52 protein-coding genes and 1 tRNA gene (2 of these 53 cut by a window edge) are annotated in these 56,442 nt (G+C 68.5%); 20 read left to right on the top strand and 33 right to left on the bottom strand.

What is annotated here, in order from left to right:
- Positions 1-915 carry the 5' portion of an ABC transporter substrate-binding protein gene (locus ATO3_RS13490; RefSeq protein WP_088650371.1) on the bottom strand. The gene continues 663 nt to the left of window position 1, outside the view, so the window shows 915 of its 1,578 coding nt (coding positions 1-915); the start codon lies at positions 913-915; the stop codon falls past the left edge of the window.
- Positions 916-1,021: 106 nt separating this feature from the next.
- On the opposite strand from ATO3_RS13490, the gene ATO3_RS13485 reads away from it, so the two are divergent.
- Entirely contained in the window at positions 1,022-1,702 is a 681-nt protein-coding gene (locus ATO3_RS13485; protein ID WP_088650370.1) for a DUF1028 domain-containing protein, read from the top strand.
- Between the two features lie 286 nt (positions 1,703-1,988).
- Here ATO3_RS13485 and ATO3_RS13480 read toward each other — a convergent pair whose 3' ends face one another.
- From ATO3_RS13480 to ATO3_RS13435, 10 genes are all read right to left on the bottom strand, one after another.
- Positions 1,989-3,740: a SulP family inorganic anion transporter gene (locus ATO3_RS13480; protein WP_088650369.1), complete on the bottom strand. Its 1,752-nt coding sequence runs from the start codon at positions 3,738-3,740 to the stop codon at positions 1,989-1,991.
- A gap of 136 nt (positions 3,741-3,876) precedes the next feature.
- A complete protein-coding gene (locus ATO3_RS13475; RefSeq protein WP_088650368.1) occupies positions 3,877-4,761 on the bottom strand; it encodes an MBL fold metallo-hydrolase in 885 nt (294 codons plus the stop codon).
- 22 nt (positions 4,762-4,783) lie between these two features.
- A complete protein-coding gene (locus ATO3_RS13470) occupies positions 4,784-4,993 on the bottom strand; it encodes a YgaP family membrane protein (protein ID WP_088650367.1) in 210 nt (69 codons plus the stop codon).
- Positions 4,994-5,156: 163 nt separating this feature from the next.
- Positions 5,157-6,134, bottom strand: coding sequence for an iron exporter MbfA (gene mbfA, locus ATO3_RS13465; protein ID WP_088650366.1), 978 nt, complete (start codon positions 6,132-6,134; stop codon positions 5,157-5,159).
- 79 nt (positions 6,135-6,213) lie between these two features.
- Positions 6,214-6,894, bottom strand: a complete 681-nt coding sequence (locus ATO3_RS13460; RefSeq protein ID WP_088650365.1) for a Crp/Fnr family transcriptional regulator — start codon at positions 6,892-6,894, stop codon at positions 6,214-6,216.
- 95 nt (positions 6,895-6,989) lie between these two features.
- Positions 6,990-7,142: a cytochrome bd-I oxidase subunit CydX gene (cydX, locus tag ATO3_RS13455; RefSeq protein ID WP_088650364.1), complete on the bottom strand. Its 153-nt coding sequence runs from the start codon at positions 7,140-7,142 to the stop codon at positions 6,990-6,992.
- Positions 7,143-7,158: 16 nt separating this feature from the next.
- A complete protein-coding gene (cydB, locus tag ATO3_RS13450; RefSeq protein WP_088650363.1) occupies positions 7,159-8,322 on the bottom strand; it encodes a cytochrome d ubiquinol oxidase subunit II in 1,164 nt (387 codons plus the stop codon).
- A gap of 6 nt (positions 8,323-8,328) precedes the next feature.
- Positions 8,329-9,930: a cytochrome ubiquinol oxidase subunit I gene (locus tag ATO3_RS13445; RefSeq protein WP_088650362.1), complete on the bottom strand. Its 1,602-nt coding sequence runs from the start codon at positions 9,928-9,930 to the stop codon at positions 8,329-8,331.
- Between the two features lie 164 nt (positions 9,931-10,094).
- Positions 10,095-11,714 carry an ATP-binding cassette domain-containing protein gene (locus ATO3_RS13440; RefSeq protein ID WP_088650361.1) on the bottom strand — a complete coding sequence of 540 codons (1,620 nt, stop codon included), beginning with the start codon at positions 11,712-11,714 and terminating at the stop codon, positions 10,095-10,097.
- 43 nt (positions 11,715-11,757) lie between these two features.
- Positions 11,758-13,401, bottom strand: coding sequence for an ABC transporter ATP-binding protein/permease (locus tag ATO3_RS13435; protein ID WP_088650360.1), 1,644 nt, complete (start codon positions 13,399-13,401; stop codon positions 11,758-11,760).
- A 208-nt stretch (positions 13,402-13,609) separates the two neighbouring features.
- On the opposite strand from ATO3_RS13435, the gene ATO3_RS13430 reads away from it, so the two are divergent.
- From ATO3_RS13430 to ATO3_RS13410, 5 genes are all read left to right on the top strand, one after another.
- Complete coding sequence (locus tag ATO3_RS13430; RefSeq protein ID WP_158217960.1) at positions 13,610-14,653, top strand: helix-turn-helix transcriptional regulator; 1,044 nt, start codon at positions 13,610-13,612, stop codon at positions 14,651-14,653.
- A 511-nt stretch (positions 14,654-15,164) separates the two neighbouring features.
- Complete coding sequence (locus ATO3_RS13425) at positions 15,165-16,703, top strand: benzoate-CoA ligase family protein (RefSeq protein WP_088650358.1); 1,539 nt, start codon at positions 15,165-15,167, stop codon at positions 16,701-16,703.
- An 85-nt stretch (positions 16,704-16,788) separates the two neighbouring features.
- Entirely contained in the window at positions 16,789-17,229 is a 441-nt protein-coding gene (locus ATO3_RS13420; protein ID WP_088650357.1) for a DUF309 domain-containing protein, read from the top strand.
- 226 nt (positions 17,230-17,455) lie between these two features.
- On the top strand, positions 17,456-17,680 hold the full coding sequence (locus ATO3_RS13415; protein WP_088650356.1) for a hypothetical protein: 225 nt from the start codon (positions 17,456-17,458) through the stop codon (positions 17,678-17,680).
- A gap of 349 nt (positions 17,681-18,029) precedes the next feature.
- Positions 18,030-18,752, top strand: a complete 723-nt coding sequence (locus ATO3_RS13410) for an alpha/beta fold hydrolase (RefSeq protein ID WP_088650355.1) — start codon at positions 18,030-18,032, stop codon at positions 18,750-18,752.
- A gap of 173 nt (positions 18,753-18,925) precedes the next feature.
- On the opposite strand, the gene ATO3_RS13405 is transcribed toward ATO3_RS13410, so the two are convergent.
- Both ATO3_RS13405 and ATO3_RS13400 read right to left on the bottom strand, forming a co-directional pair.
- The gene (locus ATO3_RS13405; RefSeq protein WP_088650354.1) at positions 18,926-20,125 is read right to left on the bottom strand and encodes a winged helix-turn-helix domain-containing protein; all 1,200 of its coding nucleotides are present in this window, start codon (positions 20,123-20,125) and stop codon (positions 18,926-18,928) included.
- A gap of 4 nt (positions 20,126-20,129) precedes the next feature.
- Positions 20,130-21,155: a LacI family DNA-binding transcriptional regulator gene (locus ATO3_RS13400; protein WP_088650353.1), complete on the bottom strand. Its 1,026-nt coding sequence runs from the start codon at positions 21,153-21,155 to the stop codon at positions 20,130-20,132.
- Positions 21,156-21,267: 112 nt separating this feature from the next.
- On the opposite strand from ATO3_RS13400, the gene ATO3_RS13395 reads away from it, so the two are divergent.
- A tRNA-Arg gene (locus tag ATO3_RS13395) sits at positions 21,268-21,344 on the top strand.
- 64 nt (positions 21,345-21,408) lie between these two features.
- On the opposite strand, the gene ATO3_RS13390 is transcribed toward ATO3_RS13395, so the two are convergent.
- The 6 genes from ATO3_RS13390 to ATO3_RS13365 form a co-directional block, all read right to left on the bottom strand.
- Complete coding sequence (locus tag ATO3_RS13390) at positions 21,409-23,919, bottom strand: cation:proton antiporter (RefSeq protein WP_088650352.1); 2,511 nt, start codon at positions 23,917-23,919, stop codon at positions 21,409-21,411.
- Between the two features lie 136 nt (positions 23,920-24,055).
- Positions 24,056-24,670: an ABC-type transport auxiliary lipoprotein family protein gene (locus tag ATO3_RS13385; protein ID WP_233152132.1), complete on the bottom strand. Its 615-nt coding sequence runs from the start codon at positions 24,668-24,670 to the stop codon at positions 24,056-24,058.
- Positions 24,667-26,406 carry an MlaD family protein gene (locus ATO3_RS13380; RefSeq protein ID WP_088650351.1) on the bottom strand — a complete coding sequence of 580 codons (1,740 nt, stop codon included), beginning with the start codon at positions 26,404-26,406 and terminating at the stop codon, positions 24,667-24,669. The genes ATO3_RS13385 and ATO3_RS13380 overlap by 4 nt, the downstream gene beginning before the upstream one ends.
- Before the next feature lie 2 nt (positions 26,407-26,408).
- Positions 26,409-27,248: an ABC transporter ATP-binding protein gene (locus ATO3_RS13375; protein WP_088650350.1), complete on the bottom strand. Its 840-nt coding sequence runs from the start codon at positions 27,246-27,248 to the stop codon at positions 26,409-26,411.
- Positions 27,245-28,492: an ABC transporter permease gene (locus ATO3_RS13370; RefSeq protein WP_088650349.1), complete on the bottom strand. Its 1,248-nt coding sequence runs from the start codon at positions 28,490-28,492 to the stop codon at positions 27,245-27,247. Before ATO3_RS13370 ends, ATO3_RS13375 begins: the two co-directional genes overlap by 4 nt.
- A 420-nt stretch (positions 28,493-28,912) precedes the next feature.
- Entirely contained in the window at positions 28,913-30,193 is a 1,281-nt protein-coding gene (locus ATO3_RS13365) for an amidase (RefSeq protein WP_088650348.1), read from the bottom strand.
- 259 nt (positions 30,194-30,452) lie between these two features.
- Between ATO3_RS13365 and ATO3_RS13360 the strand changes: the two genes are divergently transcribed.
- Positions 30,453-31,145 (top strand): YoaK family protein, encoded by a 693-nt coding sequence (locus tag ATO3_RS13360; protein WP_088650347.1) that lies wholly within the window; start codon positions 30,453-30,455, stop codon positions 31,143-31,145.
- 339 nt (positions 31,146-31,484) lie between these two features.
- Positions 31,485-32,681 carry an MFS transporter gene (locus ATO3_RS13355; RefSeq protein ID WP_088650346.1) on the top strand — a complete coding sequence of 399 codons (1,197 nt, stop codon included), beginning with the start codon at positions 31,485-31,487 and terminating at the stop codon, positions 32,679-32,681.
- A gap of 16 nt (positions 32,682-32,697) precedes the next feature.
- Here the strand turns inward: ATO3_RS13355 and ATO3_RS28835 are convergent, their stop codons facing one another.
- Positions 32,698-32,841: a hypothetical protein gene (locus ATO3_RS28835; protein WP_158217959.1), complete on the bottom strand. Its 144-nt coding sequence runs from the start codon at positions 32,839-32,841 to the stop codon at positions 32,698-32,700.
- Between the two features lie 360 nt (positions 32,842-33,201).
- A complete protein-coding gene (locus ATO3_RS13350; protein WP_088650345.1) occupies positions 33,202-33,897 on the bottom strand; it encodes an isochorismatase family protein in 696 nt (231 codons plus the stop codon).
- Between the two features lie 184 nt (positions 33,898-34,081).
- Here ATO3_RS13350 and ATO3_RS28510 point away from each other — a divergent pair, with 184 nt between their 5' ends.
- Together ATO3_RS28510 and ATO3_RS13345 are read left to right on the top strand one after the other, a co-directional pair.
- On the top strand, positions 34,082-34,270 hold the full coding sequence (locus ATO3_RS28510) for a hypothetical protein (RefSeq protein ID WP_143747270.1): 189 nt from the start codon (positions 34,082-34,084) through the stop codon (positions 34,268-34,270).
- A 160-nt stretch (positions 34,271-34,430) separates the two neighbouring features.
- Positions 34,431-35,186, top strand: coding sequence for a siderophore-interacting protein (locus tag ATO3_RS13345; protein WP_088650344.1), 756 nt, complete (start codon positions 34,431-34,433; stop codon positions 35,184-35,186).
- A 70-nt stretch (positions 35,187-35,256) separates the two neighbouring features.
- Here the strand turns inward: ATO3_RS13345 and ATO3_RS13340 are convergent, their stop codons facing one another.
- From ATO3_RS13340 to ATO3_RS29185, 3 genes are all read right to left on the bottom strand, one after another.
- Complete coding sequence (locus tag ATO3_RS13340) at positions 35,257-36,876, bottom strand: DUF427 domain-containing protein (protein ID WP_088650343.1); 1,620 nt, start codon at positions 36,874-36,876, stop codon at positions 35,257-35,259.
- A 144-nt stretch (positions 36,877-37,020) separates the two neighbouring features.
- Entirely contained in the window at positions 37,021-37,749 is a 729-nt protein-coding gene (locus ATO3_RS13335) for a winged helix-turn-helix domain-containing protein (protein ID WP_233152131.1), read from the bottom strand.
- Complete coding sequence (locus ATO3_RS29185) at positions 37,721-38,080, bottom strand: hypothetical protein (protein ID WP_233152130.1); 360 nt, start codon at positions 38,078-38,080, stop codon at positions 37,721-37,723. The genes ATO3_RS13335 and ATO3_RS29185 overlap by 29 nt, the downstream gene beginning before the upstream one ends.
- A 221-nt stretch (positions 38,081-38,301) precedes the next feature.
- Here ATO3_RS29185 and ATO3_RS13325 point away from each other — a divergent pair, with 221 nt between their 5' ends.
- The 4 genes from ATO3_RS13325 (at position 38,302) to ATO3_RS13310 (ending at position 42,448) form a co-directional block, all read left to right on the top strand.
- On the top strand, positions 38,302-38,847 hold the full coding sequence (locus tag ATO3_RS13325; protein WP_088650342.1) for a hypothetical protein: 546 nt from the start codon (positions 38,302-38,304) through the stop codon (positions 38,845-38,847).
- A 162-nt stretch (positions 38,848-39,009) separates the two neighbouring features.
- Positions 39,010-39,645: a ribonuclease HII gene (locus tag ATO3_RS13320; RefSeq protein WP_088650341.1), complete on the top strand. Its 636-nt coding sequence runs from the start codon at positions 39,010-39,012 to the stop codon at positions 39,643-39,645.
- A gap of 104 nt (positions 39,646-39,749) precedes the next feature.
- Positions 39,750-40,847: a site-specific DNA-methyltransferase gene (locus ATO3_RS13315; protein ID WP_088650454.1), complete on the top strand. Its 1,098-nt coding sequence runs from the start codon at positions 39,750-39,752 to the stop codon at positions 40,845-40,847.
- A 353-nt stretch (positions 40,848-41,200) separates the two neighbouring features.
- Positions 41,201-42,448 (top strand): adenylate/guanylate cyclase domain-containing protein, encoded by a 1,248-nt coding sequence (locus ATO3_RS13310; protein ID WP_233152129.1) that lies wholly within the window; start codon positions 41,201-41,203, stop codon positions 42,446-42,448.
- Positions 42,449-42,499: 51 nt separating this feature from the next.
- On the opposite strand, the gene ATO3_RS13305 is transcribed toward ATO3_RS13310, so the two are convergent.
- Together ATO3_RS13305 and mutY are read right to left on the bottom strand one after the other, a co-directional pair.
- Positions 42,500-43,645, bottom strand: a complete 1,146-nt coding sequence (locus ATO3_RS13305) for an alkane 1-monooxygenase (protein WP_088650339.1) — start codon at positions 43,643-43,645, stop codon at positions 42,500-42,502.
- A gap of 319 nt (positions 43,646-43,964) precedes the next feature.
- Positions 43,965-45,017 (bottom strand): A/G-specific adenine glycosylase, encoded by a 1,053-nt coding sequence (gene mutY, locus ATO3_RS13300; RefSeq protein ID WP_088650338.1) that lies wholly within the window; start codon positions 45,015-45,017, stop codon positions 43,965-43,967.
- Between the two features lie 81 nt (positions 45,018-45,098).
- Between mutY and ATO3_RS13295 the strand changes: the two genes are divergently transcribed.
- From ATO3_RS13295 to ATO3_RS13285, 3 genes are read left to right on the top strand one after another with little or no spacing between them, the layout of a single operon-like run.
- Positions 45,099-45,605, top strand: a complete 507-nt coding sequence (locus ATO3_RS13295; protein WP_088650337.1) for a DUF721 domain-containing protein — start codon at positions 45,099-45,101, stop codon at positions 45,603-45,605.
- A 10-nt stretch (positions 45,606-45,615) separates the two neighbouring features.
- Positions 45,616-46,305 carry a DsbA family protein gene (locus ATO3_RS13290; RefSeq protein ID WP_088650336.1) on the top strand — a complete coding sequence of 230 codons (690 nt, stop codon included), beginning with the start codon at positions 45,616-45,618 and terminating at the stop codon, positions 46,303-46,305.
- Positions 46,302-47,426, top strand: coding sequence for a CaiB/BaiF CoA transferase family protein (locus tag ATO3_RS13285; protein ID WP_088650335.1), 1,125 nt, complete (start codon positions 46,302-46,304; stop codon positions 47,424-47,426). Before ATO3_RS13290 ends, ATO3_RS13285 begins: the two co-directional genes overlap by 4 nt.
- 188 nt (positions 47,427-47,614) lie before the next feature.
- Here ATO3_RS13285 and lpxK read toward each other — a convergent pair whose 3' ends face one another.
- The 6 genes from lpxK to ATO3_RS13255 form a co-directional block, all read right to left on the bottom strand.
- Positions 47,615-48,616, bottom strand: a complete 1,002-nt coding sequence (gene lpxK / locus ATO3_RS13280) for a tetraacyldisaccharide 4'-kinase (RefSeq protein ID WP_088650334.1) — start codon at positions 48,614-48,616, stop codon at positions 47,615-47,617.
- The gene (locus ATO3_RS13275; protein ID WP_158217958.1) at positions 48,603-49,844 is read right to left on the bottom strand and encodes a 3-deoxy-D-manno-octulosonic acid transferase; all 1,242 of its coding nucleotides are present in this window, start codon (positions 49,842-49,844) and stop codon (positions 48,603-48,605) included. Before ATO3_RS13275 ends, lpxK begins: the two co-directional genes overlap by 14 nt.
- A 7-nt stretch (positions 49,845-49,851) precedes the next feature.
- Positions 49,852-50,094, bottom strand: coding sequence for a DUF4170 domain-containing protein (locus ATO3_RS13270; protein WP_088650332.1), 243 nt, complete (start codon positions 50,092-50,094; stop codon positions 49,852-49,854).
- A 58-nt stretch (positions 50,095-50,152) separates the two neighbouring features.
- Positions 50,153-50,932 carry an inositol monophosphatase family protein gene (locus ATO3_RS13265; protein WP_088650331.1) on the bottom strand — a complete coding sequence of 260 codons (780 nt, stop codon included), beginning with the start codon at positions 50,930-50,932 and terminating at the stop codon, positions 50,153-50,155.
- Positions 50,919-52,265, bottom strand: coding sequence for a TldD/PmbA family protein (locus ATO3_RS13260; RefSeq protein WP_088650330.1), 1,347 nt, complete (start codon positions 52,263-52,265; stop codon positions 50,919-50,921). Before ATO3_RS13260 ends, ATO3_RS13265 begins: the two co-directional genes overlap by 14 nt.
- A gap of 191 nt (positions 52,266-52,456) precedes the next feature.
- Positions 52,457-53,986: a DUF2125 domain-containing protein gene (locus ATO3_RS13255; protein WP_088650329.1), complete on the bottom strand. Its 1,530-nt coding sequence runs from the start codon at positions 53,984-53,986 to the stop codon at positions 52,457-52,459.
- A 311-nt stretch (positions 53,987-54,297) separates the two neighbouring features.
- On the opposite strand from ATO3_RS13255, the gene ATO3_RS13250 reads away from it, so the two are divergent.
- Complete coding sequence (locus ATO3_RS13250; protein ID WP_088650328.1) at positions 54,298-54,906, top strand: enoyl-CoA hydratase/isomerase family protein; 609 nt, start codon at positions 54,298-54,300, stop codon at positions 54,904-54,906.
- A 323-nt stretch (positions 54,907-55,229) separates the two neighbouring features.
- Here ATO3_RS13250 and ATO3_RS13245 read toward each other — a convergent pair whose 3' ends face one another.
- Positions 55,230-55,916, bottom strand: coding sequence for a response regulator transcription factor (locus tag ATO3_RS13245; RefSeq protein WP_088650327.1), 687 nt, complete (start codon positions 55,914-55,916; stop codon positions 55,230-55,232).
- 219 nt (positions 55,917-56,135) lie between these two features.
- Between ATO3_RS13245 and ribA the strand changes: the two genes are divergently transcribed.
- Positions 56,136-56,442: the 5' end (the start) of a GTP cyclohydrolase II gene (gene ribA / locus ATO3_RS13240; RefSeq protein ID WP_408630817.1), read on the top strand. It continues 725 nt past the right edge of the window; the window shows 307 of its 1,032 coding nt (coding positions 1-307); its start codon is at positions 56,136-56,138; the stop codon falls past the right edge of the window.

The raw sequence follows: 56,442 nt of genomic DNA, 5'->3' as shown, positions 1-56,442 counted from the left end.
GATCGCGTAATTCGCGGCCTGGCGCACGGCCTTGTCGGCAAAGGGGCCTTCCTTGGCGTTCAGGATCAGGAACCAGACATGCGGGCCCGCCTGTTCGACCACGTTGAAACTCTCGCCCTGGAACTGGCCAAGTGCCGTGGGCGGCACCTCGACCATCATGTCGATGCCCCCGGCCAGCATCTCGGCCACGCGGGTATTGGCATCGGTGATCGGACGGAAGACGACGGCCTCGGTGCCGGCCGGTTCGCCCCAGTAATCGGCGTTCTTCTCGATCACCACCGCCTCGTTCGAGCGCCATTCGGCGAAGGTGAACGGCCCGGTGCCCACCGGGCTGCGCCCGAAATCGGCGCCGCCGGCTTCCACGGCCGCGGGCGAGACCATGAGGCCCGTGGGATAGGCGAGGTTGGACAGGAAGGGCGCGTAAGGTGCGCTCAGCGTGAACTTCACCGTCATGTCGTCGACCACTTCGGTCTTTTCGACGGAGGAGAAGAAGAAGGCCAGCGGGAATGGGCCGGTGTCGTGGAACGGATGGCTTTCATCCAGCATCCGGTCGAAGTTGAACTTCACCGCCTCGGCGTTGAACGGGGTGCCGTCGTGGAAGGTCACGCCCTCGCGCAGGGTGAAGGTGTATTCGGTCCCGTCCTCGGAAATCTCCCACCCGGTCGCCAGCTGGGGTTCGACCTCAAGCGTGCCGGGCTTGTAGCGCACCAGCCCCTCGTAGAGGTTCACGAGGATCCGGAAATCGTTGACCGCGGTCACCGCCGCCGGGTCCAGCGACTTCGGCTCGGCGATCTGGCCGACGATCAGGACACCGGGCGGGGTCTGAGCGCTGGCGGGCAGCGTCGCGGCCCCCAGTGCCAGGAAAGAGGTCGCGGCGGCCATCACGGTCCGGCGCGTCAGGCGGAAAAGGCTCATGTCATTGGCTCCCGATTGGATTTTTTGTTAATCCCTAATTTATCGTGATAATTTGTACCGGTCAATTTTTCATGATAATTTGTTGGCCGACCAGACGGGATGACGCATGACTTTCTCTTTACTTGCCAAGGATTCAGACAGCGGGGCGCTGGGTGGTGTCGCCGCGACGGGCTCTCTGTGCGTGGGCGGCTGGGTGCTGCGTGGGCGGCTGGGCGCCGGCATGTCGGCCAGCCAGGGCGCGGCGCCCTCGACCTTCTGGGGCGAGGACGTGCTGGACATGATGGCGGACGGTCTCGACGCCGGCACGGCGGTGACCCGCGTCACCGGGCCGGACACGGGGCGCGACTGGCGGCAGCTGTCGGCTCTGGATACCTCGGGCCGCGCCTCGGCCTTCACGGGGGTCAGCAACACGCCCCTGATGCACAGCCGCGCCTTCGAGGGCGGGGTGGCGGCGGGCAACATGCTGGCCTCAATGGATGTTGTGGAGGCCCTGGCCGACACCTACCTCGCCGGTCAGGACGGCTTTGCCCGGCGTCTGCTGTCGGCGCTTCGGGCGGCGCAGATGGCGGGAAGCGACATGCGTGGGCTTTATTCTGCCGCGTTGCTGATCCTGCATCCGGACCAGGCGCCGCTGACCCTGCGGGTGGATTTCCACGAAAGCGACCCGATCGGCGCGCTGGAGGCGTTGTACGAACGGGCGACGACCGGGGAGTATGGCGACTGGGCCAGGCAGGTGCCGTGCCGGAGCGATCCGATGCGGGTGCTGGACGAGGCGCACCAGGACTGAGGGCGCGCCTGCGGCGGGGGGCGTGCCGGAGTATTTTGGTCCAAGAAGAAGACAGGGGGACGTGCTCTTGCCCCTGGGGCGGCGCACGGGGATGGGCCGAGGTATCTGGGCAGGTGACGACAGGGGCGCGGCGTATGTCCCACGCGTGGGACAGGAGCCCGGGCGTTATGAATCAAGGGGTTGCGAGGGCGCGTTAACGATCCGTTCAGGATCTTCGCGCCACGCCGCTGTCTTCACCTTTGGAAAAATACTCCATCCCGCCGTCGCGGCTCGCGCACCCTCGGGGTTACTCAGCTGCCCTCGGGCATGAGGTCTGGCGGGCTTCCGGCGACTGGGCGAGGGCGGCCCAGGCGTGGTATTGCGACAGGAAGATCTCTCCGTTCAGATGGTCGAGGAAATGCGTCTTGCGCAGGCGGTCCGTGACCGGGCCCTTGACCTCGGAGAGGTGCAGGCCGATGCCCAGCTCGGTCAGGCGCTCGTTCAGGGCCTCGAGGCTTTCGAGCGCGGAGAAGTCGATTTCGTTCACCGCCGAACATTGCAGCACGACGTTGCGGATCCCGGGGCAATTGGCGATGCGGCGCAGGACCAGGTCCTCGAGGAAGCGGGCGTTCACGAAATAGAGGCTCTCGTCCACCCGCAGGGTCACCATGGACGGGTCGGTTTCCACCCGGTGGCGGTTGATGTTGCGGAAATGGTGGGTGCCGGGGACCAGGCCGACCTCGGCCACATGGGGGCGGGCGGTCTTGTTCAGGTGCAGCATGATCGAGATGATCACCCCGGCGGACACGCCTGCCTCTACCCCGAAGCCGAGCGTCAGCAGGATCGTCGCCGCGACCGCGATGAAATCGGCGCGGGAATAGGCCCAGGTCTTTTTCAGGATCGAGAAATCGACAAGGCTGAGGACCGCGACGATGATCGTGGCGGCCAGCGTGGCCTTGGGCAGGAAATAGATCAGCGGCGTCAGTGCGACGGCGGCGATGGCGAGGCCCACGGCGGTATAGGCGCCCGCGGCGGGTGTTTCGGCCCCGGCGTCGAAATTCACGACGGAGCGCGAAAAGCCCCCCGTGACCGGGTAGCCGCCGGTGAAGGCCGCGCCGAGGTTGGCGGCGCCCAGGCCGATCAGTTCCTGGTCCGGGTCGATCTTCTGGCGCTTCTTGGCGGCCAGCGTCTGCGCGACCGAGATGGATTCGACGAAGCCGATGACCGAGATCAGGATCGCCGGCATCAGCAGCGCGCCGATCAGGTTGGGCGAGAAGGACGGCAGCGTCAGCGGCGGCAGCGCCTGGGGCACGGAGCCCACGATCGAGACGCCGCGCGCTTCGAGCCCGAAGGCCCAGACCGCGACAGTGGTGACGACGACGGCGGCCACGGGGCCGGCCTTCTGCGCGATGTCGGCGGCTTTCGGCGACAGGCCGAGGCGGCGCAGCAGCGGCTTCAGCCCCTTGCGGACCCAGAACAGGAAGCCGGTCGCGGCGACGCCGATGATCAGCGTGATGAGGTTGGTGTCGGGCAGGTGCCCGACCAGCGAGACGACGAGTTCGATCAGCGTGTGGCCGCCGGCCTGGATGCCGAGGATATGCTTGAGCTGGCTGGCCGCGATCAGGATGCCGGAGGCGGTGATGAAGCCCGCGATCACCGGGTGCGACAGGAAATTGGCCAGAAAGCCCAGCCGGAACACGCCCAGCAGTAGGAGGAAGCCGCCCGACAGGAAGGCCAGCGTCAGCGCGGCGGCGACATAGCCGGCGGTGCCCGCTTCGGCGACCTCTCCGATGGCGGCGGCGGTCAGCAGCGAGACGACGGCAACCGGCCCCACGGCCAGGGCGCGCGAGGTGCCGAAGATGGCATAAAGGATGATCGGCGCGATCGAGGCATAGATGCCCGCCTCGGGCGGCAGGCCCGCCAGCAGCGCATAGGCCAGCGATTGCGGGATCAGCATGATCGTCACGATCACCGCCGCGATCATGTCGTTGGAAAAGGCGTTGCGGTCGTAGCGGCTGCCCCAGTCGAGAATGGGCAGGTAGCGGCGGAGGCTCGTCATCGGGGCACCTGTCAGGCAAGGCGGGCGGGGCCGGTCAGCCCCGTCCCGGGATCGGATGGCAGGCGGCATGGCCTGCCGGGGGGGCGGACCGTCACGGTCCCTGGGGCCCCCGGGGTGGGTGCGGTGCGGTCCCGGGTCAGAGCCCGTTCAGCGGCACCTTGAGGAAGCGCTTGCCGTCCTCGTCCGCGGGCGGCAGGTCGCCGCCGCGCATGTTCACCTGCAAGGAGGGGATGATCAGCTTGGGCATGGCCAGCTGGGCGTCGCGCTCGGTGCGGAACTTGACGAACTCTTCCCTGGTCTTGCCGCCGCCCACGTGGATGTTGTGCGCCTTCTCTTCGGCCACGGTGGTTTCCCACTGGATGTCGCGGCCATTCGGGCCGTAATCGTGGCACATGAAAAGCCGGGTCTCGTCCGGCAGGCTCAGCACCTTCTGGATCGAATCGTACAGCGTGCCGGCATCGCCGCCGGGGAAATCGGCCCGGGCCGAACCGCCGTCGGGCATGAAGAGCGTGTCGCCGACGAAGGCCGCGTCGCCCATCACGTGGGTCATGCAGGCCGGCGTGTGGCCGGGCGTGTGGATCGCCAGGCATTCCATCCCGCCGACCGTGTAGGTGTCGCCGTCATCGAACAGCTTGTCGAACTGCGAGCCGTCGCGCTGGAACTCGGTGCCTTCGTTGAAGACCTTGCCGAAGGTGTCCTGCACCATGGTTATGTTGCGGCCGATGCCCAGCTTGCCGCCCAGCTTGCTCTGGATATAGGGCGCGGCCGAGAGGTGATCGGCATGGACATGGGTTTCGATCAGCCATTCCAGCTTCAGCCCGTTGGACTGGACGTAGTCGATCAGCTCGTCGGCATGTTCATAGCTGATGCGGCCGGCGGCATAGTCGATGTCCATGACGGAATCGACGATGGCGCAGGCATTGCTGCCCGGGTCCTTCACCACATACGAGATCGTGTTGGTCGCCGGGTCGAAGACGGCATGGACGTCGGGTTTGATATCAAGGTTCACATTGTAGGTCATAGGGGTCTCTCCTCCGATGGGATCAGCAATCGCGGCAGGTCTTGAGGCCGATGATGCTGTAGAGCGGACAGAGTCCGACGAGGGATGTCAGGACGAAAATGGCCGCCACCGCGATGGCGAGCCAGTGCAGAAGTCCGGCCGCGGCCAGCGCGGTGCCGAAGGCCAGGTACAGAAGGACCGCGGCGATCGCGATGCGGATGGCGCGGTCGGCCTTTCCCATGTTCACGTGCATGACAACCTCCTTGGAATCAGCGTCAGGCAGGCTTTTGCCACAGGTCCGGGCAAATCGACGGTGACATCGTCACCGTTCGCACAGATTACTGCATATCGGCTGCGCGCGCAGGCGGCGAGTGCAAAGACTTTCTGGCGCCAAGAGGCCCGGCTGACGCGGTTTTTTATCCGCCGCCGATCAGCGCCCCGGCGGCAAAGACCAGCGCGCCGCCGACCACCACCTGTAGCGTGGCGCGCCAGAACGGCGTCTGCATATAGCGGTTCTGGATCCAGGCGATGGCCCAGAGTTCGACGAAGACGACGGTGATCGCGATGATCGTGGCGGTCCAGAAATCGGTGATCAGGTAGGGCAGCGCATGGCCCAGCCCGCCCAGCATGGTCATCACGCCCGAGGCCAGGCCGCGCTTGACCGGAGAGCCGCGGCCCGAGAGCACGCCATCGTCCGAGGCGGCCTCGGTGAAGCCCATGGAGATCCCGGCGCCCACGGAGGCGGCGAGCCCGACGAGGAAGGTCGTGTGGGTGTCATGGGTGGCGAAGGCGGTGGCGAAGATCGGCGCAAGGGTCGAGACGGAGCCGTCCATCAGCCCCGCCAGTCCCGGCTGCACCCAGGTCAGCAGGAAGCGGCGGTGCGCGACCAGCTTCTCGTCCTCGGCGCCTTCGTCGGTGACATGGGCGGCCTCGGCCTTCAGCGCGCTTTCCTCGTGGCCTGCCTCGGCCACCGCGAGATCGCCCAGCAGCTTGCGCGTGTCGGCATCCTGCGTGCGCCGGGCGGCGTTGAGATAGAATTCGTGGGCCTCGCGCTCCATCAGCAGCGCTTCCTCGCGGATCCGTTCCAGCGAGAGGTTCTCGACGAGCCAGACCGGGCGGCGCTGGTAATAGCCCGAGACGTGTTCGCGCCGGATCAGCGGGATCGTGTTGCCGAAGCGCGCCTTGTGCCGGTCGATCAGGCGCTGGCGGTGCTCGTCCTCTTCGCCGGCCATGGTGTCAAAGACCGCGGCGGTATGGGGAAATTCCTCGCGCAGGCGGTCGGCATAGCTGCGGTAGATGCGGGCGTCGTCCTCTTCCGAGGAGATGGCGAGCGCGAGGATTTCCTGTTCGGACAGGTCCGAGAAGCGTTTGCGGGCAGAGAGGATCGGGATCATGGCCGGGCTCCGGTGAGCTGATGCTGATGTTGCAGGGGCGGCTGGCGGTGCGGGGGCGGGGCGATCCGCCCGGACCCGGTCACCGTTCGCCCGCCGAGCGCGCGAGCCGGTCCAGCCCGGCGCGGCCCACCAGGTGGACCTTGCCGCGCTCCTGCTCGACCCAGCCGCGGCGCTGGAATTCCGACAGCGTGCGCGAGACCACCTCGCGCGCGGTGCCCAGTTCGTTGGCCAGCACCTGATGGGTGGCGTTGACGGTGTCGCCGTCGTCGGCGAGCTCCAGCAGGCGGGCGGCCAGGCGCACGTCCATCCTCTGGAAGACGATATCGTCGATCAGCGAGAAGAGATCGGTGATCCGCCTCGAATAGGCGGTGAAGATGAATTCGCGGAACACCGGCGATTGCGCGGCGAGCGTGTCGAAGGTGGCGCGCGGGATGGCCACGGCGCGCACGTCCGTCTCGGCGATGCCGTCGGCGGCGTAATCCTCGAAGGCCAGCATGCAGGCGGTGGTCAGCACGCAGCTTTCCCCGGCATGGACGCGGTAGAGGAAGACCTCGCGCCCGGTGTCGGATTTCTGCTGCACCCGGACCGTGCCGTCGAGCAGCAGCAGCAGGTTGTCGGCCGATTGTCCCGGCGCGAAGATCTGGGTGCCGGCGGGCACCTCGACGACCTGGCTGCCCTCGGTCAGGGTCCTGCGCAGATCCTGCGGCAGGCGGGCAAGCCCTTCGAACCGGTCGATCCAGCTGTCTGTGTGCGCTGCCATTTTCGTCCTCCGTACCGATGGGTCCGGGCCAAAGGCTATCACGCCGGCAGGGCCGGGTGTACCGCCCCGGGGCTGTCCCGCCCCGGGACGCGGTGTCAGGATCCGGTGCCTGGCCCGCTTGCGTCGGTGCGCTGGCCATCGGCTTCGGCGGCCAGCTTGCGATCGTTCTGCATCTCGATCCACATCGCGTTCATGACCGCGAAGACCGCGGCCAGCGGCAGGCCCAGGACCCATGCGAAATACCACATCTGTCGGTTCCTTTCCTCAGTAGCTGTGCGAATTGCCGGTGACCTCGTCCTCGGTCACCTTGCCCCAGAGCACGGAATAGACCCAGGCCGTGTAGGCCAGGATCAGCGGCATGAAGATCACCGTGGCGACCATCATGATGAACAGCGTCTGGTGCGAGGATGAGGCATCCCAGACCGTCAGCGACGACGTGGGATCCAGCGTCGAGGGCAGCAGGAAGGGGAAGATCGTCAGCCCCACGGACGAGATCGCCCCGAAGATGCCGAGCTTGGACCACAGCAGCGTGGCGACCTCGGCCCGGTCCTCGCGCAGGCCCTTCATCACCATGAACATGCCAAGGAACCCGCAGATGGGCGCGATGACGATCCAGGGCCGGTCCAGATAGGCGGCAAGCCAGCTGCCCGTGCGTTCGACCTCCGAGAAATGCGGGTTCGAGGGGCCGTCCTTCACCACCTCGCCGACGATCGCGTAGCCGTCGATGAAGAAGAGCAGGATCAGCCCCGCCACCGCGTAGCCGACGATGGTGACCAGCCCGCTCATCGCGCCGATGTCGCGGGCGCGGGCGGCGATGTTGCCCCGGGTCTTCAGCGACAGCCAGGCCGCGCCATGGGTCAGCAGCATCGACAGCGACACCGCCCCGCAGAGCAGCGCGAAGGGGTTCAGCAGGCCGAAGAGCTTGCCGAAGGCGCTGCCGGGGTACATCGGGATCAGCTGGGGCGTCAGTTCGAAGGGCACGCCCAGCAGCACGTTGCCCACCGCCACGCCGAAGACCAGCGCCGGCACCGCGCCGCCGATGAACAGCGCCCAGTCCCAGCCGTTGCGCCAGGCGGAAAATTCGCGCTTGGAGCGGTACTTGAACGCCACGGGCCTCAGGATCAGCGCGGCGAGCACAAGGAACATCGCCAGGTAGAAGCCCGAGAAGCTGACCGCGTACAAGGGTGGCCAGGCGGCGAAGATCGCGCCGCCGCCGAGGATGAACCAGACCTGGTTGCCTTCCCAGACGGGGCCGACGGTGTTGATGATGACACGACGTTCCACATCCGTCTTGCCGACGAAGGGCAGCAACGCGCCGACCCCCATGTCGAAACCGTCGGTCATGGCAAAGCCGATCAGCAGCACGCCCAGCAGCAGCCACCAGATCACGCGCATCACGTCGTAGGAGATGAGTTCGTAAAGGATCATGTCAGGTCACTCCGCGGGGGTTGCGATGGTGCCGGTGCCGCGCATGCGCGCCTCGTGGCGGCGGGTCCAGTCTTCGGTTTCCTCGACATCCTCGGTCGGACCCTTGCGGATGTATTTCAGCATCAGGCCCATCTCGACGATGAAGAGCAGCGAATAGAAGGTGACGAAGCCGGCCAGCGTCAGCGCCACGTCCTGGATCGTCAGGTGGCTGACCGACAGCGCGGTCGGCAGGACGCCGTCCACCGTCCAGGGCTGGCGCCCGTATTCGGCGACGATCCAGCCCATCTCGGCCGCGATCCACGGCGTCGGGATCCAGATCACCGCGATCCACAGCGCCCAGCGGGGATAGCTTTGGTTGCAGAAGCTGGAGCGCCAGAAGAAGAAGGCCATCAGCAGGATGAAGGAGAAGCCCAGGCCCACCATGATCCGGAAGCCCCAGAAGATCGGGAAGACCTGCGGCACCGTGTCGTTGGCGGCCTGGGTGATCTGGGCTTCGGTCGCCATGCGCGGGTCGTCGGTGTAGCGCAGCAGCAAAAGCGCGTGGCCCAGGTCGTCCTCGTGGGTGCGGAAGGTGTCGCGCACCGTCTGCGGCACGTTCTCGCGGTCGGCCTGGATCTTCATCAGCGCGTCATAGGCGACGATGCCGCTGCGGATCTTCTGGTGCGCCTGATCCACGAGGTTGTCGATGCCGGGGATCTGTTCGGTCAGCGACCGCGTCCCGATCAGGCCCATGACCCAGGGAATGCGGATCGCGTATTTCGTCTCGCGCTCTTCCTGGTCGGGGATGCCGAAGAGGGTGAAGGAGGCGGGCGCCGGCTCGGTCTCCCACATGGCCTCGATCGCGGCCATCTTCATCTTCTGGTTCAGCCCGGCGTCATAGCCGGATTCATCGCCCAGCACGACGACCGACAGCGAGGCTGCCAGCCCGAAGGAGGCCGCCACGGTCATCGACCGCTTCGCCAGTTCGATATGCCGCCCGCGCAGCAGGTACCAGGCCGAGACGCCCAGCACGAAGACCGAGGCGCAGACATAGCCGGCCGAGACGGTGTGCACGAATTTCGCCTGCGCGACCGAGTTGGTCAGCACCTCGTAGAACGAGGTGATCTCCATCCGCATCGTGTCGGGGTTGAACCGCGCGCCCACCGGGTGCTGCATCCAGCCGTTGGCGATCAGGATCCACAGCGCCGAGAAGTTCGACCCCGCGGCCACCAGCCAGGCCACCGCGCAATGCGCCGTCTTCGACAGCTTGTCCCAGCCGAAGAAGAACAGGCCGACGAAGGTCGCCTCGAGGAAGAAGGCCATCAGCCCCTCGATCGCCAGCGGGGCGCCGAAGACGTCGCCGACGTAGTGGCTGAAGTAGGACCAGTTCATGCCGAACTGGAATTCCATCGTGAGGCCGGTCGCCACGCCAAGCACGAAGTTGATCCCGAAGAGCATGCCCCAGAACTTGGTCATCTGTCGCCAGATCGGGCGGTCCGTCATCACGTACACCGTCTCCATGATCGCGACGAGGATCGACAGACCCAGCGTCAGCGGCACGAAGAGGAAGTGGAACATCGCCGTCATCGCGAATTGCAGGCGAGACAGCTCGACAATATCGAGGTCCATTCAGGTCTCCATTGCTTCGGTCCACGCGGGCCCGCGATGGGTCGGGGGCCCGCGTTGGGGGCGGGGGCCGCGATCGGGCGGGGGCCGCGATGTCGGCGGGGGCCGCATCGGGCCCTTGGTGCGGCAGGCTTACCCGTCGTCGGGCAGAGTATTGTGTGACTTCGTCACAAAGAAAGTCCAATCCGTCTTGCAAAGATTGCATGACGGTCCCCCCGGTGGAGCGCGGCCAGAATTGCCGTTTCCGGCAGCGACTTGCGCAGGTTCGACATGACCCGGTCCGCGGTCGCCGCGTCCAGCCCCTCTGTCGGTTCGTCGAGCAGCAGAAGGCGCGGGCGGCGCAGGATCGCCCGGGCCAGCGTCAGACGCCTTGTTTCCCCGCCCGAGAGTCCCGAGCCGCCTTCGCCCAGCCGCGTCTCAAGCCCGTCGCGGGCGCGGAGCGTATCGGCCAGCGCGACGGTGTCGAGCACCTCCCAGAGCGCCTCGTCCCCGGTGTTTTCGGCTGCGGCGAGAGAGAGATTGTCGCGGATCGTGCCCGCCAGAAGTGCGCTGCGCTGCGGCACCAGTGTCACCATGTCGCGCAGCTCCGCCTCCGCAATCGCCTCGGGCGGGCGGCCTTGCAGGCTCAGCCCCTGCGACTCGCCCGGTGCCAGCCCGGCGATCGCGATCAGCAGCCGGGTCTTGCCCGCGCCGCTGGGCCCGGTGAGCGCGGCCGCCTCGCCGGGGTTCAGGGTGAGCGTCAGGCCGGGGCGGTCGATGACCAGCAGCGGGCCGTCGGTGGCCGGGGCGGGTGGCACGGGTTCGGCGGGTGTGGACTGATCGAAAAGGCGCCCGGCGGCGGCGCGCATCCGCCCCATCTCGGCCATGGCGCGTTGCAGCGGGGGCCAGCATTCGGCCAGCGCCAGCGCCACGAAAAGCGCGATGGCTGCGCGGGCGGGATCGAGCCGTTCCGCCTGCACCAGCAGGGCGCCGGCCACCAGAGCGGCGGCGACAACGCCCGTGGTCAGCAGGGCAAACCCCGCTGCGGCGGTGCGTTCGGCCCGGTCCTGCGCGGCCTGCGCCGCGCGGGCCTGCGCGTCGGTCTCGGCCAGCGCCTCGGACCGGGCCGGAAGCCGGCCCGCCAGCACCAGGGCGGTGCGGTCGCGCATCGCGTCGATCAGGCTGCGCTGCAGGTCCTGCAGCCGCACCTCGCCCGCCTCGGACGGCGCGGCCGCCCGGCGTGCCAGGGCGCGCAGCAACAGGCCGGCCAGCGGCAGCGTGCCCAGGATCAGCACCAGTGCCACCACCGGCCCGGCAATGGCCCAGATCAGCAGCCCGGTCAGCGCGTAGGTCACCACGGCCGCCAGCCCCGGCAGCAGCAGGCGCAGCAGCAGCCCGTCCAGCGCATCGACATCCGAGGTCAGCCGCGTCAGTGCGCTTTCGCCTCGCGTCCGCGCCAGCGTCGCCGCATCCGCCTGCGTCAGCCGCCGCAGCAGCGCCACGCGCAGCGCCGCCAGCGCCCGCAGCGTGGCGTCATGGGTCAGCAGGCGTTCGCCATAGCGCGAGACGGTGCGCCCCAGCGCGAAGAAGCGGATCCCGGCGGCGGGGCGGAACGTGTCAAAGGCCACGCCCACACCCGCCAGCCCGGCGATCCCGGTCGCCGTGATGAACCAGCCCGACAGCCCCAGCAGCGCCGCGCCGAAGGCCAGCACCAGCACCGCCAGCGCCGCGCCCCGCGCAAAGGCCCAGGGTGAGGCGCCCAGCAGCAGGCGGATGGCCCGCCACAGCGGGCGGTTGCGGGCGCTCATGCGCAGTCCTCCAGCCGGGACAGGGCAGGGCAGCGATGCGGGCTCATGCCGGGAACTCCACGCGCCGGTCCAGCGCGGCGGCCAGCGCCGGGTCATGGGTGGCGACCAGAAGCGTCATGCCCCGCGCCTTGAGCGCAAGCAGCGCCTCGGTCACCAGAGCGGCGGTCTCGGGGTCCAGATCGGCGGTGGGTTCGTCGGCGACCAGAAGGTCCCGGCCCATCAGCACGGCGCGGGCGATCATCAGCCGCCGCGCCTCGCCGCCCGACACGCCGCCGCCGGTTTCGCCCAGGCGGGTGGAAAGGCCCTCGGGCAGGCGGTCGACAACGCGCCGCGCGCGGGCAATCGCCAGCGCGGGCATCGGGTCGGCGCCGGTCTCCAGCGGATCGAGGAAATCCGACAGCGGCGCGTCTGGGAAATGGACCCGCTGCGGCAGGAAGGCGAGCCGCGCGCGCCAGGCGTCGGCGGTCTCGGGCGTCAGATCGGTGCCGCAGACCGTCAGCCGGCCCTCGGCCAGAGGCGTCAGCCCGGCGATCACCGACAGCAGGGTGGATTTGCCCACGCCGGACGGGCCGGTCAGCGCCACCGCCTCGCCCGCCGTCAGCGCGAGATCGGGCAGGGGCAGGGCGCGGCCCGGCAGCCCGGCCTGTGCATCCGCCAAGCGCAGGGAAATCGGGCCGGGAAGGGGCGCGGCCGGAGCGCCGGTGCCGATGAGGGGCACGCGGGGCGCGGCCTCGGCCTGCTCCAGCTCGGCGGCGACGGCGCGGCCCGAGGCGCGGTCGTGCCAGGCTGCGGCCAGCGCGCGCATCGGCTGGAACACGTCGGGCGCCAGCAGCAGGATGAAGACCCCCTGCCAGATCGTCAGCGGCGTGCCCCAGGTGCCGAAGCGCAGCACGCCCAGCAGCGAAAAGCCGACGTAGACCGCGACCATGGCCACGCCGATGGCGGCAAAGAGCTCCAGCACCGTCGAGGACAGGAAGGCCACCCGCAGCACCGCCATGGTGCGCCTGCGCAGCGCCTCGGCGCGACCGGCGAAATCGGCGATGGCGCGGTCGGCGGCGCCCAGCAGGCGGATGTCGGCCATGGCCGAGACGCGCTCCATCACCATGCCGTTCAGCGTGCCGATCTCGTCGAGCTGGCGGCGCGAGGCCTCTTCGGCCGCCATGCCGATCAGCGCCATGAACAGGGGGATTACCGGCAACGCCACGAGCAGCACCAGCGCCGCGGCCCAGGACAGGCAGGCGGTCAGCGCGATCAGCACCAGCGGCAGCACCATGACCCGGCTCATCGCCATGTGATAGCGGGTGATCCAGGGCTGCAGCATCGGCAGTTTCTGCACGGCCAGGGCGGCAGTGGCGGCCGAGCTGTCGGCGCCGGGGCTCAGCAGGGCGCGGCGGGTGATGCGGGCGCGCTGATCTGCGATCACGGTGTCGGCGGCGCGGAACAGCCAGCCGCCGGCCCGGTGATCCAGCCCGGCCCGCAGCGCGCCGGCCAGCACGAAGACGGCGGCCGCCCACAGGCTTTGCCCCAGCGGCGCGCCATCGACCCATCCGGCAATCGCCGTGGCGATGGCGGCGGCCTGCACCGGCCACAGCAACCCGGCGGCCACCGACAGCAAGGCGGCCCGGCGCAGCAGGCCGCGCACGGGCGCCAGCAGCCGGGTTTCGGGCGTGTCCTTGGATCGGGCCATGGCGGGCGGCTTCCTCGGGAGAGTTCGGGGCGGACAATCCTGCGGTGGGCCGGGAACGAAAAGGCGTCATCTTACCGCGCCTTGCGGGATACGGTCCGGCGTTGCCTGCGCGGGCCAGATTGACATCCCTGTCCCGCCGGGACCAGACTCGCGCCGGATGATACTGGATCGGGCCGGGGGCGGCCCGACGGGGACGGAACGGACAAAAATGGTGGAGCTTATGGAGGCGGCGCGGCTGCCGGACGATCACCCGGCATTGGTGCCCGATCTCTGGGCCCGCGCGATGCTGAGCCACCGCAGCGTCACGCCCGAGGCCCGCGCTGCGGCGCTGAAGGCGGCGCATCTGCCGCCGGAGCTGCCGCAGAACAGCACGCTGAAACTGACACAGGCACACGAGGCCATCATGCTCGAGGTGCTTGCCCGCGCGCTTGGCGACCCGGCCTTCGGCGCGCGCGCGGGGGTGGAACACGACCCGCACAACGGGTCGATCCTGGGCTATCTCGCCTTCTCGGCCTCTACCCTGCGCGAGATGATGCAGCTGGTCGTGCGCTACCTGCCGATCACCCGGTCCCGTTCGCGGATCTCGATCGACGAAACCTCGCTGGGCGCCACGATCGAGCTGGGCTTCGGCGACGTGGCGCTGGCCGGGCAGGAGCAGTTCGGGGAATTCGCGCTGGGCTCGGTGCTGGCGATGATGCGCGCGGCGGTGGGGATCAACGTGCCGCTCGACTGGGTTTCGGTCGCGGATCCGCAACGGCTGGAGCCCGGGGAGCTGGAGACCATCTATCGCTGCCGGATCTACCGTGACGTGCCGCGTTTCGCCATCGCCCTGCCGACGCGCGCGCTGGACCTGCCGGTGCAGGGCGCGGACGAGAAGCTGCTGCAGCACCTGACGGCCTACGGCGACATCCTTCTGGCGCAGCGCACGGCGCTGGCCTCGGGCATTCTGGAAGAGGTCGAGGATGCGATCGTCATGCGGCTGAGCCATGGCGCGCCAAGCCAGGCCGACATTGCCGACCAGATGGGGATCAGCACCCGCACCCTGGCCCGCCGGCTGGAACGCGAGGGCCACAGCTATCGCGAGGTGCTGGAACGGGTGCGTTATGGTCTGGCGCGCGGCTACCTCGCCGATGCGCGGCTGCCGCTGGCCGAGATCGCCTTCATGCTGGGCTTCGCCGACCAGAGCAGCTTTGGCACCGCCTTCCTGCGCTGGTCGGGCTTCACCCCGGGCCATTATCGCCGGACCCTGTGACGCCGCGCCGCCGCGCTTTTGGGCGGTGCGGGGCAGATGACGTTCGGTGCCTGGTCTGGTTGTGCGGCTGGCCTCCGGCGCGGCCGTTGCGGTGATCCGCAGTCCGCATCGGCGCTGACCATGGCGCCCGTCCGGGTGGCGCGCGCCTTGTGCCATGACGCCGCGTGCGGTGCCGCGGGCCAAAAAGGCTCGCCCGAAGGGCGGGCCCGTGCCATGATCCTGTCGCCCGTGGGTTGTTTCATTGATCCCGATACGGGCACTGTTTCCATCGCGGTTCAGGCCGCGAGTTTCCGTTCCGGCCGGTGTCGCGGTTTTCGGGCGCCGGCGGGCAGATTGGTTTGTTAAGGATTGGCGGAATGCTGGATATTTCATGGCTTATTGAGCCTTGTGACGCACATGGTCAGAGCGGCTTGCAGGATGTCGTTCGGGCAAAGCGCAGAAGACGCCCGGGGCCGCATCGCTTGCCCGCGCTGGCGTGCCCGGGCGGAAGTCTCGACGTCGAGGGGGGTAGATGATGTCGGCCTCCGGAAATGCAGCGGCCTATTTCGTCGACCGGCACGTTGCCGAGGGGCGGGCCGACAAGGTCGCGTTCCGCGAAGCGGCGGGCCTGCGGCGCAGCCTCAGCTACGGCGCGCTTGCCGATGGTGCCGGACGGGTCGCCACCGCGCTGGACCGCGCCGGGATCCACCGCGAGGACCGCGCCCTGATGCTGGTGCTCGACCAGGTGGAATTCCCGCAGACCTTCTGGGGGGCGATCAAGGCCGGGATCATTCCGGTGCCTCTGAACACGTTGCTGACCGCGCAGCTCTACCAGGTGATCCTGGACGACAGCCGCGCGTCGATCCTTTTCGTCAGCCAGAGGCTCTGGCCCGTGGTGCGCGAGGTCGCGCTGGCCTCGCCGCATCTGCGCCGGATCGTGGTGATCGGCGAAGAGGCGCCGGACGGCACCACCAGCTTCCCCGCCTTCCTCGACGGTTGCGGCCCGTCTGAGACACTTCGGGTCAACGAGGACGAGATCGCCTTCTGGCTCTATTCCTCCGGCTCCACCGGGCAGCCCAAGGGGGTGAAACATGTCCATGCCGCGCTGAAGGCGACGTCGGACAGCTATGGCGCGCGGGTGCTGCGGATCGACGAGAATGACGTGATCTTTTCGGCCGCGAAGCTCTTCTTCGCCTACGGTCTGGGCAATGGCATCACCTTCCCGATGGCGGTGGGCGCGACAACCGTTCTGTTCGACGACCGCCCGACCCCGCAGGCGATGTTCGATGTCCTTGAGGCCGAGAAGCCCACGATCTTCTGCGGCGTCCCGACGCTGTATGCCGCCATGGTGCAGCATTTTCGCAAGACCGGCGTGCCGGACGCGCCGCTGCACACCTGCATTTCTGCCGGAGAGGCCCTGCCGGCCGAGATCGGGCGAAACTGGCACGGGCTTTGCGGCGTCGACATCCTCGACGGGGTCGGGTCGACCGAGATGCTGCACATCTTCCTGTCGAACACGAAAGAGGACGTCGTCTATGGCACCTCGGGCCGCCCGGTGCCGGGCTACGACATGCGGCTGGTGGACGAGGCGGGGCGCGATATCTCTCCGGGCGCGATCGGAGAGCTTCTGGTCCGTGGCGCCAGCGCGGCAGAAGGTTACTGGAACCAGCGCGACAAGAGCCGCGCCACGTTCGAAGGCTACTGGACGCGCACCGGGGACAAGTACGAACTGCGGGAGGATGGGCGCTATATTTATTGCGGCCGCACGGATGACATGTTCAAGGTCTCGGGCATCTGGGTCTCGCCGTTCGAGGTCGAACAGGCGCTGGTCTCTCATCCCGCCGTGCTCGAGGCCGCCGTGGTGGCCATGCGCGATGACGAGGGGCTGGAGAAGCCGAAGGCCTTCATCGTGCTCAAGGAGGGGCAGGAGGTGGACCGGGACGCGCTGAAGCAATTCGTCAAGGACCAGATCGGCATGTGGAAATACCCCCGGTGGATCGACGTCGTGACCGAGCTGCCCAAGACCGCCACCGGCAAGATCCAGCGCTTCAAGCTGCGGGAAGCCAGCTGATGGGCCGGGGCTGCGACCGGACGCCCGGGATCGCCGCCCGTCTCTGCCGGACCGGGCGGTCCGGCCCGAACCGGACGGATTGCCGATGACGGGCCTGCCGTTTCATGCCCATGTCCCCGGCCAGACCCCGCGCCATGCCGAGGGCGCCTTTGACGCGCTGCGCGCCACCGCGCGGCCGGGCATGGCGCCCGAGGATCTTGCGCAATCGGCGGCCTTCGTCTCGGGGCTGATCTATGTCGAGAGCGGCTATTACTGGGAGGCGCAGGAGGTGCTGGAGCCGGTGTCGACGGCGCTGCCCGAAGGGTCGGCCGACCGCAGTGCCGTGCAGGCGGTGATCGAGATCGCGCAGGCCCGTCTGATGGCGCGGATGGAGATGGCCGGCGCGGTCTACCGCCTGTGCGACCTGGCCGAGGACCTGGCCGACGCGGCGCGCGGCAATGCCATGGGGCTGAATCCCGCGCGGCTTTCGGACTGGATTGCCGCGACCCGGCTGATGACGGAGTGTCTTACGAAAACCGCCCCGTGACGCCCGGGTTTTCGATGGGGTTCAGGGCGGAGTGCGGGGCCCCCGGAACTTCCCTTTGCTTTCACGATGCAATCCCAAGGCGTGACGGAGCGTGAATACCCGAGGCTTCGGCGAGATCCGGGCGCTTTTACCCCTGCATCCCAGGGGAGGGTTTCGGAACCAGTTGACAGCCGGCCCCGGGTTTTGTCACAGCTGATCTGTCCTGTCACAGACCGGAACCCAGACGATGAAGATCGACCGCAGCTTTCCGCCCTCGCCCCGCTCGCAGGAGCTTCTTGCCAAGCTCAACGGGATCTACGGCCCCTGTGTCGGCTGCACGGTGTGCGACGGCCTTTGCCAGGCGCTGATTGATGCGCTGATGCTGCCGGATGTCATCGTCAGGCACGATCGGACACGCACTGACAGAGCCGCGCCCCGGAGAGACACCGGGACGGCATCTGACCGGCCCTGAGACCCGCATTCGAGCCCGCATCCGCGACATGACTCGCCCGGTCGGGGCGATCGGGCCTAACGCCCTCAACGTCGTTGTCGACCCCGGAAGCCGCACCCTTCGCATGGATTGTATGCCGGTCTGCTCCGTCGGTCCCTGGCGCGCGGGGGCAAGGCCCGGACCGCTTGATTGTGACCCGCAGGGCGTGGCGTAGGCTCGCGAACGGACACCGATTATCGTCGCCGAAGACACGGGGCCCGCATCGGTCCGTCTGGAGCGGCGCGATGCGCGAGTAAGGGCGCTATCACGAGCCGACAGACTGAGCTACCATGCCGTCGACGCGGGAGGACGGCCAAGGGGAGGGAAGGGCATGTCGACCTATGTGATCGTTCACGGCGCCTGGCATGACGGCAGCCTGTTCGAGGAGACCGCAGCGCCGATCCGCGCCGCCGGGCACCAGGTGCATCTGCCGACGCTGGCGGGCAACCGCCCCGGCGATGCCAAGTCCTCGGGCCTGGACGACGCCATTTCCAGCCTCGTGGACTACATCGGCGAACATGGGCTGCAGAACATCGTTCTGGTCGGGCATTCCTACGCCGGCATGGTGATCTCTGGCGCCTATGACCGCCTGCCGCGCGGCACCATCCGCCGGCTGGTCTACTGGAGCGCCTTCGTCCCCAACAGCGGCGAAAGCCTTGACGACATGGTGGCCGATTTCATGAAGGCGCTGTTCGACGAGATCGAGCAGCCCGACGGGTCGGTCGAGCTTCCTTTCGTGATCTGGCGCGAGGCCTTCATCAACGACGGCGACGCCACGCTGGCGCAATCGGCCTATGAGCGGCTGAACCCGCAGCCTTACCGGACCTTCACCGACAAGATCACGCTGTCGTCGAACCCGGCGACCTGGGAGGTCGGCAAATCCTACATCCACAGCCAGGAGGACATCGCGCTGCCCGCCAGCCTGCCGTGGCATCCGCGCCTGTCCGAGAAGCTGGGGCTTTATCGGTACGTCCTGATGACCGGCGGCCACGAGGCCTGTTTCACCGCGCCCGACCTGCTGGCGCGCAAGATCATGGACGCGGGGCGCGATTAGGCCCGTCCGGGACGCGGTTCGACCGCCGGATGCGCTCCGAATGCGGCGAGCGACGCGATTGAAGCCCGGTGCGGATCGCTTCGGCCGGGAAAATCCCGACGCGGGCCCGGGTGGCGCCTGGCGCGCCGGGCGGCAGCAATGGCAGCGGCGCCCAACCGGCCACGGGCCCGGCCCTACTTCGGCTCCCGCAGCCAGCCATCCTCGAACGTGATCGTCGAGACCCCTGCAAAGCGCGTCACCCGCTCGAGCTCTGCCTCGAACCGCGCGTGCCGGCCCTTGCCCCAGCCGACCCCGCGTTCCGGCCAGAGCGCCGTCACCCGCAGCATATCCGCCTCGCGGTCCGCCTTCATGTCGACCCGGCCCACCAGCCGGTCGCCTTCGAGCAGGGGGAAGACGTAATAGCCGTATGTCCGCTTCTCCGCCGGCACGAAGATCTCGATCCGGTAGTGGAAGCCGAAGAGCCGCTGCGCCCGTGCCCGGTCCCGCAGCGCCGGGTCGAAGGGCGACAGGACGCGCAGCCGTCTGGTCGGTTCGGGCGGTTCTTCCTCCAGCACCTCGGGCCGCAGGATCACCTTGCGGTCCGACCCGTCGGCGCAGTCCACCACCGCCGGGACGATCCGCCCGGCTTCGGTTTCGCGCGCGACCCAGGCCTTGGCCTCGTCGGGCGTCACGGTGGCCCAGAACGCCGCGATCTCTCCGCTGGTGGCAAAGCCCAGACGGTCCAGCGCGCCGTTGCAGAACCAGTCGATGCTGTGGGCTGCCTCGGGGGGCTTTTCCAGCAGATCCGCGCCGATCACCCTTTCGGTCAGGTCATAGCGCTTCTGGAACCCTTCGCGTCCCGTCACGGTCAGCGCGCCGGAGCGCCACAGGAATTCCAGCGCCGTCTTCGACGGATGCCAGTTCCACCACCCGCCGGAGTTCTTCGGCCCGTCTCCGCCCAGGTCGCCCGACCCGCAGGCGCCATTCTCGCGGATATGCGACAGGACGCTTTCCAGCTCGGCCTCGAAGTCGTGCTTGTGCCAGTTCCGCCACCGCGCCGGCAGATGCGCGGCATCGCGGGCAAAGCGCAGCTGCCAATGCGGGTGGAAGCGCATCGGGATGACGGCGGCATCGTGGGTCCAGTGTTCGAACAGCCCGCCATCCGCATAAAGCCGCGTCAGGTGCTTTGGCCGGTAGGCCGGGCGGCGGGCGAAGAGGATCATGTCATGCGCACGCGCCAGCGTGTTCACGCTGTCGATCTGGACGAAGCCCAGCCGTTCGATCAGCCGCGCCAGATCCTCGCCCCGGCCGGGACCGGCTGGGGCTTCGGCCAGGGCGTGCCGGTCCAGGAACAGCGCCCGGGCGCGCCGGTTGTCGAGCCGGGGCAGGGTCACGGGATCAGCGCCGCCGCAGCGTGTCGCCGTAGGAGATCGTCGGCGTCAGGGTGACCTGGTTCTCGCAGGGGACCTCGGGCTCGGACAGGCGGTTGACGATGATCTGCGCCGCGGCGCGCCCGATCTCCAGCCGGCAGGCATCCATCGTCGCCAGCTGTCGCGGCAGGCCCTGCAGCAGTTCGACCCCGTTGAACCCGGCCAGCCCGATCTGGCCTGGCACGTCGATCCCCTGGTCCAGCAGATACAGCAACCCGCCAGCACCGATCATGTCGTTGGAGTAATACAGAAAATCCAGCTCGGGCGAGCGTTCCAGCATGGCCTGCGTCATCTCGCGCCCCTTCAGCAGCGCGGAGCCTCCGGAATAGAAATCGCGATCCTCGATCTCGATCCCAGACTTGGCGAGCACCTCGGTAAAGCCCTCGAACCGCTTTCGCGCGCGGTGGTCCAGCGGCATCTTGGTGCCCATGAAGCCGATGTGCTGGTACCCGGCCTTCAGGATCGCCTTGGCCATCTCGCGCCCGGCGCGGCGGTGCGAGATGCCGACCATCGCGTCGACCGGCTTGCCGTCGGTATCCATGATCTCGACGACCGGAATGCCGGCCGCCTCCATCATCGCGCGCGCCGCGTCGGAATGTTCCAGACCCGCTATGATCACCCCCGAGGGCCGCCACGACAGCATCTCGTACAGCACCCGCTCTTCCTTTTCGGGCATGTAGTCGGTCACGCCGACGACCGGCTGCAGCTCGGTATCCTGGAGCACCTCGTTGATGCCCGACAGCACCTCGGGAAAGACCATGTTCTTGAGCGACGGGATGATGACCGCCACCAGGTTCACCCTTGACGAGGCCAGCGCGCCGGCGATCTTGTTGGGCACGTAGCCCAGCTCTTTCGCGGCGGCGAGAACCTTCTCGCGCGTGGCTTCCGACACGTCGCCCCGCTTGCGCAGCACCCGGCTGACCGTCATTTCGGAAACACCCGAGGCTTCGGAGACATCGCGAAGCGTCAGGGGGCGTTTGGGGTGGTTCGTCACGGGGGTGATCCCTTTTGTCGTGGTCCTGTAACGCTAGCCCAAACCAAGGCACGGGTTCAACAATTCGAAGGACGGTGACAAGCCTTTGGATGGCGGTTAAGAAGACCCCGGCGGCCCCGTGGCTCAACTGGATAGAGCAGCCCCCTCCTAAGGGGCAGGTTACAGGTTCGAATCCTGTCGGGGTCACCATTTCCCATGGTCCAGGCCGTCAGGGGCAGGTCCGGTGGCATCGTGCCGCGAGCCCGGGCCGCCCTTATCCCGCAGCCTTCCTGCGCGGCAGAACCGCGTCGGGGTCCATGCCGCGGGTCAGGGCGCTGGCGCGGACCGCTTCGCGCAGGGTGCTGCTGCGGTCGAGCAGGGCGCGGAAGCGGTCCTCGTCCAGAACCAGAAGCGTTGTCGGAGCGATTGCCTTCACATGGGCCCGGCGCGCCCGGTTGGTCAGGATCGCCATCTGCCCGAACATCTCGCCCCGGCCCAGCCGCCAGGTCTGGCCAGCGACTTCCAGCTCTACCGCGCCCGAGGCGATGAAGCACACGCTTCCCGCCACGTTGTCCTTGCGCAGCAGCACTTCGCCCGCATCGACGTAGCGCGTCTTCAGCGCCCGGCCCAGCCGCCGCAACGCCCCGTCGTCGAGGTCGGCGAACAGCGGGAACTGCTGCACGAAGGCCGTCCGCTGCAGCGCAACGTCCAGCTTTGGACGTTCCTCGGCCGCCAGGCGGCGCGCGCCCAGCTCCTGCATCAGCGCGGTATAGACCTCGGCCCCGATCAGCCCGTCCTCGCGCATTGCCACGTATTCGCGTTCCTCCATCCGCAGCGCGGTGCGGCGGATGAAGCGGCGTTCCAGCTCCTCGGCATAGCCGGGATATTGCAGGCGCAGCCCCTCCAGCGCGGTTTCCACCGCGTCGACGCGGCGCGACAGCAGGTCATGCAGCAGCTCGGCCACCCGCCGCCCGTGGATCCGGCGGATGCGGCCGTCGATGAAGGCGCCGAGATCGCGCAGGATCAGCCGCTGCGACAGAAGTTGTTCGAACCGGTTCGCGGTCAGCCGCGCCAGCGGCCCCGACAGGCCGACCCGGCCGTGCAGCACCACGGCGGCCCGGAACCCCGGGCCGTAGGACACGCTGCGACGCGCCGCGCGCTGGTAGCCGTTGCGGCCCTGGGACCGGGCGCCCTCGATCAGGCGGTCGGCATCCGACAGGACCAGTTCGGCCATCCGGGCCGAGATCGTACGTTCGCGCACGCGGGCCAGGATCGTGTCGCGTTCGTGGCCGGCCAGCGCGATCAGGCCCAGCACGATGCGGTCACGGTCGAGGATCTCGGCCTCCTCGGCCATCTTGACGGTCTGGTCCAGCCGCTCGCCGAAGCGCTTGGCCTCGGACCGGACGGTGTCGTGGTTCAGCTCGTAATTCTCGGTGGTGCGGGCGACGTCCTCGCGCACGGTCTGCAGCGCCACGGCGACCACCTGCCGCGACAGCGCCTCGTCGATGGGCGACAGCCGGTTCAGCCCCAGCCGCCCGATCACCCAGCGCAGCGTCGTGCCCTGCACCAGCAGCGTGAACAGGGTGAAGCCGGTGGCAAGGATGCCCACCACCCGCTGGATGTCGTCGGGCACGCGGAAGCTTTCGGTCACCGCCAGAGCCAGGGCCAGGGTGACGGCCCCGCGCAGCCCGCCCCAGAGGATCGCGACGCGGTAGGGCTGTTGCACCGGGGGCGACAGTTTCAGCGCCGACAGCAGCGGCAGCAGCCCGAACAGGATCACCGCCCGCGCCGCCACCGCGGCCACGACCACCACGCCCACGAGGATGAAATCCTCCAGCCGCACCTCTTCCAGCAGGCGCGGGATCAGCAGGGCGGCAAGGATGAAGATCAGCGCCCCGGCCCAATGCGCCAGCACGCCCCAGAGCTCGCGCAGGTTGGTCCAGGATTGCGGCGGCAGCCGTCCCGGCGCGGTCAGGTTCATCGTCAGCCCCGACGCGACGACGGCGATCACGCCCGAAACGCCGACCCCCTGTTCCGCCCCGATGTAGACCAGGTAGGGCAGCGCCACCGAGATCGAGACCTGCGCCAGTTCGAACCGGGCGAAAAGCGCCATGACCCAGACGCCGATGCGGGCCGCCAGCCAGCCGGTCAGCGCGCCGCCCAGGATCAGCACCGGGAATCGGGTCAGCGCATCGGTCAGGTCGGGATCCGGCAGGCCCAGCATCACGAAGCCCATGAACAGCCCGAACAGCGCGATCGCCGCGGCGTCGTTCAGCAGGCTTTCGCCCTCGATGATCCGCGCCAGCCGCCGCGGGGCCGAGATCGAGCGGAATATCGAGACCACGGCCGAGGGATCCGTCGTCGACACGATGGAGCCGATCAGCAGGCAGGCCGCCAGCGGCAAGGTGCTGGCCCAGGCCAGCGCGTAGCCGACGCTAAGTGTGGCCACGACCACCGCGACCACCGCCAGCATCAGGATCGGCACCCAGTCGTCCAGCATCCGCCTCAGGTTCATCTCCAGCGTGGCCTGGAACAGCAGGGTGGGCAGGAAGACGTAGAGGAACACGTTGGACCGGATCGGCAGGCCCAGGATGGCCTCGGCCACCGGGTTCAGCGCGTCGGTCAGCTCGGTCCTGAGAAAGAAGATCGCCGCGGCGCCGATCAGCACGCCGATCACGGCGAGGATCACGCTGTAGGGCAGGCGCAGGCGCGCGGCAAAGGGCTCGGCCGCCCCTATGACAAGGAACAGGGACGCGATGACCGTGGTGACGAGAATGATGTCCATGCACTGGAAATAGCAGAAGAAAGCGCAAGCGCACCTGCGATTTGCGGGCCACGGGCGGCCGCGTGCCCGATGGGCGGGAGAACGCCCGCCGGTTTCAGGCCATATGTGTCACGGCTGGCGTCCGTGCGGGGCAGGCCTAGCCGGCGCGCGCCAGCACCCAGGGCACCAGCTCGGCCAGCATCTGCCCGGTGGCCACGTCGAAGGCGGCGGCGATGCTGTCGGCGTCGGTATCCGCGCTGGCCGCGATCGCGGTGAAGGTGCGCGAGGCAACGACCCGCGCGTCACGCTCGCGCACCAGCCGCACGATCAGCCGCACCGTGACGGTGGCGCCCGGCGTGGCGTCGTTCACCGCCGCCTGAAAATCCGTAAGCTCGCTTAGCAGCGCGTAATCGCCGATCGCGCCCAGCGGCGCCCGCCCGACCGAGGCGAAGGCGCCGGTTTCCGACAGGCTGCGCAGCATCAGCGTCTGCAGCATCGCCGGCGCCGGATCGGCCCAGCGGACGCCCGGCAGGTACTGCACCTGCAGCGCCGCGGGCCGGATCGCGATCCGTTCGGTCGCCAGCGCGCCAGAGCCCACCGGCGGCTCCACCACCAGCTCGACGCTGCGCGTGCGGGACTGTGCCTGCGCGGGCGCTGTCTGCAGCTCGTAGATTTCCAGCGTCTCGCCGCCAAGGGCGGAAAGCGCGGAACATCCCGGCAGCGCCAGCGGCAGCATCAGGGCAAGGAAGGCGAGGCGGGCGGGCAGGGTCATCGTCTGAACTCCGGTGCGCGAGGTTCAAGGAAAAAGCGGCTGGGGTTGCGGCGGATCTGGTCGGTCAGCGCGTCGAGGTTGGAGATCAGCGCGCGGGTCTCGGTCGCGAGTCGCCCGTATTGCGGCAGCGCGTCCACGGCAAAGGCGCGCACGGCCGGGGCGCTGGCGTTCACCGCCTCTTCGATGCGGGCAAAGGCGGCCTCGGCCGAGCGGCTGGTCGCGCGCAGGTCCTCGGCCACGGCGGGGATCTCGGCGGCGACGGAGCCGACCGCCGACTCCAGCGTGTCCAGCGTCTGGCCCAGCTGGGCGACGATGGCATCGACATCCTCGTTCAGCACCCGGTCGGCCCCGTCGAAGGCGCGTTCGGCGGCCTCGAGCGCGCGGCCCCCGGTGTCGAGCGCGCCATTGATCGCGGCCAGCGTGTCATTCGCGTTGCGCAAGGTGATCCGCGCGTCCTCCAGTGCCGCACCGGCGCTGCCGGCCAGCGTGTCGAGCTGGCCGGACACCGAGCTTAGATCCGCGCCCACGGTGTCGATCACCGAAGAGGCCGAGGCCGCCGCGCCCCGGATATCGGCCATGATCTCGGGCAGGTCGTTTTCGGCCGTGGCGCCGATGGTGCGGATCACCTCGGTCGCTTCCGCCGTGGCCACGCGCAACTCGGCAACCAGGGGTGTCGCGCCGTCGGCGATCAGCGTGTCGATGCCCTGCGCCGCGCTCTCGACGCTTTGCAACGTGGAATCGACCCGGGCGATGGCGGCATTGGCGGCGGCCAGGGTCTGTTCGGCCTCGACCAGCCGGTCGGTGGCCACCTCGCCGGTCCTGGCATAGGTCGTCATCAGCGCCTCGGCGCTTTCGCTGAAGCGGGCGACCCGGGCTTCGATCTCGGCGACCGTCTCGCGCAGCTGGTCGGTCGCGGGACCCAGCTGCCCGGTGATGTAGCCATCGGCCGAGACGATCGCGCCACTTGCGCGGTCCAGCGTCTGCCTGCCCTGGCTTACCAGCCCCCGCGTGTCTTCGGCCAGCCTGTCGATGCCGTCCAGCGTCCGCTCCGCCGCCGTCAGCATGCTCGCCGCGTCCTGCGTGATGGTTGCCAGCGTTGTGTTGAACCGGTCGATCTCGCTTGCGAAGGTGCCCACCGTATCGCTGATGCCCGAGAAATCGTTGAGCGCCTCGGAGAAGGCAGCCGAGGATTGTTCGACGTTGCGCAGGATGTTGTTCACCCTCTCCTGGTTCTCTCCGCCCAGGATGCGGCGCAGCTCGCGCACGACTTCCAGCGTTTCGGCCATGATCTCGGGCGCGTCCTGCGACAGCGATTGCAGGATCGACTGGCCCGGCTGCAGCATCGGGACCTCCTGGTCCGAACGTTCCGTCAGCAGCGGCGACGAGGGCGTGCCGGCGGAGATGCCCACATAGGCGACCCCGGTGACGCCCTGCGCCTCGATCGTGGCCTCGCTGTCGGTGCGCACGGGGGTATCTCCGCCCACCTCGATGCGCACGCGCACGGTGCCGTCGCCGGTGGGGGACAGGCCCACGTCGACGACCCGTCCGACCAGCAGCCCGGCGAACCGCACGTCCGAGGCGTCGCTCAGCCCCGAGACGGTGGGAAAGTCGATGTCGTAATAGTCGAACTGCCGGTCCAGCTGCAGGTTGGCGAACCACAGGAAGAAGGCCAGGATCCCGAGGAATCCGGCCAGGGCGAAGGCGCCGACAAGTACGTAATTGGCCCGGGTCTCCATGGTCAGGCGTCTCCCTCGGTCGGGTGGGGGCTTTGGTCCGGCCGGGCGTCGGATCGGGCGTCCGGGCTGTCCTGGGCGGTATCCAGGACGGCCCGGGCCCGGGGCCCGTGGAAATATTCATGCACCCAGGGGTGATCGACATCGAGCATGTCGCGCAGCGAGCCGCTGACCAGCACCTTGCGCTCGGCCAGCACCGCGATGCGGTCGCAGATCGCAAAGAGCGTGTCCAGGTCATGCGTGACCAGGAAGACGGTCAGCCCCAGCGACTGGCTCAGGTTGCGGATCAGCGTGTCGAAGGCGGCGGCCCCGATTGGGTCCAGCCCGGCGGTGGGTTCGTCGAGGAACACGATCTCGGGGTCCAGCGCCAGTGCGCGGGCCAGGCCCGCGCGCTTGCGCATGCCGCCCGACAGCTCGGACGGGTAATTGTCGCCGGACAGATACGGCAGCCCCACCATCGAGATCTTCAGATCCGCCAGTTCGCGCCTCAGATCCGGATCCAAGCCGGGAATGGCACGCATCGGCACCTCGACATTCTCGCGCAGCGTCAGGGACGAGAACAGCGCGCCGTCCTGGAACATCACGCCCCAGCGGTCGTCCAGCGTGTCGCGCCCGGCGCCGTCGCGGGCCAGCACATCGACGCCGAACACCTCGATCAAGCCCGCCTTCGGCCGCTGCAGCCCGGTGATCGAGCGCAGCAGAACCGATTTGCCCGTCCCCGAGCCGCCGACCACGCCCAGGATCTCTCCGCGATAGACATCCAGGTCGAGATCCTCGTGCACCACGTTGGATCCGAACTGGTTCTTCAGCCCGCGCACCTTGATGATCGCCTCGCGCCCGGTCACAGGTCCACCTGCGCGAAGAAGACCGAAAACAGCGCGTCGGCGACGATCACCGCAAAGATCGCTGTGACCACGGCGTTCGAGGTCATGCGGCCCAGCGATTCCGCGTTGCCCTTCACCTGCATCCCCGCGTGGCAGCCGACGATGCCGATGATCAGCGCGAAGAAGGGCGCCTTCACCAGCCCGACGAAGACATGCGAGATATGCGTGCCCTCGATCAGCCGGATGCGGAACATCGAGGGCGATATGCCCAGCTCGATCCAGGACATCAGCGCCCCGCCAAGCAGCCCCATCAGGTTGGCGATCAGCCCGAGGATCGGCAGCATCAGCAGCAGCGCAAGGATCCGCGGCACGAACAGCACCGTCGCCGGGTCCAGCCCCAGCGTGCGCATCGCGTCGATTTCCTCGCGCATCTTCATGGACCCGATGGCGGCGGTGAAGGCCGAGGCGGTGCGCCCGGCGACGATGATCGCCGTCAGCAGGATGCCCAGTTCGCGCAGCACCGAGATCGAGATCAGGTCGACCACATAAACCTCGGCCCCGAACTGGCGCAGCTGGGCGGCGCCCTGGAAGGCCAGCACCACGCCGATCAGGAACGCCATCAGCGACACGATCGGCACCGCGCGCAGGCCCACGTCCTCGCAATGGGCGACCAGCGCGGTCATCCGGAATTCGCGCGGGTGGATCACCATGCGGCCCAGCCGCGCGATGAAGAGGCCGAAATAGCCGGTCAGTTCCGCCAGGAACCCCGCGCCCTCGGTCACGCGGCGGCCGAGGTTTTCCAGCATCGCCGTCAGGCCGCGCGGGGCGGCGGGGGCCTCGGTCTTCTTCGGCAGGGCGCTGCGGACCTCGTCCAGCAGCAGCCGGGTCTCGGCCGTGGAATGGGTGATGCGCACGCTGCCGCCGGCCTGTTGCAGCCGGGCCTCGACCATCGCGATCAGCCAGGCGCCCGAGGTGTCGATCCGCTCCAGCGCGGCGAGGTCGATGGTCAGGACCGGGGCCACCGCGGTGCCGCCGGTCAGCTTGCCCGGCGCAATCGCCTCCAGCTGCTCGTAAAGGTTCGAGACGGTGCGGATCGTGACCTCGCCTTCCAGCCGCAGGCACGGGTCGCCGGCCTGCGGGTCGGACGCCGGGTCCAGCCGCACCCGTGCGCCGCCGCCGGTGGGCGACGGGGCAAGCGCCCTGCTCCTGTCTGACACGTCGTTCTGCACCCGGCCCTGCACCCCTGTGGTCGCTGTGGCGATCATACTGGTTTCAAAGGGGATTACCCTGCGTCGAACCGGCGCTGGTCCGTCCTGCGACGGGCACGGCACCGGCCTGATCGTCCCCCCGAAGACCTTACGAAGCGCGGGGTGTCAAGGAAAGCCGTCACCGGTTTCGCGGCCCCTCATGCCCACCGCCGCTCCACCTCCGCGCAGAGGGCTGACGAAGCCTCCGGTTGCGCCTGGGCAAGTCTCGGCCCCGTCCGGCTTGCCTGCCGAAGCAGAGGCGGGGCATCAATCCGGGCAGGCACCAGGTGCAGGGCGCCTTCTCCTGACCCTAGGTAGCGGTGGGGTGTAACCCCACCCTACACGTCCCCCGTCCGACTGCGCCCCATGCCCGACCACGTCGCGGGCCGAGCCGTGGGCGTAGGGTGGGGTTTCACCCCACCGCCACGGCTCGCCGTCTCACGCCGCCGCGGCCAGCCCTTCGGCAAAGGCCGCACCTGCGAGTTTCGCCACCGCGATCGCCCGCCGGTCCTCGTAGCGCCGCGCCACGAAGGATACCCCGATCGGCATCCCCACCGGCCCGACGAGCCCCGGCGCCGAAACCACCGGCACCTGCAGCACCGTCCACATCGAGTTCATCGCCGGGTTCCCGGTCGACTCGAGCCCCACGGGCGCTTCCGACGTGGCGGAGGGGGTCATCACGATGTCATAGCCGCTGGCGATATCGTCGAAATGCCCGCGGCAGTCGTCCGCCAGCCGGTAGGCCTCGCGCAGGCTTTCCGGCGTCTCGCCCTGGCGGTTCTCCACCTTGGCGACAAATTCGTCGTGGATGCCGGGCGTGGTCCGCACCTCGTTCAGCACCGCGGAGCGCCCCTCGCAATCGAGGATCGCGCGATGCGCCTCGTGGATCCGGTCGAAGGGGCCGGCCAGGTCCAGGTCGCTGACCACGGCGCCGGCGCTCTCCAGCAGCCCCGCCGCCTTCTCCATCGCCACCACGACCGAGGGCTCGCACGCGTCCCAGGTCGGGGTCCGCGCGAAGCCCACCCTGAGCCCGGCGAGCGTGTGCGGCAGATCCTCCAGCGGGAAGAAGTTGAACACTTCGGCCAGGATCTCGAAATCCGCCGCCTCGCGGGCATAGAGGCCCAGCGTGTCGCAGGTGGCGGAATACATCTTCAACCCCTCGCGACTGATCGCGTTCCAGGTCGGCTTCCAGCCCCAGACGCCTGTGTAAGACGCGGGCCGGATCGTCGATCCGCCGGTCTGCGTCCCCAGCGCAAGGCTGGCCATCCCGGCCGCCACCGCCGCGCCGGAGCCGGAAGAGGATCCGCCCGGCGTGCGCGACAGGTCATGCGGATTGCGGGTGACCGAGCCACGCGCGGTGAAGGCGAATTCGGTCGTCACCGTCTTGCCCACGATCAGCGCGCCGGCGTGGCGCAGCGTGTCGACGCAGGCCGCGTCCACCCCCGGCAGGCTGCCCAGATATCGGGCGGAATTGTGTTGGGTCGGCATGTCCTTCGTGTTGATCACGTCCTTCACGCCCACCGGCACGCCATGCAGCGGCCCGCGCTCGGGCCGCGCGTCCAGTTCGGCGGCCTGGGCGCGCACCGCCTCGGCATCGAAATGCGCCCAGGCCCGTATGTCGGGCTCTTTCGCTTGGATCATGGAAATAACGGCCTCGGCGGTCTCTGCCGCCGACAGGCCAGCCGCGCGGATGGCGCGGGCACTCATGGGATCTGACATCTGCACCTCATCTTTTTTCCTATCCTGCCACGTTGCCACGGGCTTGCGAATGCTGCGCCGCAGCTTTCTTCACGGAGCCTGTGAGATTTCTTCAGTTGTTGCAAAAGCCGGGCGTGCGGAAGCGTGGAGCCAGACGATTTCCCCACGCGCAATCGCGGGGGCATTCGCGCTGCGGCGCGTGCCATGGTCACGCGGTAAGGCCCTTGCGCTGCCTGCGAAAATTCGGACACTCCGTCGTCGCGACGGGAAAGGGCCGAACATGCTGATCCGGGTTGGCAACGAGCGCACCAAGAGTATCGACCTGGCCCTCGCCGGGTTGCTGTCGTCGGTCGCCGGTGCGCTGAATGCGGTCGGCTTCCTTGTCGCCGGGTCGTTCACCGCCAACATGACCGGCAATCTTTCGATGTTCGCCGATCACCTGGCCAATGACGGCCTGCTGCTGGCCCTGTCCTTCGCCGGGCTGGTGCTGGCGTTCATCTGCGGCGCCGCGAGCGCTACGTTGTTCATCCGCGTGGGCGAGCGCAGGCAGATGCGTTCGGTCTATGCCCTGGCCATCGTGGCCGAGGCCGGGCTGCTGCTGCTTCTGGGCGCGGTCCTTGTCAGCTGGCCCGGCGCGCGCGAGACGGCGGTGGTCATCGTGCTCAGCTTCCTCATGGGGCTTCAGAACGCGGTCACCACGCTGATTTCAAGCGCGCGGGTGCGCACCACGCATGTCTCGGGGATGGCCACGGACATCGGGATCGGGATCGTCGAAAGCCTGGGCGGCGGACCGGCCGGCACCGAGGCCCGGCCGAAACTGAAGCTGCACGGGCTGACCCTGGCCAGCTTCGCCACGGGCGGCGTCGCCGGGACGGTGCTTTACGGGATCATCGGCTACTGGCTGTTCCTTCTCGCAGCGCTGATCCTGCTGATCGTCGCCGTGCCCGAGGTCATTCGCGCCCGGACCCGCTGACCCGCCGCTGACACCGTCGCTTGCCCTGACCGTCTTCAGGGTCCTCGCGATCACGCTGGCCATCTACCTTCACCGTGGGCTTCGCGCTGAGCCGGTCCAGATGGATCATCTGGACCGTGACCACGGGAACGTGAAGGCGTTGGCCATCCCGCACCCAGCCCTGTGGGACGGAATTCGCGAAAGAATAGCGATGTTTGCGCTATCTTGCCCCGCTTGCCCTGACGTCACCGCATAGCGACTATGCGGCCGCCCCCGTAGGAAGTGTCGTCGGGAATGCATAGCACGGGACTGCCGCGGTGCAGCAAAGGCCTGCTCCGATCCCAAGTCACGGAGTCCCGCATGACCGCCGACACCCGCCAGGGCCAGCTGGCCATCCTGTCCTTCGCCCTTGGCGCTTTCGCGATCGGGGTTTCGGAATTCGCCACCATGGGGCTGCTGCCCTACTTTGCCGCCGATCTCGGGGTGCCGGACCATTATGCCGGTCACGCGATCAGCGCCTATGCGATCGGCGTGGTGATCGGCGCGCCGGTGCTGGCGGTGCTGGGGGCGCGTCTGGCGCGCAAGCGGTTCCTTCTCATGCTGATGGCCGGGTTTGCCATCGCCAACCTGCTGGGCGCCGTCGCGCCGGACATCACAACGCTGATCCTGACGCGCGGTCTGGCCGGGCTGCCGCATGGCGCCTTCCTGGGTGTGGCAATGCTTTTTGCCGCCGACATGATGCCAAAGGGCAAGCGGTCGGCCGGGGTCGCCCGGGTGCTGATGGGGCTGACCATCGCCAACGTGGTGGGCGTGCCCGCCGCCGGCGCGCTGGGCCAGGTGATCGGCTGGCGGTCGATGTTCATCCTCGTGGGGCTGCTGTCGCTGGGCTCTGTCCTGATGATCGGTCGTTTCGCGCCGCATGTGCAGCCCGATCTGCGCGCCTCGCCGCTGCGGGAACTGGGCGCGCTGAAGAACCGGGCCGTGTGGCTGACGCTGCTGGTCGGTGCCGTGGGCTTCGGCGGGGTCTTCGCCGTCTACAGCTACTTCTCGGCGGCGATGATCGACGCGGCGCAGGCGCCGGCCTGGGCGATTCCGCTGGCGCTGTCGGCCTTCGGCATCGGCGCGACGATCGGCAATTTCTACGCAGGCCGGCTTGCCTCGTGGTCGCGGATGGGCGGCACGCTGGTGCTGCTGCTGGGCATGGTTGGCGTGTCCGTCGCCTATGCGCTGGTGATGGGCAGCTGGCCGTTGATGACGGCGATGATCTTCCTTCTGGGCTCCACCGCCGGTCTGGTGATCCCGCTGCAGATGCGCCTGATGGATGTCGCCGGAGAGGCGCAGACGCTGGCGGCCGCGCTCAACCACGCCGCGTTCAACTTTGCCAATGCGCTGGGGCCCTTCGTGGCCGGGGTCGCGCTGGCCGGCGGGGCCGGATGGGCGGCCACCGGCTGGACCGGCGCGGCGCTGTCGATGGCGGGGATCGCGGTTCTGGGCCTGGCCTGGGCCGAGGCCCGGCGCCACGACGGCACCCGCGCAGGCATGGTTCCGGCCGAATAGGCCGGGATCGCGGCGATCAGGCGGCGTTCAGCCGCGACCCGGGCGAGGCGCCGACCTTGTCGAAGAGCCAGTCCTTGAACCGCTCGATCACCTTGTCCCGGCCCACCTTCCACGGCGAGAGCAGGCAATAGGGGCTGCGGATCGGGTAGCTTTCGGCCACCCGCCCCAGCGCGTCCCGTCAGCAGCGCCCCGTTGGGCGAAGACCCCAAGAGGAGCGGCGTCACGATCGAGGCCACAGGCCCGCGCATCTGGCGCGCGGTCAGCAGCTGCGGCGCGGTCTGGACCGAGGTGGAAAACACCACGGCCGAGACCCCCACCGCCAGGAACAGGTGTCGATATCCCGGCGTTCGCTCAGGTCGGCCCGCTGTGTCATGTCGTTGTCGGCGGCGACCCGGTTCAGGACCTTGCCGGCCGGCCCGCAGAGGAACCAGCCGCGATGAAGCAAATGCCGGGCTCGACCCCGGTCTGGCCGGCGGCGACGCAAGGTCCGGTGTCGGACCCTGTCACGGCGGGGCTCCGGTTATTCGGCCACGGCGGCCACGGCGGCCGCGGCCGGAGCGCCGATGATCTGAAGCGCGCGCGCCTCGTCGATCACGTTGCAGATCTTGAACTGCATGTCGAAAAGCGCCGCGGCATGAGACAGCTCCACCCGGTCGAAGACGCCTTCCTCGACCACGTTCATCCTGAAGCCGTAGCCCGCCCCATCCACGCAGGTCGCGCGCACGCAGCCCGAGGTGGAATTGCCCACCACCAGCAGCCCGTCCAGCTTCAGCTCCTTCAGGATCAGCATCAGGTTGGTATGGGCAAAGCACGAGGGCGTCTGTTTCTCGACCAGCAGGTCGCCGGGCATCATCCTGACCTCTTCCGGCACCTCGGACCGGGGATCGGAGGCGGCAAAGACGCCCTCCTTCGACAGTGCCAGCCCTGTGTAGCCGTGGAAGACGTGCTTGGAATAGATCACCGGCATGCCCGCGGACCGGGCGGCGGCCAGCAGGCGCTGCTGCACCGGGATCGCCTTCCACGCATGCGGCCCGCAAGAGCCGGGATAGCGGTCCAGCTGCTCGACGATGGGGCGGTCCTCGCCGCAGGCGGTGACCTGCATGTCGATCACCAGAAGGCCGACGTTCTCGCCCGGGCCGGTCTCTTCGCGCAGATTGTGCTGTGCGACGAGCTTCTTGTCGTCCTCGGTCAGAAACTTTTCCCAGACGCGTTCCATGGTGGGCTCCTCGTGATCCGTCTTTGTGGTCCTGTCGCCGCGCCGCTTTGCGGGCGCGCGACGGCCCGCAAGTGCGGGGGATGCGGGGTTGCGTCAACCCTGGGCACGGGGTCGCGGGGGCAGCCAGTGCAGAAAACTTGCGCCGCGGCTGAGAAAAGGTCACCCGGCCGTCCAGCAGCTTTCCATGGGGCTTGGCATCTCGCTTTCCGCCGCGCTGCTGGACGGCTGTGCAGCTGCCGGTGCTGAACCTGCCGGTCCGGGACGCCCGTGCCTGCCGCCGGGCCTGTCGCTGATCGCGCAACGGGCGGATGACCGCAGGCTTCTCTGCCTTGGCGCGCGGCTTGAGGGCATTCTCAACCCAAAGCACAATTGACGCAGCGTCACTTGTATTCTGTGCGCCGCTGCGCGGTTGCAATGGCCGGGGCGATCCCGAACGCTTGGGCAAAGCAAGGAAGCAGGCCCGGCACGGGACCTTCGGGCAATGACCCGGTGGAAGGATGAAGGGCGAGCCCCGCCGGAGCACAGGAGGCCAGATGCAGGAGACGTCCGTTCCGACGCCGCCCCCGGTCGAGCGCATACGCCACGCGCAGCGCCGCCGCACCCTGACCGTGGCCGCGCGTGAAAGGCTTACGCCACACATGATCCGGCTGACGCTGAAAGGGCTGGAGCTGCATGGCTTTGCCTCGCTGGGCGCGGATGATCACCTCAAGCTCATCGTGCCCGACGCCGACGGGGGCGAGGTGCAGCGCGACATCACCCCGCGCCGTTTCGATGCCGAGGCGGGCGACCTGGTGATCGACATACTGGATCACGGCGCCGGTCCGGCGGCAGACTGGGCGCGCTCGGTGCAGCCTGGCGATCCGGCGCGGATCGGCGGGCCACGGGGCTCTGCGGTGATCGGCGGCGGCGTGGTGCACTGGCTGCTGATCGGGGATGAAACCGCCCTGCCGGCGATCGGCCGCCGGATCGAGGAGTTGCCCGCCGGGATCCATGCGACAAGCCTGGTCGCCGTGCCGGGGCCCGAGGACGAGCAGCTGTTTCGCACCCGGGGGACGCACCGGCCGGTCTGGATCCACCGGCCCCTGTCCCAGGCGGCGCGGTCCGAAAGGTTCCTGGCGGCGCTGGACGGTCTGAAGCTGCCGGCGCGCAGCTTTGTCTGGATCGCGGCCGAAGCCGCCATCGCGCGCGAGATCCGGGCGCGTTTCCTGCTGGAAGGGCATGATCCGGCCTGGATGAAGACCTCGGGCTACTGGACCGCGCGGGACCGGGACGCCGCAGAGGCACCATAGCCTATTGAGCATGATCGGCCGTGGCCGGTTCCGGTGGTCGGCCCGGTGGCAGGCGCCCTGGCCGCCCGGGTCAGCCGAACAGGTGTTCCGCCACGCTGTCGGGCCGGCCTGTCACCGGAGGCGGCGCGGTGTCGCGCAGCGAGGACAGGGCATAGCTGTCCACATCGTCCGAGACATTGTGCAGGCGCAGCGCGCCCAGCGGCCGCGCATCCGGCGCGCCCCGGGCCAGATCTCCGGTGATGACGATCCGTTCGCCCGCGCTCTTGCCGTAATCCGCCAGCCGTGCGGCGATGTTGGCGGGCTGGCCGATCACCGTGAAATCCAGCCGCTCGCGTGAGCCGACGTTGCCGTAGGTCACCTGCCCGAAGGCGATGCCGATGGCGCAATCGTAGTGATGCGCAATGTCGTCGGTATTCTCGGCCAGCCTGTCGAGCTCGGTCGCGATGGCCCGCGCCGCGGCAAGAGCCTGGTCGCGGGCCTGATCGGTGTCGTCGCCGGCCGGAAACACGGCCAGCACGGCGTCGCCGATGAATTTCAGCACCTCGCCCCCGGCCGATGTCACCTGGGTCGAAACGGTGTCGAAAAAGCTGTTGAGCAGCTCGATATAGGCGGCCCGGCCCAGCGTCTCCTCCAGTGCGGTGGAACTGCGCAGGTCGCAGAACATGATCGCGGCGTCGATCTCGTCCCCGTCGCCGCGCCGGATTTCGCCACCCAGCACGCGGGCGCCGGTGCGCTTGCCGACATAGGTTTCCAGCAGCGATTGCGCCGTGCCGCGCAGGTTGAACACTTCGAGGTAGCGGCTGAGGACCGGCGAGATTTCGAAGATCAACCCAAGGTCGGAGGTCGAGAACCCGTCGGGATGGTCTGTCGTCAGGGTCAGCACGTTGATGCGCCCGTCCGAGAACGGGAGCGGCATGGCGACGTAATCGGTGGCGCCCATCGCGCGCAGATCCTCGATCACAGGGAAGCTCGCGTCGCCATGGTTCATCCCGATCTTCTGGCGCACCCCGCCCAGCCCGTTGGACACATGACGCAGGGGGCTGGCCAGGTATTCGGGCTGGTTGTGGATGTCGTTCGAGGGCGCTACCACATCGACTTCGTCGATGCCCCGCCTCCACAGATAGCGGCGCCCGGCGATCATCGGGTGCAGCGACCAGATCATGACCGCAAGCCGGGACAGCGGCACGCCGGTCGCCTGAAGCTTCGACGCCAGCTGGATGATCAGCTCTTCGGGCGTGGTCACGCGCGATGCGTCCCGCAGAAGCCAGTCCACCATCTCGCCCGCGAGATTGCCGCCCGCGGGCGGGTGGATCACATTCTCGCCCAGGTCGAAATCTGTGACGTAGCCGGGCATGAAGGCCACGTGGCCCTCGATCTCGGCCGCGTCGGGCAGGGCGTGGGTATAGCTCCAGACCGCGTTCTTCACCGTCTCGCCGCCGATGGTGGCATCCAGATGCTGGGCGGTGCCCTTGAAGGGGCAGAAGGTCTGAAGGTCGGATGTGGCGCAATCGCACAGCGACAGATCCTCGCGCGGGAAGTAGATCGCCGCCGGCAGGCGGGTTTCGTACATCACCTTGGCGCGGGTGCTGGAGGCCAGCACCTTGCCGTTGCGATAGGCCGACACGCGGCCATGAAGCGGCTCGATCTCGATCCCGTAGAAAGCTTCTGTAATATCCGCGCGAACGTTCATCGGACGTCCCCCTGTCCTGATGGTCCCCCCATCCTGCACCATAAGCGTGCCGATCCAAAGGACCGGGCGCGCAGACCTGTTCGAGGGGTCAGGGTCAGATGGGGACGCGGCGGGCGGAATCCAACCCCCGTGTTTCCGGTCTGTTCAGACCATCTTGATCACATCCTTGTCGATGGACAGCATGTAGCCCTTGCGCGCGATGGTCCGCACAAGCAAAGCCGCGACGATCTGGTTGCCGAGCGCGTCGCGCAGCCGCTTGATCCGCGTGGCACCCGCCGCTTCGTCGCAATCGGCGGCCGCGCGGCCCGAAACCATCGCCTCCAGCTCGGCGCCCGACAGGACATCGCCGTCCATCCGGGCCTCGGCCAGCACGCCAAGCGTTTCCATCGCGGCGGAGGTCAGCTTGAATTCCATGTCATTGAGATAGACGGTGTTCTCCTCGCGGCTGACAACGAGAGAGCTGACGCGGATCCCGGCGCGCTCGATCTGGGCCATGCGGCGGTTGAGCGTGATCAGCAGTACAAGAAAGACCAGCGCGGCGACCAGCAGCGCGCTGGCGAAGACCAGCAGCACGAGGATCACCATGCGGTAGCTGGTCAGCGTGTCGGCGAAGGCGGTGCCGGACTGGGCGAGGATCTCGAGCAGCTTGATCTCGGCCGGGCTGGTGAGCCCGTCGTTCTCGACGAAGATGCGTTCGACCCGGGCGTTGAAGGCATTGGCATCGGGCAGCGTCAGCAGCAGAACCGTGGCCGCCCCGCCCAGCAGCGCCAGGATCGCGGCGATGCCGATGGCTGCAATACGGCCGGTGGTGCGGCGGGTGACGGGCTGTGCCTCGGGGGCGGGCTCAGAAGCGGAGGTAGTAGCTGCCGGCATTCGCCTTCCTTTCGTCGAGCCCCTCGGCGCCGAAGACCGACACCACGTTCAGCAGGGTCCAGCCCTTCGCCTTCAGCCGGGCGGCAAGGTCTGCCTTCGCCGCGCCCTTGCTGCAGGGGCCCGAGATCTCGGCCACGCCGTAATGCAGTTTCAGCGGGTTGTCCTGCTTGGCCTTGTAATCGGCATAGCACTCCTGGGCCATGGCCTGCGCGGGCAGCAAAAGCAGGGCGAGGCAAAGCGCGGGTCCCGCGGCCCCCCGGGGCCGCTGTGCCGCGCGGGCCCTGGCGCCGGGCGCCGGGTCTCTTGATGTGAATGGCCTTGCCGTCGTCATGCTGGCGTCCCCGCGTTCTATCTGCGCCCGGCACAGGCCGGGACGGCTGGTCCGAGACTGGCGGCGCGGGGGTGGATATTCAATAACCATGGGATCCTTGCGGTGGTGTTATCGGATAGCAGGGCGGTGTTATTGCCTGCCGGACGGGGGTGAAGCGAGAGATGGGCCATGCCGGCGGGCGAAGGGCCCGGCCGGAGATACCCACCTCAAGGAGATCCGACATGTCCCGATTTTTCATCATCCTCGCGACCTCGATTGCCCTGGCGGGCGCCGGCGTCCCGGCCCGCGCGCAGGTGCGGATGGACAACGGCAACGTCATATTCGGCGCCGTGACGCTGGGCCTGCTGGCCGCGATCCTGGGCGACCTGAAGCGCAAGGGCGACCAGATGGCCGCGACCGCGCCGGTGACAAGGCCCCTGCCAAACTCGCGCCCCGTGCCCCGGAGGGATCCGGCGCCGCGCCCGTTCACGGTCAAGACGGTGCGCACCGACCTGACAGGCAACGGCAAACCCGGCCAGTGGCACCGGCCGAAGCCAAGTTCCTACTACGTGTCAAAAAGGCTGGTGCCGGCGCACTGCCTGCGCGACGTGTCGCGGCCGGGGCAGTCCATGCGGCTTCTGGGGCGCCATTGCCTGGCGCAGGCCAACGTGCCGGCCCGGTCGCTGCCCGCGGCCTGCAAGGTCGAGGTGCCAAGCTACGACGGCACCTATGTGGGCTACCGCCCGCATTGCCTGCGCGATCGCGGCTATCGCCTCGTCCGCAACTGAGGCGGCCGCGCTGTCGCCTGCACCATGCGCACCGCGGGTCAGAACATCGCGGGGCGTTTGGCGCGGCGATGGGGCCGGACGCTGGCGAAGGCCCCTGTCCGCCTCCTTCGGCTGCGACTTCGCCCTTGATCCCCGGCGCCGACCGGGGTTGTCATTCGGCCCATGAGAAAGATTGCCTTGCCGCCGAATTTCGATTTCGAGACCCGCCTGACCGGCACCGGTGCCCTGCGCGTGGCCGGCACCGACGAGGTCGGGCGCGGGCCGCTGGCGGGCCCGGTGGTGGCCGCCGCCGTTGTGCTGGACCCCAGGGCGATTCCGCCGGGGATGAACGACAGCAAGACGCTAAGCCGCAAACGCCGTGCGCGGCTGGCGGCGCAGATCATGGAGGTGGCCGAGGTCTCGATCGCGCAGGCCACGGTGGCCGAGATCGACGAGATGAACATCCTGCAGGCCTCGCTTCTGGCGATGGAGCGGGCGGTGGCCGGGCTGATGCATCTTCCGGACCACGTATTGGTCGATGGCAAATGGATCCCGCAGGGGTTGAGCATGCCGGCCACGCCCCTGATCGGAGGAGACGGCCGCTGCCTGTCGATCGCGGCGGCCTCGATCGTCGCGAAAACCTGGCGCGATCGGGTCATGGTGGATTTGGCGCAACAGCATCCCGGCTACGGCTGGGAGACCAACGCGGGCTACCCGTCAAAAGCGCACAAGGCCGCGCTCCGAGATCTTGGTGTGACCCCACATCATAGACGTTCGTTCCGACCGGTGCACAATATCTTGTATCAAGAGAAACTGTAACCCCCTGACTCCAATAAATAAATTGACGGTGATTCGGCTTTGACTCATCCTGTGGACAACCAATGAGCGCACCAATGCGCCGGGGACAGAGGCAGACGATGACGATGACAAGGACGACGCGCGTGGATGAAGCGCTGCCGTTGAATACCGTTTTGGCGGGCGATTGCATTGAGGTGATGAACGGCTTGCCGGCAGGCTCCGTCGATCTGATCTTCGCGGATCCGCCTTACAACTTGCAGCTGAAGAACCAGCTGCATCGCCCCGACAACAGCCGGGTCGACGCGGTGGACGACGCCTGGGACCAGTTTTCCAGCTTCGAGGCCTATGACGCCTTTACCCGCGCCTGGCTGGCGGCGGCCAAGCGGCTGCTGAAGCCCGGCGGCGCGATCTGGGTCATCGGATCCTATCACAACGTCTTCCGCCTGGGCGCCGAGCTGCAGAACCAGGGCTACTGGATCCTCAACGACGTGGTCTGGCGCAAGTCGAACCCGATGCCGAATTTCCGCGGCAAGCGGTTCACCAATGCGCATGAGACACTGATCTGGGCCTCGGTCGGCGAGGGAGCCAAGTACACCTTCAACTACGAGGCGCTCAAGGCGCTGAACGAGGGCATCCAGATGCGCTCGGACTGGGTGATCCCGATCTGCAACGGCCACGAGCGTCTGAAGGACGACCAGGGCGACAAGGCGCATCCCACGCAGAAGCCCGAGGCGCTGCTGCACCGGGTCCTGGTCGGCACGACCAACCCGGGCGACGTGGTGCTGGACCCGTTCTTCGGGACGGGCACGACCGGCGCGGTGGCCAAGATGCTGGGCCGCGATTTCATCGGGATCGAGCGCGAGGAGGCCTATCGCAAGGTGGCCGAGAAGCGGCTGGCCAAGGTGCGCCGCTTCGATCGCGAGGCGCTGACCGTGTCGGCCGGCAAGCGGCAGGAGCCCCGGGTGCCCTTTGGGCAGCTGGTCGAACGCGGGCTGCTGAGCCCCGGTGAGATGCTGCAAAGCCCGCGCGGCAAGATCGCCAAGATCCGTGCGGACGGGACGCTGGTGTCGGAGAACGTGAAGGGCTCCATCCACCAGGTGGGCGCGGCGCTGGAAGGCGCGCCAAGCTGCAACGGCTGGACCTACTGGAGCTTCAAGCGCGAGGGCAAGTCGGTGCCGATCGACGTGCTGCGCCAGCAGATCCGGTCGGAAATGCACGACTGATCCCCAACGGACATAGCCGGAACACCAGAAGAACACCGCCCGTGCCTGCGGCCTGACGCAGGCACGCCACCTTGCCCCGCCTGACCGGCGGGGCTTTTTTCGTCCGCGCGGGCCTCGGCTGCGCCTCGGGGCCCGGGGGGCCTCCGGGCTGACGCCCGTTCGGCTCTCGCCCTCGGGCGCCCTTGCGGGCTAGGCTTCGGCAAACGCCAGCGAGGACCGCAAAATGTCCGACGTCACCGCCCCGCGCAGGGGCCTTCTGCAGGCGCTGCGCGCCCGGTTCCGGCCCGAACCCGGTCGAGGCGAACCGCTTTACCGAGGCCGCGCTGCAGCGGCACAAGCGCGAGGGGCTGGAGATGGCCGTGCGCGCGCGCTGGATCGCGCTGGCGGTCGTGGCGGTGATGCTGCCGTTCCTCAATTTCTCCTGGGAAATGCTGTGGTACGAGGCGCTGCTGGCCGCGATGGCGGCGATGGGCTGGTTGCAAAGGCAGGTCGGGCGCGTGGGCCGGTCGCTGCCCGAACTGGCAGTGCTGTTCGCCGACCTGGCGCTGATGACCTTCATCGTGGTTTATCCCAACCCGCTGCAGGATTCCGTCTGGCCCGCGCCGCTGTACTATTCCTTCGGCAATTTCCAGTATTTCTTCATCATCCTGGCCGCGGGTACGCTGGCCTATTCCTGGCGCACGATCGCGGCGATGGGCACCTGGACCGCGGTGCTGTGGACGCTGGGTGCGGTGTGGATGGCCGGCTGGGGGCGCGCGGTGCCCGAGCTGTCGGAGGCGGCGCAGGTGGCCTTTGGCCATGATCCCGACCTTCTGGCGCTGCTGGATCCGAACCGGATCAAGGCGGATATCCGACTGCAGGAGATCGTGATCTTCATGATCGTGGCCTATGTGCTGGCGTTCTCGATCCGGCGGCTGCAGCGGCTGGTGCTGAGCAACGCGGCGCTGGAGCGGGAGAGGTCGAACCTGTCGCGCTATTTCAGCCCGAGGGTGGTGGAGGAGCTGTCGCGCAACGACGAGCCGCTGAAGGAGATCCGCGAAAGCGAGGTGGCGGTGCTTTTCGTCGATATCGAAGGCTTTACCGGCTTTGCGGCCGGGCGGTCCCCGCAGGAGGTGATCGGGACGCTGCGGCGGTTTCACGGTATGATGGAGGCGCAGGTCTTCGGCCATGGCGGGACGCTGGACAAGTTCCTGGGCGACGGGCTGATGGCGACCTTCGGCACGCCGGTCGCGGGCGAAAGGGACGCCGCGAACGCGATGGCGGCGATGCGGGCGATGATGGCGGATGTCGCGGCCTGGAACCTGACGCGCGAGGCGGAGGGGCAAGAGCCGGTGCGGGCACGGTTCGGGCTGCATTTCGGCCCCGTCGTGCTGGGCGATATCGGCGCGACGCAGCTGGAATTCGCCGTGATCGGGCACAGCGTGAACGTGGCGAGCCGGCTTGAGGCGATGACCCGGGACCTGGGCGTGACGGCGGTGGTGAGCGACGCGCTGAGGGAGGCGGCCCTGGCGGAGGGGGCAGACGGGCTTGATGGGCTGGTCAGGCGCGAGGGGCAAAGGATCCGGGGGATCGACGGCGAGATGACGCTATGGACCTTGTGACAAGGGCCGGGTTCCGAGGGGAGCCAGCCCGGAAAGGGCAGCGGTCAGGCCCTACCGGGGCATCGGCAACCCGCCCTTGAAATACGGCTTCCAGTCCTCGATGTCGGGATAATACCGCCTGCGCCACGCCCGGACCCTTGGGTTCATCACCCGGCGCCAGAGCGGAGGGATCATCGCCGCCACGGTCATCACGGGGTAGCCGTAGGGCAGCTGCGGCGCCTCGTCCTCCTCGTAGTTCTGCAGCAGCGGAAAGCGCCGGTCGGGGCGGTAATGGTGATCGGAATGGCGCTGCAGGTTGATCAGCAGCCAGTTCGACGCCTTGTGCGCCGCGTTCCACGAATGATGCGGCCGGACATGTTCGTACCTGCCGTCGCCCAGGTGGCGGCGGGTCAGCCCGTAATGTTCGACGTAATTGGCCAGCTCCAGCTGCCAGATCGCAGTGATCGCCTGCAGCAGGAACAGGCCAAGCCCGGTCCAGCCTCCCAGTGCCACGGCCAGCGCCAGCATGGCCGCCTGAAGCGCCAGATAGCGCCAGATCGGGTTTGACCGGTGGTACCAGGGCCGGCCCCTGCGGGCGAGCATCGCGGCCTCGGCCCGGAAGGCGGAGGGCGGGCATTGCCGCAGGACCCTCGGGAAATAGCGGTGGAAGCCTTCGTTGTAGCGGGCCGTCACCGCGTCACGCGGCGTGGCGACATGGCGGTGGTGGACCAGAAGATGTTCCGTCCGGAAATGCGAATAAAGCACCATGGCGAGGAGCAGGTCGGCGAGGCTCCGTTCCAGGCGGTTGGTCTGATGCATCAGCTCATGCGCGTAGTTCAGCCCGATCGTGCCCGTCAGGATGCCCACACCGAAGAAAAGCCAGCCCTTTTCCCACCCGGTCAGGTGGGTCGCGGGGGCGGCGTACCAGATCAGCCCGAAGAGCGTGACGAACTGCACCGGCACCCAGAGCGTGGTGATCAGACGATAGCCGGTCAGGGCGCTGTCCGGTGTCTCGGGATCCGCATTGGCCTTCTCAAGCCCCGTGGCAAGGTCGAAGCCCCAGAACAGCCACCAGGCGCAGAGCGGCATCAGCACCAGCGTCCAGCCGCCGTGGATCGCGGCGATGACCGCCAGCGGCGGCAAAAGGAAAGAGATCCAGAACGGCGCGGTATGCGCAAGGCTGCGCAGGGTGGCGGGGGCGAGATAGGGGGCGGTCATGGTCCGGCTCCGGAGGGTCGGGGCAGCCTAGCGCAGGTTGCGGGGCTTGGAAAACCGGTCCCGAGAGGCGTGACGTCGCGGGGGGCGTCCTTTTCTGCAGGGGCGTGTTGTGGTGGCGGCGTCGGGCCGGAGTATTTGGACAAAGGTGAAGACAGGGGCGCGGCGCGCGGGGACCGGCCGGAGCGTTGGCTGCGGCGGGTGGCGGCGTGGTATGCGGGATCGAGCCTTGCGGCTGTGGCGTCTTCGGGAGCCTCCGGCGGGAGGTATTTGGGCCAAGAAGAAACAGAGGTGTTGCAAATAGACGGAGCCAGCGGCCGGGTCAGGTGCCGCGCCAGAGATTGAAGGCCTTGCGCATCACCGTGGGGAGGTCGGAGGGCCGGAAGGCGTGCTTGTCGACGAAATGGCCGTGGGCAGGGCGGGTGTCCATCGGCAGTTCGGAGTGGAACACCGTCAGCACCAGGTGAAAATGGGTGAAGGTATGGCGGACCTCGCCACCGAGCGGCTGCCAGTCGGCCGGGGCAGGGGGCGCGGGTTGGGGAGCCTCGGACCAGTCGGAGCCGGGAAAGCCCAGCATGCCGCCCAGAAGCCCCTTGTCGGGGCGGGTTTCCAGAAGCAGCGCGCCGTCGGTGCGCTGCCCGATGTAGAGATAGCCGTGGCGGATCGGCTTGGGTTTCTTCGGGGTCTTCTTCGGCAATTCCGGCGCGGTGCCGGCGCGTCGGGCGGCGCAGGGGTCGCGCAGCGGGCAGATGCCGCAGGCCGGGCTTTTCGGCGTGCAGATCGTGGCGCCCAGGTCCATCACCGCCTGGGCGTGGTCTCCGGGGCGTTGTGTCGGCGTAAGCTCGCCGGCGCGAGCCTTGAGCTCGGGCTTGGCGGCGGGCAGCGGCGTGTGGATGTCGAAGAGGCGGGACATGACCCGTTCGACATTGCCGTCCATGACGACCTCGGGCTGATCGAAGGCGATGGCCGAGATCGCGGCGGCAGTATAGGGGCCGACCCCGGGCAGGCAGAGAAGGGCGTCGTGGTCTTCGGGGAAATGCCCTCCATGCTCGGCCACCACGGCGCGGGCGCATTTCAGCAGGTTGCGGGCCCGCGCGTAATAGCCAAGGCCCGCCCATTCGCCCATCACCTCGGCATCCGGCGCCGCCGCCAGCGCCGCCACGTCGGGCCAGCGCGCGGTGAACCGGGCAAAGTAATCCTTCACCGCCGCCACCGTCGTCTGTTGCAGCATGATCTCGGACAGCCACACCCGGTAGGGATCCGGCCGCACCCCGGCCGCCCGCGCCGCGGGGCTTATCCGCCAGGGCAGATCCCGCGCATGGACATCGTACCACTCCAGCAGATCTGCCCCTATGATCGTCGTATCGTCACGCAACTTTTATGCCCTTCCGCGGCGGTTCCGCTGGTTCCTGTCGTTCAATCGCATAGAATGGAGCACAAGGAGACGAAAACCACCATGGCGCGGCGTCAGACATCGACATACGGCTTCAAGCAGACCGCTTCGCTCTTGGGCACGCGGATCCGCAAGGCCAGTGAAAGCCGCGGCTTTGCCGTCTCCCGCGTTCTGACCCACTGGGACGAGGTCGCGGGCCCCGAGATCGCCGCGATCGCGCGCCCGGTGAAGGTGGGCTATGGCCGCAAGGGGTTTGGCGCGACGCTGACCCTGCTGACCACGGGCGCCCAGGCGCCCATGCTCGAGATGCAGAAGGAGGCGATCCGCGACCGCGTGAATGCCGCCTACGGCTACAACGCCATCTCGCGCATCCATATCACCCAGACGGCGCCGACCGGCTTTGCCGAGGGCCAGGTGGCCTTTGCCCCCGCCCCGAAGCCCGACGCGCCCGAGCCCGACCCCGAGATCCGCAAGGCCGCCCATGACACGGCCGAAGGGATCGCGGACGAAGGGCTGAGACAGGCGCTGGAGCGCCTGGCACAGAACGTTCTCGTGAAATCCAGAAGTTGAGAGAGATCCGATGACCCGTACCTTCCTGCCCGCCGGGGCCGCTGCCCTGCTGCTTGCCGGCGCCTATGCCTTCCTGAGCCAGCCGGCGCCGACCGCCCCGGGCCAGGCCCAGCTGCTGCCCGGCGCCGCCATGGCCCAGGACGCGGATGCCGCCGAGGCCGAGGTCGACACCTCCACCATCGTCGAGATGACAATGGGCGCCGAGGACGCGCCGATCACCATGATCGAATACGCCTCCTACACCTGCCCGCATTGCGCGGCCTTCCACGCCGGGCCGTTCAAGCAGATCAAGGAAAACTACATCGACACCGGCAAGGTGCGCTTCATCTACCGCGAGGTCTATTTCGACCGCTACGGGCTCTGGGCCTCGATGATCGCGCGCTGCGCGGGCGAGGACCGGTTCTTCGGCATGAACGACCTGATCTATTCCAGCCAGGACGAATGGACCCGCGCCGGCGATCCCCAGGCGATCGTGGCCGAGCTGAAGAAGATGGGCAAGATGGCCGGGCTGGACGATGCCGCGCTGGATGCCTGCCTGCAGGACGGCGAAAAGGCCCGCACGCTGGTCGCCTGGTTCCAGGAGAACGCCGAGGCCGACGACGTCACCGGCACGCCGAGCTTCGTCATCGACGGCGAGAAGGTGTCGAACCAGCCCTATGCCGATTTCGCGGCGCTGTTCGACGAGAAACTCGGAGAATGAGCGACGCGCCCCTCAAGGGGCTCAAGGTCATCGAGATGGCGCGCATCCTGGCCGGCCCCTGGGCCGGCCAGACGCTGTCGGACCTGGGCGCCGAAGTGATCAAGCTGGAATCGCCGCGCGGCGACGACACCCGCAAGTGGGGCCCGCCCTTCGTGGAACGGGACGAGGACGTCTCGGCCAGCTACTACCATTCGACGAACCGCGGGAAGGCCTCTGTCGTGGTCGATTTCGCCACGCCGGAAGGCCAGGCCAGGGTGCGCGAGCTGGTGGCCGATGCCGATGTGGTGATCGAGAACTTCAAGGTCGGCGGGCTGGAGAAATACGGGCTCGACTATGCCTCGCTGGCGCAGGTGAACCCTCGTCTCGTCTATTGCTCGATCACCGGTTTCGGCCAGGATGGCCCCTATGCCCACCGCGCGGGCTACGATTTCATCATCCAGGGCATGTCCGGGCTGATGTCGATCACCGGAGAGCCCGACGGCCAGCCGCAGAAGACCGGCGTGGCGATCACGGACATCTTCACCGGCGTCTACGCGGTTACCGGCATCCTCGCCGCGCTGCGGATGCGCGACCGCACCGGCCGGGGCCAGCAGGTCGACATGGCGCTGCTGGACGTGGCCGTGGCGGTGACGGCGAACCAGGCGCTGAATTACCTGACCACCGGCCAAGCACCCGAACGCATGGGCAACGCCCATATGAACCTGACCCCCTACGAGGTCTTCGACTGCGCCGACGGCCATATCATCATCGCCACCGGCAATGACGCCCAGTATCAGCGGCTCTGCCGGCTTCTGGATCTTGCCGACATGGCTGAAGCGCCCGAGTACCTCGAAAACAAGGACCGCATCGCCAACCGGCGGGTGATGATCGCCCGGCTGAACGGGGCCACGGCGACCCGGACGATGAACGACCTGCTCGCCGCCTGCGAAGCCCAGGGCGTCCCGGCCGGCCCGATCAACACGCTCGACCGCGTGATGGCCGACCCGCAGGTGATCGCGCGCGGCATGCAGATCTCGCTCGACGGCGTCCCGGGTATCCGCGCGCCCTTCCGCTTTTCGGATGCCGACCTGGCCCTCACCCGCCCCGCGCCGAAGCTGGGCGAGGACACGGACCGCTACTGAACCGCGACCGCGACAGGGACGGCCCATAACACCCGGCCGTTCCTGTGCGCCCGGCCCCTGTCTTCTTCTTGGCCCAAATACCTCCCGCCGGAGGCTCCCGCGCTCTCCGCGCCGCCACGGCCGGCCACAAGGGCGCCGCACCGCTCTCTTCACCTTTGGAAAATACCTCTCGCCGAAGGCAGCGCGCGTCAGCGCGGTTCCGGCGCGACCTCTGCCAGCCGCGCCCGCAGCCAGCCGTCTTCCGCAACCCGCAACCGCACCGGCAAGGTGATCACCTTGAACCGGAACTCCTTCGGCAACCGCACCGCGTCCTTCTCCGTTGTCACCAGCTGCGCCCCAAGCAGCTTCGCCTCGCCCTCCAGCCGGGCCATCAGCGCGCTGGACAGCGGCTGGTGATCGTCCAGCGCTTCGGCCCGGACCAGCTCGGCGCCCAGGCCGCGCAGGGTGGCGAAGAACTTCGCCGGGCGGCCGATGCCGGCGAAGGCCAGGGCGCGGGTGGTGGACCAGTCCATGCCGGTGTTCAGCGGCTCCAGCGACCCGCGCAGGCGCGGCAGGGGGATCTGTGTGCCCCAGGTGGCGTCAAAGTCTTCCTGCGCCGCCTCGGGGCCCATCGAGAGCACCGCATCGGCGCGGGCCAGCCCGGCCGCGACCGGTTCGCGCAGCGGGCCGGCGGGCAGGCAGCGGCCGTTGCCGAAACCGGTCTGGGCATCGACCACCACCAGCGACAGGTCCTTGGCAAGCGCCGGGTTCTGGAACCCGTCGTCCAGCAGCACGACGCTGGCGCCCTCGGCCTCGGCCAGCTGCCCGCCGGCGGCGCGGTCCTCGGCCACCACGACCTCGGCGAAGGCGGCCAGCAACAGGGCCTCGTCGCCAACCTGCGAGGCGGTATGCCGGCGCGGGTCGACGCGGACGGGGCCGGTCAGGCGACCGCCATGGCCACGGGTGACGACCCAGGGGCGGTGGTGCATCGCCGACAGCAGTTCGATCAGCCAGATCACCGTCGGCGTCTTGCCGGTGCCCCCGGCGTTGAGGTTGCCGACGCAGATCACCGGCACGCCCAGCCGCGCGCCCGGGCCGCGCGCCACGCGCCGGGCCGTCGCGCCGGCATAGACGGCGCCCAGCGGCGACAGCAGCCGCGCCGCCAGCCCGGGCCGGCCGGGCGGGTTGGTCCAGAAATCAGGTGGCTGCATCGGTCATCTCGGCGGCGTCGTGGAAATCCAGCACCAGGTCCGAGAGCCGGTCGATCAGCCAGGCGCCTTCGGTCACCACATCCCATCCGGCCAGCGCCATGCGCGCGGATTCCTCGGGCTGGATCAGCCGCAGCGCGACCTCGCTCAGATGGGTGGAGCCGCGCACAAGCTGGGTGCCGCCGGCCTGGGCAAGGCGTTCGTAGGCGGGCGCGTGGGCGCCGGTATGGCTGCCGTGCAGCACGGCAGAGCCGAGCGCGGCGGGAATGAAAGGGTGGATGCCCGGCTCCTCCTCGGCGCCCAGCGTGCCGCCCATGATCGAAAGCGGCGCCAGCCGGAACCACAGCGCCAGGCTGTCGGCTTCGCGCGCCACCAGGACCTGGACGAATTCGTCGATCGGATCGCCCGGCTCCCATTCCGCGTGGCGCAGCCCGGCGCCGCCCAGAAGGGCCTGCAGCGCGGCGGGGTCGAAACCGTCGGCCGGGGTGATCACCAGCAGCAGCCGATGCGACAGGCGCACGGCCTGCCGATGGGCGCTCAGCACGCCAACGGCCTCTGACGCGCAAAGCCCGGCGGCAAACCAGACGGGGCGGCCGGCCAGAGTCTCTCCGGTTTCGGTCAGGTCTTCCTCGGCGCAGGACGGGGGCGCGAGGCTGTCCTGCAGGCGGGGCGCGACCTGCAGATCGCGGGTCGGGATGCCGATGCGCTGAAGACGGGAAAAGGTCGTGATATCAAGGGCAAACACCCGGCGGAACATGCGCAGCGCGGCGCGTTCCGGATCCGGCATCCACGGCAGCCCCTCGCGCCCCAGCCCGGATTCGTCGATATCGGCAAGGATCAGCGGCACACCGGCAGACCGGGCCGTGAACAGCAGGTTGGGCATCAGCGGCCCGCCGGTCCACAGCCCGACGGCGGGGCGCCAGTACTCCAGGAACTCGGCCGCCGCGCCGGGATGGTCGCCGTCCAGAGGGATCTCGTACAGCATATCGTCGTGCCGGGCAGGGCGCGGCCCGGTCAGGTGGCGCCGGTCGAAGGTCAGCAGCACGGGCATGCCCGGCCGCTGCGCCCGCAGGCGGTCGGCCAGGTCCAGAAGCGCCGCCGCCCGCATGTCCGAGGTCGCGTGGAACCAGGCCACCGGCCGGTCGGGCCTGGGACCGGCCACGGTCAGATCCCCGGGCGGCTTGCGCGCGGAAAGCGCCCTGTAGGCGGTCAGGCTCAGAGGCCGGATCACCGGTGTCTCAGCCGAATTCCTCGGTCGAAGAGGCCTCGGCCTCCTCGTCGCGGAGCCGGTGGATATGGGCGATGAAGTAGCGCATGTGGGCATTGTCGACGGTGCGCTGCGCCTCGGCCTTCCAGGCGTCGTAGGCCGAGGCATAATCGGGGAACATGCCGACGATGTGGATGTCGTCGACATCCTTGAAGGCGGTTCTGGACGGGTCGATGAGCTCGCCGCCGAAGACGAGGTGCAGGCGTTGGACCATGGGGCGGTCTCCTTTCGCAATGCGGGTGTGCGGGACCCTAAGGATGGCCGCGCAGAGGTCAAGATTGGGTAAGCGCGGCCAATAGCCCGGCATGGACGGCTGCCCCGCCGGCAAGCACGCCGTTGACCGAGGGCTGCGGATTGTTGAACCGCAGGGCCTGTCCCAGCCGGTCGGAGACCCGGGCGCCGGCCTCGCGCAGGATCAGGTCGCCCGCGGCGACATCCCATTCCCAGGTCCGGCGCAGGGTCAGCATGCCGTCAAAGCGCCCCTCGGCCACGGTGGCCATGCGATAGGCCAGCGAAGGGCGGTATTCCCGCTTGAACGGCGGCGGGCCGGCCTTCCAGTGGCGTGACTCCAGCGCCGGGCGCGCGGCAAGCACGGTGGCGTCCTTCATCCCGGCGGTGTCGCTGGGCGCGATCGGCGCGCCGTTCAGCGTGGCGCCCTGGCCGGCGGCGGCGGCGAAGAGTTCGTCGCGCATCGGCAGGTAGATGACGGCGGCGGTGACCACGCCGGCCTCGGCCACGGCGATCGCATGGGCCCAGGTCGAGGATCCGTCGATGAAGCTGCGCGTGCCGTCGATCGGGTCGATGATGAAGACCCGATCCATCGCCAGACGGTCGGGGCTGTCGGGAGATTCCTCGGACAGCCAGCCGTAGTCGGGCCGCGCCGGTTTCAGGATCCCGGCGAGCCGGTCGTTCACGGCAAGGTCGGCCTCGGTCACCGGCCCGGCGTCGCCGGGTTTGTCCCAGCTGCGCGCGGTGGCGCCGGTGAAGCCGAGCGCGACTTCTCCGGCGGCCCGGGCGGCATCGACAAGAAGCGCAAGATCAGCTGCCGGCAAGGGTCATCCCGTCGATCAGCAGCGAGGGCACGACCCGGCTGAGGTAGGTCCGCGCGTCGTTGGCGGGGCGGATCCGCAGCAGCATGTCATGCAGGTTGCCGGCGATGGTGCATTCGTTGACCGGGTAGGCGATTTCGCCGTTCTCGATCCAGAACCCCGAGGCGCCGCGGCTGTAATCGCCGGTGTTGGGGTTGATGGTCGACCCGATCATCGAGGTCACCAGCAGCCCGGTGCCCATGTCGGCCATCAGCTCTTCGCGGCTTTGCTGCCCCTGGGTCAGCGCGATGTTCCAGTTCGACGGCGAGGGCGGCGACGACGGCCCGCGCGTGGCATTGCCGGTCGATTGCAGCCCCAGCTTGCGCGCCGAGGCAAGGTCCAGCGTCCAGCCCGTCAGCACGCCGTTCTGGACGATGGCGCGGCGGGCGGTGGGCAGGCCTTCGGCATCGAAGGGACGCGAGCCGCCGATGCGGGGGCGGAACGGATCCTCGATGATCGAAAGCGCTTCGGGCAGGACCTGTTCGCCCAGCCGGTTCATCAGCCAGGACGACCCGCGCGCCACCGCGCCGCCGTTGGCGGCCGACAGAAGGTGGCCGATCAGCGAGCTGGAGATGCGTTCGTCGAAGAGCACCGGGTAGGTGCCGGTCTTCGGCTGGCGGGCGTTCAGTGCTGCGGCCGCGCGTTGCCCGGCGCTGCGGCCGATCTCGGCCGGGCTGCGCAGGTCGGCGGCGTAGGTGCGGCTGTCGCCGTCATAGTCGCGTTCCATCCCCGTGCCTTCGCCGGCGATGGCCACGCAGGAGACCGAGCTTCCGGTGCGTGCATAGCCGGCGGAGAACCCGTTGGTGGAGGCGAGGTGGATGTCGTTCCACCCGTAAGAGGCGCTGGCCGATTGCACCTGGCTCACCCCGGAAATGGCGCGGGCGGCGGACTCGGCCTCCAGCGCCATGTCGCGCAGGGCTTCGGCGGCGGGTTCGGGGGCGGGATCGAACAGGTCAAGCGCGGCCGAGCCGGTGTCCTGCGTCAGCTGCGAGGGATCGGCGAGGCCGGCGTGGGGATCGTCGGGCGCCTCGCGCGCCATGGCAACGGCGCGTTCGGCCATCAGCGCCAGCGTCTCGGGCCGCGTGTCCGAGGCCGAGACGATCGCCTGCTTGCGCCCGATCAGCACGCGCAGTCCAAGGTCCGTGCTTTCAGAGCGCTCCGCCTGTTCCAGCTCGCCCTCGCGCACGTCGATCATGACCGACCGGCCCTCGATCGCCAGCGTGTCGGCAGCCTCGGCCCCGGCCTTGCGGGCGGCGTCGAGAAGGGCGTGGGAAAGGGCGGCGAGATCCTGGGTCATGGGGCGTCTTTTTTCGGTGTCGGTTCCGAAGGCAGGTAGACCTTCGCTGCGCGTCCCGCAAGGTTTGCGGGCGCTTTGCAGGGGCTGGCGGTGGTGAAAGCCGCGGTTCTGCCGGGACGGGCCGGGCGGACGAGGCGGTCGAAATGGCAACGGGCCGCCCCATGGGGCGGCCCGGCCCTTTCAGGCGGCGCTTACTGGATGCGCTGGCCGTTGGCGGTGATGTGACCCTGCTCGTTGATCTCCAGCTTGGAGTTCAGCGTGTCGGGTTCGTCGCCGGGGACGGCCAGCAGGCCCATCATCATGCGCGCGCCGCCGGCTTCCTCTTCGCCGATCACGCCCAGCGTCATCAGCTTGTCCAGCAGCGCGTTGCCACCCGCCAGGCTGAGGTCGAGCGAACCGGTCGGCTTCGGCATGCCGCCGAAGGTCGCCAGGTCACTGTTGTCGAAGGTGAAACTCCCCGAGCCGTTCAGCGAGGCACCGACCAGGTCAAGCTTGATCGCGTTGATGTCGATCGCTTCCAGCTGGCCGGGGGCCGCGCCGGTTGCGGCAAGCTCCTCGGTCTCTTCGGAGTCGAGCAGGTTGACGAAGAGCTTCGCCTGGCCGGCCAGGTCCACCATCAGCGAGGCGGGATCGCGGGGCAGCACACCTTCGGGGTCGAACATCATCCAGATCATGTCGGACATCACGAAGTCCTGCAGGTTGACCAGCAGGGCGAAATCCTTCGGCTCCTCGCTTTCGGCCAGGGGCAGGGTGAAACCGGCCTCGAGCCCGGCGGCCTGCACCTCGAGCGGGAACGGCAGGTCCGAGGTGGTGACCGCGATGGACGACGCGACCTGGCGCAGGGCGTAGGTGAGGCTTTCGGCGTCGACGTTCATGTCGAACTCGCCGCTTTCCGAGCTGGACTGCGCCTCGAAGGTGGAGCCGTCGCCTTCACCCGAGAAGGTCACGGTGCTGCCCTGGTGCGAGAAGGTGCCGTCGAGCATGTAGCCGTCCTGCATCAACTCGACGAGGTCGCCGCCGGCGCTGGTTTCACTGGGCAGGGTGGCGGTTCCCGTGAAGCTGACGTCGGTCATCTCGCCCTTTGCAGCGCCGGAGCCTTCGTCTTCCATGTCGACGCCCATGTCGAAGCTGACCGAAGTGGCCTTGGCGCTCATCTCGACCGGGCGCGGCTCGCCGCTGCCGATGGTGGTGTCCGAGGTCAGCCCCTGCATGATCATCGACACCTTTACCGCGTCGGGTGCCAGCGCCTCGTCGGGCGCGTCGATCGAGGTCAGCGCGACCTCGACCGAGGAGGCGGCGTAGGTTTGCGTGACGTTGTCGGGATCGCCCGACAGGGCCAGGCTCGCGCCCTTCTGGATCACGTCCATGTGCAGCGTGACCTCTTCGCCGGTCTCGGGATCGGAGAACGACGAGATGACGGGCAGCACCTCGGGCATCTCGACCGTGACTGAGCCGTCGCCGGTCTCGACGAAGCGCAGGGTGCCGAAATCGACCGAGGTGGTCGCGTCGGCGTCGTCGCTGGACATGGTGAAGACGGTGTCGGAGATCACCAGGGCGTCGCCGTCCCGGCTTTCGGTGGCGGAGCTTTCATAGCCCGAGCCGGTCATCATGTCGCGCAGGGTGGTCCAGGCCTCTTCGGCGGTGATGTCAGCGGCGGCGCCCTGTGCGAAGGCGGCCGACATCAGCGCCGCAACGGCGCAGGACGATGTCAAATGTCTCATGGAAAAAGGTCCTCTCCTGGAACGGTGCCTTATGCTCCGACGTCGGGCCGGTCGCGTCAACCGCCGAGATGGGGTGGCCGATCACCCGGGCGCGAGGAGAGGGCCGGCCCCGTGCAAGGTCCCGTGAAAGGTCCGATACACGGCCCCGGAAAGGCGTATGCGAGGCGTGCGTGCGGCGCGGCCAGGGGCCTGATCGCGTGGCCGCAGGGCGGGACGGTGACGCAGGGCAGGCGGCCGGTCCTTGCAATCCGTGGGCTGGCCCGCATTCTGGCCCAAGCGCCCGTCAGGGCAGGCCAAAGCCCGGAGCTTCCATGATTCGCCACGACACAGCCGACGGCATCTGGACCGTCACCATCGACCGGGCCGAGAAGGCCAATTCCCTGACCCATGCCATGCTGACCGAGCTGGCCGAGCTGATGGAAGCCGCGCAGGAGGCCCGGGCGGTTATCCTGACGGGCGCGGGCAAGGTGTTCTCGGCCGGGGCGGACCTGGAGGAGGCGCGGGCGGGGCTGGCGACCTCGGACGTGTGGGAGAGGCTGTCGGGCGCGGTGGCGGCGCTGCCCTGCCTGAGCATCGCTGCGCTGAACGGGACGCTGGCGGGGGGCGCCATGGGCATGGCGCTGGCCTGCGACCTGCGGCTGGCGGTGCCGGGTGCGAAATTCTTCTACCCGGTGATGAAGCTGGGCTTCCTGCCGCAGCCTTCGGATCCGGCGCGGATGTCCGCGCTGGTGGGGCCGGCGCGGACCAAGCTGATCCTGATGGGCGGCCAGAAGATCCCCGTCGAGGAGGCGCTGGCCTTCGGGCTGGTGGATCGGATCGTCGAGCGCGAGACGCTGCTGGAGACGGCCCGCGAGATCGCCGCCGACAGCGTTGCGGCCGATCCACGGATCCGCGCGGCGATCAAGCGCATGTGCGGCTGAGACCGCGGACGCCCCCGCGCCCGGCTCCGAAGGCCGCTCCCACCCGCCCGCCCCGCGGCCCCCGGACCCGGGCGCGGGGGCGCGATATCGGCCGGCGGATGGTTCAATGGCCCGGTGTAGCAGGCGTCAGAGCGGTTGGAATTCTGCTGGTTGCCGTGCCGGTGAATGCAGGCTGCCGGCGGCCTTGCCCCTGGCACAAAAAAAGACCGGGCGCGAAGCCCGGCCAGGTCCAACAGGGAGGTGCATGTCAAACCCGGACATGCGCGGGATAATTAGAATTTAGCGCATAATTGCTACCAAATCCTTAAGCATTACGTCGCACATCAGGCGACGAGCCGGTATCCGCCGCTTTCGGTGACCAGAAGCCGCGCATTTGACGGATCGGGTTCGATCTTTTGGCGCAGCCGGTAGATGTGGGTTTCGAGCGTGTGGGTCGTGACGCCGGCATTGTAGCCCCAGACCTCGTGCAGCAGCACGTCGCGGGCGACCACGCCGTCGGTCGAGCGGTAGAGGAACTTCAGGATGTTCGTCTCCTTCTCGGTCAGGCGGATCTTGCGCTCGTCCTCGGTGACAAGCAGCTTCATCGACGGCTTGAACGTGTAGGGGCCAAGCTGGAAGACGGCGTCTTCGGATTGTTCGTGCTGGCGCAGCTGGGCGCGGATCCGGGCCAGAAGGACCGGGAACTTGAACGGCTTGGTCACGTAGTCGTTGGCGCCGGCATCCAGGCCCAGGATCGTGTCAGCGTCGCTGTCATGCCCGGTGAGCATCAGGATCGGCGCCTTCACGCCCTGCTTGCGCATCAGCCGGCACAATTCGCGCCCGTCGGTGTCGGGCAGGCCGACATCGAGGATGATGAGATCGTATAGCGCCTCTTTCGCGCGTTCCATCGCGCTGTGGCCGTCGCCGGCCTCGAAGACGTCGAAATCCTCTGTCATGACAAGCTGTTCGCTCAGCGCGTCGCGCAGGTCGTCGTCGTCGTCCACCAGAAGGATCTTCTTGAGCTGTGCCATGTCGCGTACTCCTGTTTCGTCTGTAGATGGAAGATGTTCACGGAAGGGCAAGTTTTCCTGCAAACCCATCACGCCGACGTGTGTACAGGGCGGGTTTTGTTTCACTTCCATGTCAAAATGGCGTAGCCGACCGTTGGAAATTCCTTAAACGGGATCAGCACAGTGACACTTACCCTCACCCTGCCCGAACGGCTGGCGCGCGCGCGGGCCGATCTGCGCATGGGCGTGCCGGTGGTTCTGATCGCGGGCGGCCGTGCCGTAATCGCCCTGGCGGCCGAGACCCTGACCGCCCCGAGGCTGGAAGAGCTGCGCGCGCTGGGGCAGGCGGTGGTGGCCGTCACGGTGCGCCGGGCCGAGACGCTCAAGGCGCGGGCCTATGACGGCGATCTTGCCCGGGTGCTGCTGCCGCGCGGCGCGGACCTGGCCTGGGTGCAGGCGGTGGCGGACCCGGCGGATGACCTGAAGGTGCCGATGAAGGGCCCGCTGTCGACCGAGCGCGACGGCAAGGCCGATCTGCATCGCGCTG

Origin of the sequence: Marinibacterium profundimaris, from assembly GCF_002210095.1 — a bacterium.
In the GTDB taxonomy this organism is placed as follows: Bacteria; Pseudomonadota; Alphaproteobacteria; order Rhodobacterales; family Rhodobacteraceae; genus Marinibacterium; species Marinibacterium profundimaris.
This window is presented reverse-complemented; position numbering and strand designations above follow the sequence as displayed.

Coding starts and splice junctions, on each gene's coding strand:
- ATO3_RS13485 (WP_088650370.1), top strand. CDS start 1,022: ATGACTTTCTCTTTACTTGCCAAGGATTCAGACAGCGGGGCGCTGGGT.
- ATO3_RS13480 (WP_088650369.1), bottom strand. CDS start 3,740: ATGACGAGCCTCCGCCGCTACCTGCCCATTCTCGACTGGGGCAGCCGC.
- ATO3_RS13475 (WP_088650368.1), bottom strand. CDS start 4,761: ATGACCTACAATGTGAACCTTGATATCAAACCCGACGTCCATGCCGTC.
- ATO3_RS13470 (WP_088650367.1), bottom strand. CDS start 4,993: ATGCACGTGAACATGGGAAAGGCCGACCGCGCCATCCGCATCGCGATC.
- mbfA (WP_088650366.1), bottom strand. CDS start 6,134: ATGATCCCGATCCTCTCTGCCCGCAAACGCTTCTCGGACCTGTCCGAA.
- ATO3_RS13460 (WP_088650365.1), bottom strand. CDS start 6,894: ATGGCAGCGCACACAGACAGCTGGATCGACCGGTTCGAAGGGCTTGCC.
- cydX (WP_088650364.1), bottom strand. CDS start 7,142: ATGTGGTATTTCGCATGGGTCCTGGGCCTGCCGCTGGCCGCGGTCTTC.
- cydB (WP_088650363.1), bottom strand. CDS start 8,322: ATGATCCTTTACGAACTCATCTCCTACGACGTGATGCGCGTGATCTGG.
- ATO3_RS13445 (WP_088650362.1), bottom strand. CDS start 9,930: ATGGACCTCGATATTGTCGAGCTGTCTCGCCTGCAATTCGCGATGACG.
- ATO3_RS13440 (WP_088650361.1), bottom strand. CDS start 11,714: ATGAGCGCCCGCAACCGCCCGCTGTGGCGGGCCATCCGCCTGCTGCTG.
- ATO3_RS13435 (WP_088650360.1), bottom strand. CDS start 13,401: ATGGCCCGATCCAAGGACACGCCCGAAACCCGGCTGCTGGCGCCCGTG.
- ATO3_RS13430 (WP_158217960.1), top strand. CDS start 13,610: ATGGTGGAGCTTATGGAGGCGGCGCGGCTGCCGGACGATCACCCGGCA.
- ATO3_RS13425 (WP_088650358.1), top strand. CDS start 15,165: ATGATGTCGGCCTCCGGAAATGCAGCGGCCTATTTCGTCGACCGGCAC.
- ATO3_RS13420 (WP_088650357.1), top strand. CDS start 16,789: ATGACGGGCCTGCCGTTTCATGCCCATGTCCCCGGCCAGACCCCGCGC.
- ATO3_RS13415 (WP_088650356.1), top strand. CDS start 17,456: ATGAAGATCGACCGCAGCTTTCCGCCCTCGCCCCGCTCGCAGGAGCTT.
- ATO3_RS13410 (WP_088650355.1), top strand. CDS start 18,030: ATGTCGACCTATGTGATCGTTCACGGCGCCTGGCATGACGGCAGCCTG.
- ATO3_RS13390 (WP_088650352.1), bottom strand. CDS start 23,919: ATGGACATCATTCTCGTCACCACGGTCATCGCGTCCCTGTTCCTTGTC.
- ATO3_RS13385 (WP_233152132.1), bottom strand. CDS start 24,670: ATGACCCTGCCCGCCCGCCTCGCCTTCCTTGCCCTGATGCTGCCGCTG.
- ATO3_RS13380 (WP_088650351.1), bottom strand. CDS start 26,406: ATGGAGACCCGGGCCAATTACGTACTTGTCGGCGCCTTCGCCCTGGCC.
- ATO3_RS13370 (WP_088650349.1), bottom strand. CDS start 28,492: ATGATCGCCACAGCGACCACAGGGGTGCAGGGCCGGGTGCAGAACGAC.
- ATO3_RS13365 (WP_088650348.1), bottom strand. CDS start 30,193: ATGTCAGATCCCATGAGTGCCCGCGCCATCCGCGCGGCTGGCCTGTCG.
- ATO3_RS13360 (WP_088650347.1), top strand. CDS start 30,453: ATGCTGATCCGGGTTGGCAACGAGCGCACCAAGAGTATCGACCTGGCC.
- ATO3_RS13355 (WP_088650346.1), top strand. CDS start 31,485: ATGACCGCCGACACCCGCCAGGGCCAGCTGGCCATCCTGTCCTTCGCC.
- ATO3_RS13350 (WP_088650345.1), bottom strand. CDS start 33,897: ATGGAACGCGTCTGGGAAAAGTTTCTGACCGAGGACGACAAGAAGCTC.
- ATO3_RS28510 (WP_143747270.1), top strand. CDS start 34,082: ATGGGGCTTGGCATCTCGCTTTCCGCCGCGCTGCTGGACGGCTGTGCA.
- ATO3_RS13345 (WP_088650344.1), top strand. CDS start 34,431: ATGCAGGAGACGTCCGTTCCGACGCCGCCCCCGGTCGAGCGCATACGC.
- ATO3_RS13340 (WP_088650343.1), bottom strand. CDS start 36,876: ATGAACGTTCGCGCGGATATTACAGAAGCTTTCTACGGGATCGAGATC.
- ATO3_RS13335 (WP_233152131.1), bottom strand. CDS start 37,749: ATGCCGGCAGCTACTACCTCCGCTTCTGAGCCCGCCCCCGAGGCACAG.
- ATO3_RS29185 (WP_233152130.1), bottom strand. CDS start 38,080: ATGACGACGGCAAGGCCATTCACATCAAGAGACCCGGCGCCCGGCGCC.
- ATO3_RS13325 (WP_088650342.1), top strand. CDS start 38,302: ATGTCCCGATTTTTCATCATCCTCGCGACCTCGATTGCCCTGGCGGGC.
- ATO3_RS13320 (WP_088650341.1), top strand. CDS start 39,010: ATGAGAAAGATTGCCTTGCCGCCGAATTTCGATTTCGAGACCCGCCTG.
- ATO3_RS13315 (WP_088650454.1), top strand. CDS start 39,750: ATGACAAGGACGACGCGCGTGGATGAAGCGCTGCCGTTGAATACCGTT.
- ATO3_RS13310 (WP_233152129.1), top strand. CDS start 41,201: ATGGCCGTGCGCGCGCGCTGGATCGCGCTGGCGGTCGTGGCGGTGATG.
- ATO3_RS13305 (WP_088650339.1), bottom strand. CDS start 43,645: ATGACCGCCCCCTATCTCGCCCCCGCCACCCTGCGCAGCCTTGCGCAT.
- ATO3_RS13295 (WP_088650337.1), top strand. CDS start 45,099: ATGGCGCGGCGTCAGACATCGACATACGGCTTCAAGCAGACCGCTTCG.
- ATO3_RS13290 (WP_088650336.1), top strand. CDS start 45,616: ATGACCCGTACCTTCCTGCCCGCCGGGGCCGCTGCCCTGCTGCTTGCC.
- ATO3_RS13285 (WP_088650335.1), top strand. CDS start 46,302: ATGAGCGACGCGCCCCTCAAGGGGCTCAAGGTCATCGAGATGGCGCGC.
- lpxK (WP_088650334.1), bottom strand. CDS start 48,616: ATGCAGCCACCTGATTTCTGGACCAACCCGCCCGGCCGGCCCGGGCTG.
- ATO3_RS13270 (WP_088650332.1), bottom strand. CDS start 50,094: ATGGTCCAACGCCTGCACCTCGTCTTCGGCGGCGAGCTCATCGACCCG.
- ATO3_RS13260 (WP_088650330.1), bottom strand. CDS start 52,265: ATGACCCAGGATCTCGCCGCCCTTTCCCACGCCCTTCTCGACGCCGCC.
- ATO3_RS13255 (WP_088650329.1), bottom strand. CDS start 53,986: ATGAGACATTTGACATCGTCCTGCGCCGTTGCGGCGCTGATGTCGGCC.
- ATO3_RS13250 (WP_088650328.1), top strand. CDS start 54,298: ATGATTCGCCACGACACAGCCGACGGCATCTGGACCGTCACCATCGAC.
- ATO3_RS13245 (WP_088650327.1), bottom strand. CDS start 55,916: ATGGCACAGCTCAAGAAGATCCTTCTGGTGGACGACGACGACGACCTG.